54 protein-coding genes, 2 pseudogenes and 1 riboswitch are annotated in these 54,623 nt (G+C 72.1%); of the genes and pseudogenes, 21 read left to right on the forward strand and 35 right to left on the reverse strand.

Annotation, left to right across the window (positions count from 1 at the left end):
- Window positions 1–167: 167 nt before the first annotated feature.
- The 3 genes from DN069_RS03250 to DN069_RS03260 are packed head-to-tail and all read left to right on the forward strand — an operon-like array spanning window position 168 to window position 2,457.
- The gene (locus DN069_RS03250; protein ID WP_111499267.1) at window positions 168–599 is read left to right on the forward strand and encodes a GntR family transcriptional regulator; all 432 of its coding nucleotides are present in this window, start codon (window positions 168–170) and stop codon (window positions 597–599) included.
- On the forward strand, window positions 599–1,513 hold the full coding sequence (locus DN069_RS03255; RefSeq protein WP_111499268.1) for an ABC transporter ATP-binding protein: 915 nt from the start codon (window positions 599–601) through the stop codon (window positions 1,511–1,513). The genes DN069_RS03250 and DN069_RS03255 overlap by 1 nt, the downstream gene beginning before the upstream one ends.
- The gene (locus DN069_RS03260) at window positions 1,510–2,457 is read left to right on the forward strand and encodes a hypothetical protein (protein WP_133259820.1); all 948 of its coding nucleotides are present in this window, start codon (window positions 1,510–1,512) and stop codon (window positions 2,455–2,457) included. The genes DN069_RS03255 and DN069_RS03260 overlap by 4 nt, the downstream gene beginning before the upstream one ends.
- Here the strand turns inward: DN069_RS03260 and DN069_RS03265 are convergent, their stop codons facing one another.
- A complete protein-coding gene (locus DN069_RS03265) occupies window positions 2,458–4,932 on the reverse strand; it encodes a polysaccharide lyase 8 family protein (protein WP_111499270.1) in 2,475 nt (824 codons plus the stop codon).
- A 221-nt stretch (window positions 4,933–5,153) separates the two neighbouring features.
- On the opposite strand from DN069_RS03265, the gene DN069_RS03270 reads away from it, so the two are divergent.
- Window positions 5,154–5,936: an IclR family transcriptional regulator gene (locus DN069_RS03270; RefSeq protein WP_111499271.1), complete on the forward strand. Its 783-nt coding sequence runs from the start codon at window positions 5,154–5,156 to the stop codon at window positions 5,934–5,936.
- 11 nt (window positions 5,937–5,947) lie between these two features.
- Here the strand turns inward: DN069_RS03270 and DN069_RS03275 are convergent, their stop codons facing one another.
- Entirely contained in the window at window positions 5,948–7,078 is a 1,131-nt protein-coding gene (locus DN069_RS03275; RefSeq protein WP_111499272.1) for a hypothetical protein, read from the reverse strand.
- Entirely contained in the window at window positions 7,075–8,019 is a 945-nt protein-coding gene (locus DN069_RS03280; protein ID WP_243638867.1) for a 5-dehydro-4-deoxyglucarate dehydratase, read from the reverse strand. Before DN069_RS03280 ends, DN069_RS03275 begins: the two co-directional genes overlap by 4 nt.
- A gap of 193 nt (window positions 8,020–8,212) precedes the next feature.
- On the opposite strand from DN069_RS03280, the gene DN069_RS03285 reads away from it, so the two are divergent.
- Both DN069_RS03285 and DN069_RS03290 read left to right on the forward strand, forming a co-directional pair.
- Window positions 8,213–9,049 (forward strand): NAD-dependent epimerase/dehydratase family protein, encoded by an 837-nt coding sequence (locus DN069_RS03285; RefSeq protein WP_111499273.1) that lies wholly within the window; start codon window positions 8,213–8,215, stop codon window positions 9,047–9,049.
- Window positions 9,042–10,511: an aldehyde dehydrogenase (NADP(+)) gene (locus tag DN069_RS03290; protein ID WP_111499335.1), complete on the forward strand. Its 1,470-nt coding sequence runs from the start codon at window positions 9,042–9,044 to the stop codon at window positions 10,509–10,511. Before DN069_RS03285 ends, DN069_RS03290 begins: the two co-directional genes overlap by 8 nt.
- Window positions 10,512–10,560: 49 nt before the next feature.
- Here the strand turns inward: DN069_RS03290 and DN069_RS03295 are convergent, their stop codons facing one another.
- Entirely contained in the window at window positions 10,561–11,943 is a 1,383-nt protein-coding gene (locus DN069_RS03295) for a sugar porter family MFS transporter (protein ID WP_111499274.1), read from the reverse strand.
- A 352-nt stretch (window positions 11,944–12,295) separates the two neighbouring features.
- On the opposite strand from DN069_RS03295, the gene DN069_RS42295 reads away from it, so the two are divergent.
- The 3 genes from DN069_RS42295 (at window position 12,296) to DN069_RS03310 (ending at window position 14,350) form a co-directional block, all read left to right on the forward strand.
- Entirely contained in the window at window positions 12,296–13,669 is a 1,374-nt protein-coding gene (locus DN069_RS42295; RefSeq protein WP_165845353.1) for a discoidin domain-containing protein, read from the forward strand.
- A 98-nt stretch (window positions 13,670–13,767) separates the two neighbouring features.
- On the forward strand, window positions 13,768–14,040 hold the full coding sequence (locus DN069_RS03305; protein ID WP_111499276.1) for a hypothetical protein: 273 nt from the start codon (window positions 13,768–13,770) through the stop codon (window positions 14,038–14,040).
- A gap of 61 nt (window positions 14,041–14,101) precedes the next feature.
- The gene (locus tag DN069_RS03310) at window positions 14,102–14,350 is read left to right on the forward strand and encodes an SCO4226 family nickel-binding protein (RefSeq protein WP_111499277.1); all 249 of its coding nucleotides are present in this window, start codon (window positions 14,102–14,104) and stop codon (window positions 14,348–14,350) included.
- 98 nt (window positions 14,351–14,448) lie between these two features.
- Here DN069_RS03310 and DN069_RS03315 read toward each other — a convergent pair whose 3' ends face one another.
- On the reverse strand, window positions 14,449–15,069 hold the full coding sequence (locus DN069_RS03315; protein WP_111499278.1) for a methyltransferase family protein: 621 nt from the start codon (window positions 15,067–15,069) through the stop codon (window positions 14,449–14,451).
- A gap of 233 nt (window positions 15,070–15,302) precedes the next feature.
- A riboswitch (cyclic di-AMP (ydaO/yuaA leader) is annotated at window positions 15,303–15,477 on the forward strand.
- 10 nt (window positions 15,478–15,487) lie between these two features.
- On the opposite strand from DN069_RS03315, the gene DN069_RS03320 reads away from it, so the two are divergent.
- Together DN069_RS03320 and DN069_RS03325 are read left to right on the forward strand one after the other, a co-directional pair.
- The gene (locus DN069_RS03320) at window positions 15,488–16,498 is read left to right on the forward strand and encodes a C40 family peptidase (protein WP_111499279.1); all 1,011 of its coding nucleotides are present in this window, start codon (window positions 15,488–15,490) and stop codon (window positions 16,496–16,498) included.
- Between the two features lie 259 nt (window positions 16,499–16,757).
- Window positions 16,758–16,961 (forward strand): cold-shock protein, encoded by a 204-nt coding sequence (locus DN069_RS03325; protein ID WP_111499336.1) that lies wholly within the window; start codon window positions 16,758–16,760, stop codon window positions 16,959–16,961.
- 76 nt (window positions 16,962–17,037) lie between these two features.
- Here the strand turns inward: DN069_RS03325 and DN069_RS03330 are convergent, their stop codons facing one another.
- Entirely contained in the window at window positions 17,038–17,364 is a 327-nt protein-coding gene (locus DN069_RS03330; RefSeq protein WP_111499280.1) for a carboxymuconolactone decarboxylase family protein, read from the reverse strand.
- A 168-nt stretch (window positions 17,365–17,532) separates the two neighbouring features.
- Window positions 17,533–18,288 carry a hypothetical protein gene (locus DN069_RS03335; protein WP_111499281.1) on the reverse strand — a complete coding sequence of 252 codons (756 nt, stop codon included), beginning with the start codon at window positions 18,286–18,288 and terminating at the stop codon, window positions 17,533–17,535.
- 102 nt (window positions 18,289–18,390) lie between these two features.
- On the opposite strand from DN069_RS03335, the gene DN069_RS03340 reads away from it, so the two are divergent.
- Window positions 18,391–18,861: a hypothetical protein gene (locus DN069_RS03340; RefSeq protein WP_111499282.1), complete on the forward strand. Its 471-nt coding sequence runs from the start codon at window positions 18,391–18,393 to the stop codon at window positions 18,859–18,861.
- A 4-nt stretch (window positions 18,862–18,865) separates the two neighbouring features.
- On the opposite strand, the gene DN069_RS03345 is transcribed toward DN069_RS03340, so the two are convergent.
- On the reverse strand, window positions 18,866–19,450 hold the full coding sequence (locus DN069_RS03345; RefSeq protein ID WP_111499283.1) for a carboxymuconolactone decarboxylase family protein: 585 nt from the start codon (window positions 19,448–19,450) through the stop codon (window positions 18,866–18,868).
- A 96-nt stretch (window positions 19,451–19,546) separates the two neighbouring features.
- Between DN069_RS03345 and DN069_RS03350 the strand changes: the two genes are divergently transcribed.
- Entirely contained in the window at window positions 19,547–20,455 is a 909-nt protein-coding gene (locus tag DN069_RS03350) for a sigma-70 family RNA polymerase sigma factor (RefSeq protein WP_111499284.1), read from the forward strand.
- Between the two features lie 70 nt (window positions 20,456–20,525).
- On the opposite strand, the gene DN069_RS03355 is transcribed toward DN069_RS03350, so the two are convergent.
- From DN069_RS03355 to DN069_RS03375, 5 genes are all read right to left on the reverse strand, one after another.
- Window positions 20,526–21,665, reverse strand: coding sequence for a glycoside hydrolase family 18 protein (locus DN069_RS03355; RefSeq protein WP_207892035.1), 1,140 nt, complete (start codon window positions 21,663–21,665; stop codon window positions 20,526–20,528).
- A gap of 184 nt (window positions 21,666–21,849) precedes the next feature.
- A complete protein-coding gene (gene gap / locus DN069_RS03360) occupies window positions 21,850–22,851 on the reverse strand; it encodes a type I glyceraldehyde-3-phosphate dehydrogenase (RefSeq protein WP_111499285.1) in 1,002 nt (333 codons plus the stop codon).
- 139 nt (window positions 22,852–22,990) lie between these two features.
- The gene (locus tag DN069_RS03365; RefSeq protein WP_111499338.1) at window positions 22,991–23,947 is read right to left on the reverse strand and encodes a GlxA family transcriptional regulator; all 957 of its coding nucleotides are present in this window, start codon (window positions 23,945–23,947) and stop codon (window positions 22,991–22,993) included.
- 77 nt (window positions 23,948–24,024) lie between these two features.
- Complete coding sequence (locus DN069_RS03370; RefSeq protein WP_111499286.1) at window positions 24,025–24,501, reverse strand: hypothetical protein; 477 nt, start codon at window positions 24,499–24,501, stop codon at window positions 24,025–24,027.
- Between the two features lie 70 nt (window positions 24,502–24,571).
- Window positions 24,572–25,513, reverse strand: coding sequence for a hypothetical protein (locus tag DN069_RS03375; RefSeq protein WP_111499287.1), 942 nt, complete (start codon window positions 25,511–25,513; stop codon window positions 24,572–24,574).
- A 96-nt stretch (window positions 25,514–25,609) separates the two neighbouring features.
- Between DN069_RS03375 and DN069_RS03380 the strand changes: the two genes are divergently transcribed.
- Complete coding sequence (locus DN069_RS03380) at window positions 25,610–26,470, forward strand: LysR family transcriptional regulator (RefSeq protein ID WP_111499288.1); 861 nt, start codon at window positions 25,610–25,612, stop codon at window positions 26,468–26,470.
- Window positions 26,471–26,476: 6 nt separating this feature from the next.
- Here DN069_RS03380 and DN069_RS03385 read toward each other — a convergent pair whose 3' ends face one another.
- Together DN069_RS03385 and DN069_RS03390 are read right to left on the reverse strand one after the other, a co-directional pair.
- Window positions 26,477–27,745, reverse strand: coding sequence for an MFS transporter (locus tag DN069_RS03385; RefSeq protein WP_111499289.1), 1,269 nt, complete (start codon window positions 27,743–27,745; stop codon window positions 26,477–26,479).
- 148 nt (window positions 27,746–27,893) lie between these two features.
- A complete protein-coding gene (locus DN069_RS03390; protein WP_111499290.1) occupies window positions 27,894–30,686 on the reverse strand; it encodes a SpoIIE family protein phosphatase/ATP-binding protein in 2,793 nt (930 codons plus the stop codon).
- A gap of 236 nt (window positions 30,687–30,922) precedes the next feature.
- On the opposite strand from DN069_RS03390, the gene DN069_RS03395 reads away from it, so the two are divergent.
- Window positions 30,923–31,183, forward strand: a complete 261-nt coding sequence (locus DN069_RS03395) for a hypothetical protein (RefSeq protein ID WP_111499291.1) — start codon at window positions 30,923–30,925, stop codon at window positions 31,181–31,183.
- A 36-nt stretch (window positions 31,184–31,219) separates the two neighbouring features.
- On the opposite strand, the gene DN069_RS03400 is transcribed toward DN069_RS03395, so the two are convergent.
- Window positions 31,220–31,906 carry a hypothetical protein gene (locus DN069_RS03400; RefSeq protein WP_111499292.1) on the reverse strand — a complete coding sequence of 229 codons (687 nt, stop codon included), beginning with the start codon at window positions 31,904–31,906 and terminating at the stop codon, window positions 31,220–31,222.
- Between the two features lie 351 nt (window positions 31,907–32,257).
- On the opposite strand from DN069_RS03400, the gene DN069_RS03405 reads away from it, so the two are divergent.
- Window positions 32,258–34,552 (forward strand): alkaline phosphatase family protein, encoded by a 2,295-nt coding sequence (locus tag DN069_RS03405; protein WP_111499293.1) that lies wholly within the window; start codon window positions 32,258–32,260, stop codon window positions 34,550–34,552.
- A gap of 62 nt (window positions 34,553–34,614) precedes the next feature.
- Here the strand turns inward: DN069_RS03405 and DN069_RS03410 are convergent, their stop codons facing one another.
- Complete coding sequence (locus DN069_RS03410) at window positions 34,615–35,337, reverse strand: DUF6215 domain-containing protein (RefSeq protein ID WP_111499294.1); 723 nt, start codon at window positions 35,335–35,337, stop codon at window positions 34,615–34,617.
- A gap of 144 nt (window positions 35,338–35,481) precedes the next feature.
- Between DN069_RS03410 and DN069_RS03415 the strand changes: the two genes are divergently transcribed.
- Window positions 35,482–37,014 (forward strand): UDP-N-acetylglucosamine 1-carboxyvinyltransferase, encoded by a 1,533-nt coding sequence (locus DN069_RS03415; protein ID WP_111499339.1) that lies wholly within the window; start codon window positions 35,482–35,484, stop codon window positions 37,012–37,014.
- Window positions 37,015–37,029: 15 nt separating this feature from the next.
- On the opposite strand, the gene DN069_RS03420 is transcribed toward DN069_RS03415, so the two are convergent.
- The 8 genes from DN069_RS03420 to DN069_RS03455 form a co-directional block, all read right to left on the reverse strand.
- Window positions 37,030–37,485: a DUF5990 family protein gene (locus DN069_RS03420; protein ID WP_111499295.1), complete on the reverse strand. Its 456-nt coding sequence runs from the start codon at window positions 37,483–37,485 to the stop codon at window positions 37,030–37,032.
- A 54-nt stretch (window positions 37,486–37,539) separates the two neighbouring features.
- Complete coding sequence (locus DN069_RS03425; RefSeq protein ID WP_243638869.1) at window positions 37,540–38,166, reverse strand: alpha/beta hydrolase; 627 nt, start codon at window positions 38,164–38,166, stop codon at window positions 37,540–37,542.
- Window positions 38,167–38,296: 130 nt separating this feature from the next.
- Window positions 38,297–38,851 (reverse strand): Clp protease N-terminal domain-containing protein, encoded by a 555-nt coding sequence (locus tag DN069_RS03430; protein ID WP_111499296.1) that lies wholly within the window; start codon window positions 38,849–38,851, stop codon window positions 38,297–38,299.
- A 2-nt stretch (window positions 38,852–38,853) separates the two neighbouring features.
- Complete coding sequence (locus DN069_RS03435; RefSeq protein WP_243638870.1) at window positions 38,854–39,132, reverse strand: hypothetical protein; 279 nt, start codon at window positions 39,130–39,132, stop codon at window positions 38,854–38,856.
- Window positions 39,133–39,223: 91 nt separating this feature from the next.
- Window positions 39,224–40,144 (reverse strand): ABC transporter permease, encoded by a 921-nt coding sequence (locus tag DN069_RS03440; RefSeq protein WP_111499297.1) that lies wholly within the window; start codon window positions 40,142–40,144, stop codon window positions 39,224–39,226.
- The gene (locus DN069_RS03445; RefSeq protein ID WP_111499298.1) at window positions 40,104–41,003 is read right to left on the reverse strand and encodes an ABC transporter ATP-binding protein; all 900 of its coding nucleotides are present in this window, start codon (window positions 41,001–41,003) and stop codon (window positions 40,104–40,106) included. The genes DN069_RS03440 and DN069_RS03445 overlap by 41 nt, the downstream gene beginning before the upstream one ends.
- Window positions 41,000–41,491 (reverse strand): MarR family winged helix-turn-helix transcriptional regulator, encoded by a 492-nt coding sequence (locus DN069_RS03450; RefSeq protein WP_243638871.1) that lies wholly within the window; start codon window positions 41,489–41,491, stop codon window positions 41,000–41,002. Before DN069_RS03450 ends, DN069_RS03445 begins: the two co-directional genes overlap by 4 nt.
- 75 nt (window positions 41,492–41,566) lie before the next feature.
- Window positions 41,567–42,211 carry a LysE family translocator gene (locus DN069_RS03455; RefSeq protein WP_111499342.1) on the reverse strand — a complete coding sequence of 215 codons (645 nt, stop codon included), beginning with the start codon at window positions 42,209–42,211 and terminating at the stop codon, window positions 41,567–41,569.
- 111 nt (window positions 42,212–42,322) lie between these two features.
- On the opposite strand from DN069_RS03455, the gene DN069_RS03460 reads away from it, so the two are divergent.
- Both DN069_RS03460 and DN069_RS03465 read left to right on the forward strand, forming a co-directional pair.
- Window positions 42,323–43,774: an aminotransferase-like domain-containing protein gene (locus tag DN069_RS03460; RefSeq protein WP_111499300.1), complete on the forward strand. Its 1,452-nt coding sequence runs from the start codon at window positions 42,323–42,325 to the stop codon at window positions 43,772–43,774.
- 32 nt (window positions 43,775–43,806) lie between these two features.
- Window positions 43,807–44,901, forward strand: coding sequence for a hypothetical protein (locus DN069_RS03465; protein WP_133259821.1), 1,095 nt, complete (start codon window positions 43,807–43,809; stop codon window positions 44,899–44,901).
- Between the two features lie 4 nt (window positions 44,902–44,905).
- On the opposite strand, the gene DN069_RS03470 is transcribed toward DN069_RS03465, so the two are convergent.
- The 3 genes from DN069_RS03470 to DN069_RS03480 all read right to left on the reverse strand — a co-directional run bounded on the left by DN069_RS03470 (window position 44,906) and on the right by DN069_RS03480 (window position 47,508).
- Window positions 44,906–46,114: a cation:proton antiporter gene (locus DN069_RS03470; RefSeq protein ID WP_111499302.1), complete on the reverse strand. Its 1,209-nt coding sequence runs from the start codon at window positions 46,112–46,114 to the stop codon at window positions 44,906–44,908.
- Window positions 46,115–46,225: 111 nt separating this feature from the next.
- Window positions 46,226–46,612 carry a Zn-ribbon domain-containing OB-fold protein gene (locus DN069_RS03475; protein WP_111499303.1) on the reverse strand — a complete coding sequence of 129 codons (387 nt, stop codon included), beginning with the start codon at window positions 46,610–46,612 and terminating at the stop codon, window positions 46,226–46,228.
- A 149-nt stretch (window positions 46,613–46,761) separates the two neighbouring features.
- The gene (locus DN069_RS03480) at window positions 46,762–47,508 is read right to left on the reverse strand and encodes a TetR family transcriptional regulator (RefSeq protein WP_243638872.1); all 747 of its coding nucleotides are present in this window, start codon (window positions 47,506–47,508) and stop codon (window positions 46,762–46,764) included.
- Window positions 47,509–47,631: 123 nt separating this feature from the next.
- On the opposite strand from DN069_RS03480, the gene DN069_RS03485 reads away from it, so the two are divergent.
- Window positions 47,632–48,783, forward strand: a complete 1,152-nt coding sequence (locus DN069_RS03485; RefSeq protein WP_424556243.1) for an acyl-CoA dehydrogenase family protein — start codon at window positions 47,632–47,634, stop codon at window positions 48,781–48,783.
- Between the two features lie 93 nt (window positions 48,784–48,876).
- On the opposite strand, the pseudogene DN069_RS41255 reads toward DN069_RS03485, so the two are convergent.
- The 4 genes and pseudogenes from DN069_RS41255 to DN069_RS03510 all read right to left on the reverse strand — a co-directional run.
- A pseudogene (locus tag DN069_RS41255) lies at window positions 48,877–49,016 on the reverse strand (alpha/beta hydrolase fold domain-containing protein); the annotation flags it as partial.
- 143 nt (window positions 49,017–49,159) lie between these two features.
- Entirely contained in the window at window positions 49,160–49,564 is a 405-nt protein-coding gene (locus DN069_RS03495; RefSeq protein ID WP_111499305.1) for a nuclear transport factor 2-like protein, read from the reverse strand.
- A gap of 667 nt (window positions 49,565–50,231) precedes the next feature.
- Window positions 50,232–50,951 carry an SDR family NAD(P)-dependent oxidoreductase gene (locus tag DN069_RS03500; RefSeq protein ID WP_111499306.1) on the reverse strand — a complete coding sequence of 240 codons (720 nt, stop codon included), beginning with the start codon at window positions 50,949–50,951 and terminating at the stop codon, window positions 50,232–50,234.
- Window positions 50,952–51,551: 600 nt separating this feature from the next.
- Window positions 51,552–52,679 carry an acyl-CoA dehydrogenase family protein gene (locus DN069_RS03510; protein WP_111499307.1) on the reverse strand — a complete coding sequence of 376 codons (1,128 nt, stop codon included), beginning with the start codon at window positions 52,677–52,679 and terminating at the stop codon, window positions 51,552–51,554.
- Between the two features lie 467 nt (window positions 52,680–53,146).
- Between DN069_RS03510 and DN069_RS03515 the strand changes: the two genes are divergently transcribed.
- Complete coding sequence (locus tag DN069_RS03515) at window positions 53,147–53,746, forward strand: class I SAM-dependent methyltransferase (RefSeq protein ID WP_424556245.1); 600 nt, start codon at window positions 53,147–53,149, stop codon at window positions 53,744–53,746.
- On the opposite strand, the pseudogene DN069_RS03520 reads toward DN069_RS03515, so the two are convergent.
- The 3 genes and pseudogenes from DN069_RS03520 to DN069_RS03530 form a co-directional block, all read right to left on the reverse strand.
- A pseudogene (locus DN069_RS03520) lies at window positions 53,713–53,928 on the reverse strand (FAD-dependent oxidoreductase); the annotation flags it as partial. The gene DN069_RS03515 and the pseudogene DN069_RS03520 sit on opposite strands and share 34 nt — an antisense overlap.
- Window positions 53,929–53,935: 7 nt before the next feature.
- Complete coding sequence (locus DN069_RS03525) at window positions 53,936–54,358, reverse strand: arsenate reductase ArsC (protein WP_111499310.1); 423 nt, start codon at window positions 54,356–54,358, stop codon at window positions 53,936–53,938.
- Between the two features lie 41 nt (window positions 54,359–54,399).
- Window positions 54,400–54,597, reverse strand: coding sequence for a hypothetical protein (locus tag DN069_RS03530; RefSeq protein ID WP_111499311.1), 198 nt, complete (start codon window positions 54,595–54,597; stop codon window positions 54,400–54,402).
- Window positions 54,598–54,623: the final 26 nt, after the last annotated feature.

Genomic DNA, 54,623 nt, shown 5'->3' on the forward strand with positions numbered 1-54,623 from the left:
GCTCCGGCATCGACGACCCGCCCGCCACGCCGCCACCACCGCCCCGCTGGGCCTGGCCTGTCTACGCGCCGGACGAGGTCTCCGTCTGATGACTTGACGAGTCGTCGAACCTCCCACCACTATTCCACTAACACATTAGTGAAAGGGTGGAATGGGGTGGAACCGAGGTGATCGAGTACCGGATCGACCGGCGCTCCGGGGTGCCCACCTACCAGCAGATCGTCCAGCAGACCAAGCAGGCGCTGCGCCTCGGCGTGCTGCAGCCGGGGGACAAGCTGCCGACGGCGCGGGAGGTCGTGGAGGCCACGGCGATCAATCCGAACACCGTTCTCAAGGCCTATCGGGAGCTGGAGCGCGAGGGGCTGGTCGAGCCGCGGCCCGGCCTCGGCACCTTCGTGCGGCGCTCGCTCGGCAACGCGGACGCCACCGGGGACGCCGAGCTGCGGGCCGAGCTCGCCGGGTGGGTGGACCGGGCGCTGGCCGCCGGACTGGACCGCGAGGACGTGACGGCGCTGATGACCGCCGTCCTCGACACACGCGAACAACGGACATCCGCCCCGACCGCTCCGGTCGGCGGCGGCAGGGAGGGAACCAGGTGATGGGGGAACCACGGGTGGGGGACGACGGGACGCCGGAGGCGGCCCTCGTCGGCAGGTCGCTGGGCCGGCGGTACCGGCGCCGATGGGCGTTGCGGGACTGCGACTTCGTGATACCCACCGGAGCCGTCTGCGGCCTGGTCGGCCCGAACGGCTCTGGCAAGAGCACGTTGCTGACGCTGGCCGCGGGCCTGCGGCAGCCGAGCGAGGGGGAGTTGCGCGTCCTCGGCCTGCGCCCGGGCGCGGACGCGGAACTGCGCGAGCGGACCGCCTTCGTCGCCCAGGACAAGCCCCTCTACCCACGCCTCACCGTCGCCGAGACCCTGCGCCTGGGCCGCGAGTTGAACCCGCGCTGGGACCAGCGGACCGCCGTCGGGATCGTGGAGCAGGGACGGCTCCCGATGGACAGCCGGATCGGCGAACTGTCGGGCGGCCAACGCACACGCGTCGCCCTGGCGTTGGCGCTCGGCAAGCGGGCGGAGCTGCTGCTGCTCGACGAGCCGATGTCGGACCTCGATCCGCTGGCACGGCACCAGCTCATGGGAACCCTGATGGGCGAGGCGGCGGAGCACGGCACCACGGTCGTCATCTCGACGCACATCCTGAGCGAGCTCGACGGCGTCGCCGACCATCTACTCCTGGTCGACGGCGGCCGAGTGCGCCTGGCCGGCCCGACGGAGGAGATCCTCGACGCCCACCGGCTGCTACGCGGTGCCGAGGGCCTCCCGCTCGACCCGGGGACGATCGTCGAGGTCCGCCGCACCGGCCGGGCCACCACCGCGCTGGTCCGGACCAACGGCCCGGTCGCGGACGGCTGGCAGGTCGAGACCCCGAGCCTGGACGAACTCCTCCTCGCCTACCTGCGCTCGCCGGAGGCCGCCTCGCTCAACACATCCCGTTCGGAGGTCGCCGCGTGAGCGCCACGGTTGTTGCCACCCGTCCGTCCCTCCGGCTCCGGGGTGTCACGTGGTTGAGCTGGCGTCAGAGTCGAGTGGGGCTGTTGGTCGTCGCGGCGCTGGTCATTGCGGGTGTTTCCCTTCTGCTGTACGAACGGCATCAACTTGAGCTCGCACATGCGCGGTGGATCGCACTGCGATGCGACTCGGGGGGTGACACAGGCCCGGCGTGTACCAATGCTGACAACGCTGCATTCGACATTCGCGGGCAGTGGAGCAATCTCGCGCTCGCGATTCTGGCCCTGCCGGGCCTGGTGGGTGCGGTGCTCGCAGCGCAGCCCCTGGCCGCAGACCTCGAGCGTGGTCGGCATCTGCTGTTGTGGAGCCAGTCGGTCTCGCCGCGCCGCTGGCTCTCCCACCGCCTGGCCTTGCCGGCCGTCGTGCTGCTCGTGCTGAGCACGGTCCTGTCGGTAGCCGTGCGCTGGGCTGCCTACTGGTCACACCCACAGCCGGAGTGGAACGAGACCTACGGTTCGCACGACTTGGTGCCTGTCTACCCGGTGCTGACCCTGGCCGCGCTCGCGCTCGGAGCCTCCGTCGGCCTGACCTTGCGCCGGGTGATCCCGGCGCTCGGTGTCACTCTGTTCCTCTACGGCGTACTGGTCTTCGTGATCGAGCAGGTGCGGCCCTACTTGATGCCTCTCCATTTCATGGTCTTGTCGGACGGGAGCGGACCTCCGCAGGGGGCCTGGGTGGAGAGCATCGGGGTCGTGCTGAATGGCAAGCCCGTTTCGTTCAGCCAGTGCTGGAACGGCGGGTGTGGCGGACACGTACCCACCTGGGTTCGGTTCCACCCGCCGTCCGAGTTCAGTCCGATGTTGTGGATCGAGACCGGGATCCTCGCCGCCCTGACCGCGGTCCTCCTCGTCCTCGCGTACCGCCGGCTGGCCGCGCTCACCCGCTGATCAGCCGCGGCGCAGGTGCGCGGTGCGGGACGTGCCGGGGAGGGCCTGGGTGAGGTCGAGGGTGATCCGGGGTGTGCCGGTGGAGAAGTCCACCCGCACGCCCGGGTCGTCGCTGAAGCCGCGCCGGAAGCCCGGCGCGCCGGTGAGGGTGACCGTCAGGGTGGTCGAGGTGCAGGTCGGGTCGGAGGCGGCGAGTTCGAGACGGTCGCCGTCGCGGCGGAACAGGAGCGAGGCCGGGCCGTCGGCGGTGACCCCCGGCAGCGCGGCGCGGCCGGGCGCGAGGCTGCCCGCGACGAAGAAGTTCGCGGCCACCAGTTGCGCGTCCCCCACGTGGACCGCCTGCAGCGCCACGGAGTTGGCGAGCACGGTGACGCCGGGGCGCTGCGCGCGCCTGGCGGTGGCCGTGGGGGTGGCGCCGGGCAGGAGCAGGTAGCCGTAGCTCGCGGCGGTCGGGTCGACGCCGTGGTCGAGCCAGAGGGTGACGTAGGTGTTGGTGTACGGCGTGGTGGTGCCGCCGGTGCTCGGGCCGGTGTCGATGGAAGCCCAGGTGCCGGTGCGCTGCTCACGCAGCCCGCGCAGCACCGTGCCCGACGAGGTCGCGCCGTCGAGCAGCACGTAGCCGGCCACGTCCTGGAGATGGAGCCAGCCGTCTGGGGCCAGCGCGGTGCTCCACCCCGAACTGCTCGGCTGTATATTGCCGTTGACGGTCAGTGTGTTCGTGCCGGTGGCGTGCAGGTTGCGGTTCTCCAGTGTCGTCTCGACGGTGTGGCCGGAGCTGCCGGTGATGCCCGCGCCGAGGGCGACGACGCAGTCGTCCAGGCAGAACCACGACTTCCGTGCCCGCAGTGGCGAGCCGAAGGGGATCAGGTCCAGGCCGACGACCCCGTACCGGCCGCCCAGGACCGCGCCGCCCGCCCAGGGGGTCGGCGGCGTGGTGGCGTCGCCGGCGCTGTCGGCCAGGGGGAGGGCGTCGGCGGTGACGCCGGGGAGCCGGGTCGGGTCGATGGTGGGCCAGTAGGCGTCTGTGAACTGGCCGTTGTCGCTGTCGGTGTAGAGCCAGGTCGCGCCGTCGCCGACGTGCCAGCCGTGCAGGTTCTCCCCGTTGAGGGCCTCCAGCCGGGCGATCCGGTCGTTGGAGAGCCCGACAGCGAACGCCCACCCCGGTCGCCGGTGCACGGCCCGGACGACGGACGGCTGTTGCAGGTGCCCCCGGTTCTGCGGGTCGGGTTGCACCAACGCGTCCTCCAGCACGGACTTGACCAGCACCATCCGGGCGGGTGTCGCGTCGGCGGCGATCGGCGCGAAGGTGTCCCGGGTGATCCAGCCCTTGCACAGCGCCTTCCAGCGCTTCTGCTGGTCGCGCGTGCCGACCGGGATCAGCCGCAGCACCGCCTCGGTGATGTCGTGGCCGGCGTCGTGGTCGGTCTCGCCCTGCCGGGAGAGGAAGCGGCCGCGCACCGCGTCCATCACCAGGCCGTCGCGCATGAACGGCGCGAAGGTCAGGTCGACGGAGTCCAGCACGGTGGCGAACCCGGGGTCGCTGATCGGCCAGGAGGAGCCGGCCAGCAGCAGCGAGAGCTGGCTGAGGTCGTTCAGCAGCACATAGGCGTAGTGCCCGTTGTAGGGGATGTTGCCGTGCTGGATGTAGCCGCCGTCGCGGTAGAAGCCGTCGGAGGTGGTGACGTAAGGGAAGATGTCCGACAGTTTGTCGCGGCCGAGCGCGATCAGACCCGGGTCCTTGGCCAGGATGCCGCGCAGGATGGTGATCTGGCACTTGTCGGAGCGGTTGGCCCCGGTCGTGACGACGCTGCCCTGCTGCTGCAGCGTCGGGTCCGGCACGAAGTGCGCGACGGTGGCGAGGTAGTCGGCGAGGTCGGTGGCGGGCACCTGACTGCCCAGCACCGCACAGGCGTTGAGCAGGGCCTGCGGCGCGGCGATCTCCCAGTGGTACCAGTTGCCGACCTGCTGTGCGCCGGGGTTGTAGTACGTCGCGTGCAGCAGGGCGAGGCCCGCGACGACGCGGGCGGCGACCGCCGGGTCCTGCTGGTGCCGGGATCCGGGCGTACCCCAGGCGATGGCGGTGTCGCGCAGCCGGTAGTAGCTGAGGCTGGCGTTCTCGACGTGGGTGAGCGGCAGGTCGGTGTAGACGCCCCGCGGCGTGGCGGAGTCGTCGTAGAGCGCGATGTCCGCGTCGGCGCCGGCGTCCACGGTGGCGATGGCGTGCGCATAGTCCGGATCGCCCGGGTCCACGGCGGCCCCGCCGGTCAGGATGTCCGACCAGACGCCGCGCAGCTGGTCGTACGGGTCGCTCGGCGTCGAGGCGTCCGCGGAGTCTGTGGAAGCGGAGTTGGCGGCGGCACGGGCCTGAGGGGCCGTCAGGCCGCCCAGCAGCAGGGCGCCACCGGCGGCGGCGCCGGCGGCCAGCACCTCGCGACGGCGGGGCGAGCGGGTGGGTCGGGGCGTGGTCGCATCCATGGCGGCGTCCTTCGTTCGGCAGGGATCGGGACGGCGTGCGGTGGGGGCGTGCGCGGGAGTGAACACATGACACGACCGAGCACATGATCGAGTCAAGAGTCAGAACATAGTTCATACACATGAACGGCGGAGGGGATCCCGAACGGGTGACGGCGGGCTATATTGAACGCAGTCCAAATCCGTGAACGACGCCCGTGAGCCCAGCAGGAAGGGGTCGCCCGATGGCGCAGACGCCGAGCCCCGCCGCACCCGTCGGCGCCAACGTCAAGTCGGCCGTCCGCACCGTCGAACTCCTCGAGTTCTTCGCCGGCCGCCCGGGGCTCCACAGCCTGGCGGAGGTCCAGGAGGCGCTCGGGTATCCCAAGAGCAGCCTCTACATGCTGCTGCGCACCCTGGTCGAGCTCGGCTGGGTCGAGACGGACGTCACCGGCACCCGCTACGGCATCGGCATGCGCGCGCTGCTGGTCGGCACCGCCTACATCGACGGCGACGAGGTCGTCGCCGCGACCCGCCCCGTCCTGGACCGGCTCTCCGACGAGACCACGGAGACCATCCACCTCGCCCGCCTCGACGGCGTCGACGTCGTCTACCTGGCGACGCGGGCGTCGCAGCACTATCTGCGCCCGTTCACCCGCGTCGGCCGCCGCTTGCCCGCGTACTCGACCTCACTCGGCAAGGCGCTGCTCGCGACACACACGGACGAGGAGATCGAGAAGCTCCTGCCGGAGCGGCTGGAGCCGCTCACCGAGCACACCCTGACGACGCGCGCGGCGCTGCTGGAGGAACTCCACGCCATCCGCGAGCGTGGCTACGCCACAGATCGGGAGGAGAACACCCTCGGCCTGTGCTGCTTCGCGGTGGACATCCCCTACCGCACCCCGTCCCGCGACGCGGTCAGCTGCAGCGTCCCGGTGGCCCGGCTGACCCCGGGCCGCGAGCAGATGATCCGCGATGCGCTGTTCGCTGCGCGCGAGCGGCTCGCGCTTGCTACGCGTCACCTCTGAGCTTGGTTGCGCTAGGAAGTTGCAACAACCGCTTCGCGCATGGCATCCCAGTCGGATGTCGATGCCAACCCCGGGTGGTAGAAACGGAGTTCGGTGGCCCCAGCGTCCACCAGGTCCGTGCACCACGCGGCCAGGTCCGCCCCGTTCCCGCCGAGACCCTCGACCGCCGTCACCGTCGCGACCACCCGGCGGTCCGGTCCCGCGTACGCGCGCACAGCGTCGAGCGCCGCCTCGCTGCGAACGTTGCAGAGGAGGACCGGCGCGGACGCGGCATCGGTGGGCAGGCCCGGGGACGCGCCGCAGGCGAGCGGGTCCGGGTTGGCGTGCAGCAGCACGGGGAGGTCCGGGCGTTCGGCGTGGATCGCGGTGAGCGCGCGGGCGCGGAGGCGGGCGGCGGTGTCGATCCGCATCCGGGTGACGGCGGCCGTCTGCTCTTCGCTCAGGCGGGCGTCGGCCGCCGTGCCGGCGAAGACGGGGTCCAGCGCCGCCCGGACGTCCGCGCGCAGACGCGCGGGATCGGTGCCCGCCGCCGCGTACGCGTCCGCGCACGTGGCGCAGAAGCAGAGTGAGAAGAGCAGCTTCGCGCTCGGCGGGAGCGGGACGCCCGCGGTCTTGTCGTGGGCGTGCAGGTGGTCGAAGCCGTACCAGCCGCAGGACTCCAACTCCAGGCCCGCCAAGCCTGGTTGGCTCGCGGACTCCGCGGCCAGCGTCGCGCAGTAGCGCTGGACCGCCTCCTGGGCGATGCACAGCGCCCAGGGGAAGCGGTCGCCGTAGGCGTTGACGACGGTGGCGTCCGCGAAGCGCCCGTCGCTGTGGGCGAGGATCGTCCAGGCGTAGACCTCCAACCCGGCCTCGTTGAGCGCCGTCACCGCACGGCCGAAGGAGCGGGGGGACCAGGCGGCCTCGGCCGGACGGAGCGGTCCTGTCCAACGCGCCGTGTCCAGCGGGTAGTAGACGGCGGAGTGGTCCGCGGTGACGACCCGGTGTGCCGGGTGACGTGGCGTCAGCGCACGGACCGCGTGGTACGCCGCGGCGACGGAGGCGCGGCGGACGCCGAGCGAGGCCAGGCGTCCGGCCGCAGTCGGGTCGCCGTCGAGGTCCCAGGGGTAGACGTAGGCGCCGATCTCCGTCCGTCGGGTCATGCGAGCGCCTCGCGGGTCCGCTCCAGCAGCGCGAGCAGCGTGGTGACGTGGGCCGGGTCGGGCTCGGTCAGGGGGGCGCGGACCTCGCCGACGGGGTGGCCGACGGCCCGCGTCGCGGCCTTGACCAGGGAGACGGCGTAGCCGGGCCGTTGGCGGCGCAGTTCGACGTAGGGGCGCAGGAAGGTGTCGGTGAGCACGGTGAGCGTGGCCGCGTCGCCCTTCTCCAGGGCGCGGTGGAAGGCGAGTGCGAGGTCGGGCGCGAAGCAGAAGACGGCCGAGGAGTAGAGCGGGACGCCGATCGCCCGGTAGGCCGCCTGCGTCGACTCGGCGGTCGGCATGCCGTTGAAGAAGAGGAAGTCCCGTGCGCCTGAGGTGCGCACCGCGCTGACGATGCGCAGCATCAGGTCGAGGTCGCCGCGGCCGTCCTTGAAGCCGACGATGTTGGGCACCTCGGCGAGGCAGGCCACCGTCTCGGGGGTGAAGACCAGTTGGTCGCGCTGGTAGAGGATCAGGTCGAGGCCGGTGGACCCGGCCAGCGCCGTGTAGTGGCGCAGCAGCCCGTCCTGGTCGGCGTCGACGCCGGCCGGCGGCAGCACGAGGAGCGCGTCGGCGCCGGCGGCCTCCGCGGCGCGGGCGTACTCGCGGGCGAGCGCCGTGCCGTAACCGGTGCCGCCGACGACGGGCACGCGGCCGGCCGTGGTGGTGACGGCGGTCGCGAGGACCTGGGCGTACTCGGCGAGGCCCAGTGCGGGGAACTCGCCGGTGCCGCAGGCGGCGAAGACGGCGCCGGGGGCGTCCGCGAGGCGGGCCTCCAGATGGGCCCGGTAGCCGCCGGCGTCGAAGCGGCCCGCCGCGTCGAACGCCGTCACGGGGAAGAACAGCAGGCCGTCGAGGCGACGGGCGAGCGGCGGGGCGGGGTGGGCCACCGGGTGTTGGGTCACGGGCGCGATCCCTCTCTCATCAACCCATGTACGTGGATCGTGTGCATGGACGTGAACGCGTCGAGCCTAGGTCGGCCGCGGCGTGGTGGTCAAGGTGCAGCGTTTGTATATGTGAACAAGAACCCCCCTTGTGAACGAGTCCGGGTTCTGTGAGCATGAGCCGCACACGAGCAGACACCACGAGGGAGACTCTGTGTCCCGGATTCTGATCACCGGCGCGGCGGGCGGCGTCGGCACCCTGCTGCGGCCCCGGTTGGCCCGCCCCGACCGGACCCTGCGGCTGCTCGACATCGCCGAACTCGAGCCGCGCGAGGGCGAGGAGGTGCTGCGGGCCTCCGTCACCGACCTGGACGCCATGACGAAGGCCTGCGCCGACGTGGACGCGGTCGTGCACCTCGGCGGGATCTCCGTCGAGGCGGCCTGGGCGGACATCCTGGACGTCAACATCCACGGCACCCGGACGGTCTTCGAGGCCGCCCGGCGGGCCGGCGTGCCGCGCGTCGTCTTCGCCTCCTCCAACCACGCCGTCGGTTTCCACACGCCGGACGAGTACCCGCTCGGCGCCGACACCCCGCCGCTGCCGGACACCTACTACGGCGTCTCCAAGGTCGCCGGGGAGGCGCTCGGCGCGCTCTACCACCACCGCTACGGGCTCGACGTCATCTGCATCCGCATCCTGACCTGCTTCCCCACGCCGCCCAACCCGCGCGCCCTGTCGACCTGGCTCTCGCCGGACGACTGCGCCCGGCTGCTGGAGGCCTGCCTGGCCGCGCCCAGCCCCGGCTACCGGATCGTCCACGGCGTCTCCCGCAACACCCGCGGCGGCTGGGTCACGCTGGACGAGGCCGCCGCGCTCGGCTACGACCCGCAGGACGACGCCGAGGTGCACGCCGCCGCCGTTCTCGCCGAGCACGGCGACCCGGGCCCGGACGATCCCGTCTTCGCCCATCTCGGCGGACCCTTCACCTTCCCCGAGTTCGACGTCGACCGGATGGACCGGACGGAGACGGGCGGTGCCGGCGATGAGTGAGGTGGTGCAGGGCTTCGACCCGCGCACGGGCCTGCCGCTGGGCGAGCCCCTGCCCGCGACCACGCCCGAGGAGGTCGACCGGGTCTGCCGCGCGCTGGACGGGCTCGCCCACGCCTGGGCGACGACCTCCCGCGAAAGCCGGGCCCGCACGCTGGAGGCGGTGGCCGACCGGCTCGACGACCACACCGACGAGCTGGCCGCCCTCGCCGACGGCGAGACGGCGCTCGGACTGCCCCGCCTGGCCGGCGAGGTCGCCCGCACCACCGGCCAACTGCGGCTCTTCGCCGAGGTCCTGCGGGACGGCGGGTACCTCGGCTCGGTCGTCGAGCCCGCCGATCCGGGCGCGGCCCCACCGCGTCCGGACCTGCGCCGCAGCAAGCGGCCCACCGGGCTCGTCGCCGTCTTCGCCGCGTCCAACTTCCCCTTCGCCTTCTCCGTGGCCGGTGGTGACACCGCGTCCGCCCTGGCGGCCGGCTGCCCGGTCGTGGTCAAGGCGCACGAGGCGCACCCGCGCACCTCCGCGCGGACCGCCGAGCTGGTCGCCGAGGCCCTGGCGGACTGCGGCGCGCCTGCGGTCTTCGCTCTCGTGCACGGCTTCGACGCGGGCGTGGCGCTGGTGCGGCACGCGGCCGTCACCGGCGTCGGGTTCACCGGCTCCACGCGCGGCGGCCTGGCCCTGGCCGCGGAGTGCGCGCGGCGGCCCGAACCGGTCCCGTTCTTCGGCGAGCTCGGCTCGGTGAACCCCGTGGTGGTGCTGCCGGGTGCGGCCCGGGCGCGCGCCGAGGCGGTCGCGACCGGCTGGGCCGGCTCGCTCACCCTCGGCGTCGGCCAGTTCTGCACCAACCCCGGCCTGCTGTTCGTCCCCGACGATGCGGACCTGCTCGCCGCGCTCGGCGAGGCGGTGTCCGCGACCAGCGGCGCCCCGATGCTGACGGCCCGGATCCACGCCGCCCACCGCGACGCCGTGGTCGCGCTGGCCGCCCGCCCGGAGGTGACCCTGCTGGCCGAGAGCACGGCGGGGGAGGGCCCGTGGGCGGGCCGACCCGCCGCCTTCCGGGTCGACGCCGACGACTTCGAGGCCGCCTCGGACTACTTCTTCGAGGAGCGGTTCGGCCCCGTCGGCATCGTCGTCACCGGTGCGACGCCGGAGCGGGCCGCCGGCTGGATCGCCCGCGGACCTGGCCAACTGACCTGCGGCGTCCACCTCGACGAGACGGACCCGGACGACCTCGCCGCCGCGTCCCGCCTGCTCGACACGGCCGCGCGACGGGCCGGACGCGTGGTGGTCAACGGCTGGCCGACGGGCGTCGCCGTGAACCGCGCCCAGCAGCACGGCGGTCCGTTCCCGGCCACCACCGGCCCGGCACACACCTCCGTCGGCGCGGCGGCGATCGACCGCTGGCTCGTCCCGGTCGCCTACCAGGACTGCCCGCCGGCGCTGCTGCCGCCCGAGCTGCGCTGAACCCCCGACGCGAAGAGCCCCGGTCGGCGAACCGACCGGGGCCCTCGCGTCAGTTCCGCAGGTCCAGCTCGATCTGCTCCAGGGAACGGCCCTTGGTCTCCGGCACCAGGCGCTTGGTCAGCCCGAGCAGGACCAGGTTGACGGCGGCGAAGACGTACATGGAGTTCGCCACGCCCAGATGGTTCCTGTCGGACATGATCGGGAAGATCGCGGTGATCAGACCGGTCGCCGCCCACAGCACCACCGCGCCCACGCCCATGCCGGCGCCGCGGGCCTTGAGCGGGAAGACCTCGGCCATCATCACCCACACCACCGCGCCCCAACCGAGCTCGTAGCCGGCCAGGTAGAGCACCAGCAGCACCACCGTCAGCGTGCCGAGGGTGCCCTTGTCGTGGACGCCGGAGATCACCACGCCGGTCAGCGCCAGCGTGACCACCATCACCACGTTGCCGATCAGCAGCAGCGGCTTGCGCCCCCAGCGGTCGACGACGAAGACGACCCAGGCGGTGAAGGCCAGCTTGGTGACGCCGAGGACGATCGCCGACAGCAACGCGGTGTTGGCGGTGAAGCCCAGCGAGACCAGCATGGTGGGGAAGTAGGCGTTGATCGCGTTGACCCCGCTGAACTGCTGACCGATCGCCAGCAGCAGCGCCACCAGCAGCATCGGGCGCACCCACCGGGAGGTGAACAGGTCGCGCACCCGGTAGGACTGCTCGCGGTCGAGGCGGATCACCTCGCGGATCGCCTGCAGCTCGGCGTCGATCTCGTCGGCCCGGTGGGTGGACGCGAGCACCGCCCGCGCCTCGTCCTCCCGGCCCAGGTTGACCAGCCAGCGCGGCGTCTCGGGCAGGAAGGTGAGGCCGACGACGAGGACCAGCGCTGGCACCAGGGCGCCCGCGAACATCCAGCGCCACTGGTGCGCGGGCTGCAGCCAGTAGTCGACCAGGAAGGCGATGAGGATGCCGCTGACGATGAAGATCTGGTTGAGCGAGCCCATCGCGCCGCGGATGCGCGCGGGCGCCAGCTCGGACAGGTAGGTCGGCACGGTCGCGGAGGAGAGGCCGATGCCGAGGCCCAGCAGCGTCCGGAAGACCACCAGCACGCCGAACCCGGGCGACAGCGCGCACGCGACGGTGCCGAGGATGACCACGCCGCCGGAGGCCATGATGGTCCGCCGCCGGCCGATCCGGCCGGTCAGGCGCGCGGCCAGGCCCGCTCCGATCATCGCGCCGACGGACAGCGAGGCCGTCACCAGCCCCTTGTCGAAGCCCGACAGGTTCCAGGGCTTGGCGATGACGACCAGGATCCCGGCGATGACGCCGAGGTCGTAGCCGAAGAGGATCCCGCCCAGCGCACCGAAGGCGTAGAGCGTGCCGGGATGGAGCCGGCGCAGTGTGGAGGGGGAGGGCGGGGACGCGGTGGCCTGGGCCATGAAGGATCGCCTCGTCTCGTGGAGCGGGTCCGGTGGGTGATCGGGGCGCGCTTCGCCGGTACCGCCGGGACCCCTCGAACGAGGGTGAGGTGCTTCGGGATTGAAGCGCCGAGTCGTTCGGGCGTCAAGGGCCCCCGTCCATATCCGCGATCCCTGGGCGTTCGGTATGGGAGCTTCTGATCTGATTCATCAGTGAATGCCTGTTCATGAACATGAATCAGAAACGGCATGACGAACAACTTTGCCATTCCTTGACCGTGGGGGCGATTGCTCCGACGGCCGCCGACTCCCCACGATGAACCAACGCTTCGTCAGGAACCGTCGGGCCCCACCCCGTCATCCAAGGAGTCAGATGTCCCCCACCAAAACGCCCCTCGCCCTCGTGGCTGCCGGTGCGCTGACGGCCGCCGGCGCCGTCGCGTTAGCCCTGTCCGGCCCGAGCGCCACGGCCGCCGCCGGGGCGATACCCGGCGACCTCGCCTGCGGCGCCGCCACTACGGCCACCAGCACCGCCTCCGGCAGCTCGCCCGCGGACGCCACCGACTGCGACACCGGCACCGCCTGGAACAGCGCCGCGGCCACGCTTCAGGAGCTCAAGGTCGACCTGGGCAGCACCCAGGCCGTCGACCACGTCACCGTGGCCTGGGGCGCCGGATACGGCACCAGCTTCAAGATCCGCACCTCGCCGGACGGCGCCACCTGGCACACCCAGACCGCCGTGACCGGCGGCACCGGCGGCACGCAGACGGTCGCCCTGCCCTCCGGCGTGGAGACCCGCTGGATCGAGATCTACGGCGAGCACTACGCGGGCGGATCCGGCTTCGCCGTCGACGAGTTCGAGGTCTTCGCGACGAACGCCACCGGCGAGCCGTCGCCCTCGCCCTCCTCCTCTTCCTCCCCCTCCGCCTCGCCGTCCGCGACCGGGACGCCCACCCCCACGGGCACGCCAACGCCGGGCGGATCTGCCGCCTGGACCGGTCAGTTCACCGGTTACGGCTCCAGCAGCTGGAAGTCTGCCTGGGGTTGGACGTCCACCGGTTCCTGGGGTTCGGGCCAGATCCAGGAGGTCACCGACGCCAACGCGCCCGGCGACCACAGCGCCCTGGAGATCACCTACGGGGCCGGCTCCTCCGCCCACTCCTGCACCGACTGCCCGAACCCGGGCGGCGCGCAGTTCTACACCCAGCTCGGCTCGCTCAGCGGCGGCTCCGCCCTCGCGTCCTCCACGACGCTGGACCTCAAGTACGCGCTCAAGCTCCCGGCCGGCTACGACTTCGGCAAGGCGGGCAAGCTCCCCGGCCTCTACGGCGGCGTGATCGGCCAGGAGTCCGGCGGCAACCACGGCAACGGCTGGTCCACCCGCTACATGTGGCGCGGCGCCAACGGGGTCGCCAACAACGGCGAGGTCTACCTCTACACCCCGACCAACTCCGGCCCCACCGGCTACGGCGTGGACCTCGGCGTCGGCGACTGGAAGTGGCTCGCGGACGGCAACTGGCACACCGTCGAGCAGCTGGTGAACCGCAGCACCGGCGACGTCACCGTCTGGTACGACGGCGCCCAGGTCGCGTCCTTCAAGGGCGCCGCCTCCGGCATCGGCTCCATCCCGTTCAGCGGGGTGTTCTTCTCCACCTTCTACGGCGGACACGACACCAGCTGGGGACCGAAGACGACCACGCACGCGTACTTCGCCGACTTCTCGCTGTCGAAGACCGTGCAGCACTGACGTTCTCCGGAATCGCACGCCAAAGCGACCGTGCTCACGCTGCTCACGTTTTGAGACGCTTCGTCCCGCGCCATGGATGTCCTGGCATCCTGAGCGGCGTGAGCACGGTCCTGGAAACCCCCGTCCCGCGCCCGGCCCGCGTCGCGACCGGGCCCACGCTGATTGCGACCGCCGTCCCCGGCGGCCGCCTGCTCGGCCGCCTCGCGGCGGTCCTGAGCGCTCACCCCGTCCAGACCCTCGCGGTCCGGACCGACCCGGCCGGCCGCGCGATCATCGAGATCACCGTCGCCGAGGCCCACCGCGCGCGGATCCGCGGCAAGCTGCTGCGCATGGTCGACGTGCTGGACGTCGTCGACGCCACCGACGTCTGAGAGGCCGCCCCGCCCCAGCGGGCGCATCCTGGAGGCAGGACCGAGGGAGGTGCCACACGTCATGACTCTCTTCATGGACGTCCACCGCGGGATGGCCGGGATCACCGCCGAACAGCTGGCGGCGGCGCACCAGGCCGACCTCGCCATCGAGGCCGCCGAACACGTCCACTTCATGCAGGCCTGGGCCGACCCCGACTCGGGCACTGTCTACTGCCTCTCCGAGGCGCCCTCCATGGACGCGGTCCAACGCGTCCACGAAAAAGCCGGCCACCGCGCCGACGAGATCCACGCGGTCCCGTTGACCGTTTAGCCCCTCTATCCCCCGCCCCCGACCTCCCGGCCGGGGGCGGCGGGCGTGCGAGCTCACCGGGTGTCGGTCGTGGCCACGCGGCCGGACCGGCTCCGGTCTTACAGGTGGATCCGGCGCAGGGGGAGGAGGGCGGGGACGCGGAGGCGGTAGGCGAGGTACTGGTCGCCGAACTCGGCGGCCATCATGTCGTCCTCGACGCGGACGCGGTGCAGCAGCCAGGGGAGGACGACGGCGGTGATGAGGACCCACATGCCGAAGCCGAAGCCGAGCATCGCGCCCACGACCACCCCCAGGAACCCCGTGTAGATGGGGTGCCTGACGTAGCTGTAGGGACCGCTGGTGCGCAGCTCGTGGCCCTCCTGGACGAGGGGGACGCTGGCCCACATCGCGCCGAGGACCAGGCGGGCCCAGACCAGCAGGGCGGTCGAGGCCACGGCGAGGGCCGCGCCGAGGACGCCGAGGACCGGGTTCCAGTAGTGCAGGTGCTGCCAGAACGCGTTGTGCCCGCCGCCGGTCAGGAGCTGCAGCACGACGATGCAGGCCACCAGCGCGATCCGCGCGGGCAGCGAGGCCCGTAGCCCGCGCAGCCAGCTGCGGGCGCGCTCCCGGGATCCGTGCGCCACCACCCCGAAGTACAGGGCGCCCAGCAGCCAGGTGACCACGAACACCACGATGCAGCCGCTCAGCACACCGTGGACCACCGTCTCGACTCCGCTCATGCCTCCAGCCTCGCGCGCCCCCCGGGGCGCGGCCACCACCCCCGGGTGGAGGCACGGGTGGAGGCGGGTGGAGAGACACGTCACGGTCGAGCTGGAGCTGTTTGGCCCGATTCGCCCAGGTCCCGGGCACAAGGTTTCACGCCCGGCAGTTGATCCTGTCACGATCGTGCAACTATGGTTCAGCTTCGAGCCGTTGTGTAGGCGATCGTCCGACCGGACATCCACGACGGTTCCCGTCGAGTTCGTCGAGGATTTCCGAGACGGAGCCGGGGACCCACGTCCTCGGGGTGAATCGGCATCAGGTCGGCCGCGACGCGTGCGTGCACGCGAGGCGGCCGTGAGGTGTCGTAGGGCGAGACTTCCGGCCCGAACCCGTCAGCTCACCCGGTAGACGGCCAGGAAGAAGGAGCCCGCCCAGGTGGCGTCCCACCGCCGTCCCGTCGCGCCCAGTCGCACCACCAAGCGAATATCCGCGCTCACCGTGGTCGCCGCGACCAGCGTCGGCTTCGCCGCGCAGGCCGCGCAGGCGGCTCCGCAGCCGAGCACCTCGCAGCTGAGGTCGCAGCTCGACCAGCTGAACAACGAGGCGGACAAGGCGGTCGCGCAGTTCGACCAGGCCCAGGCGCAGCAGCAGAAGATCCAGCAGAAGGTCTCGATCCTGGAGGACGAGATCGCGCGCAGCCAGGCCAAGGCCAACGAGCTGCTGGACAGCGTCGGTGCGATCGCCCAGAGCCAGTACGCCTCCGGCATGGTCGACCCGACGGTGCAGCTGATGCTGACCAGCGACCCGGGGGAGTTCCTGCAGAAGGCCTCCTCGATGAACCAGGTGACCAGCAACGAGGCCGCCGACCTGAACCTGCTGCAGGCTCAGGAGCAGACCCTCGCCCGCGAGAAGGCCCAGGCCGAGCAGGAGCTGCAGTCCCTGCAGGCGGTCACGCAGCAGGCGGCGGCGCTGAAGGCCGCGGCGGCGGCGAAGGTCAAGGCGACGCAGAAGCTGCTCGACTCCGCGACGGCCAGTCAGCGGGCCCTGCTGGTCGGCGGCACGGGCTCCGGCCTGAACTACGGCGGCACCGCAGGCGACTCCATCGAGGCCGCGGCGTTCCGGGCGGCGCAGTCGCGCATCGGCGACGTGTACAACTGGGGCTCGACCGGGCCCAGTGAGTTCGACTGCTCGGGCCTGATGATGTGGTCCTACGAGCAGGCGGGCTACCAGCTCGGCCGCGACACCTACGCGCAGATGGGCGACGGCACCGTTGTCGCGTCCGTCTCCGACCTGCGCGTCGGCGACCTGATCTTCTTCAACGGCGGCGAGCACGTCGGCATGTACGCCGGCAACGGCATCGTGCTGCACGCCCCGCACACCGGCGCGGTCGTCCGCTACGAGTCCATCTCGACGATCGGCTCGATCTACGCGATGCGCCACATCTGAGTCACGGCTGCGCAGATGAGGCCCCTGACCAGCGGATTCACCGCTGGTCAGGGTCACTCAGGCTCGATCCGCCGGCCGGGCATCCTGGGCGACTCCACCCGGGTGGAGTCCCGTCCCGGGAGGCACAAGGCGGCGGCGCGGCGTAGCGTGATCACTGAGATTCGCTGTCCGCCGTACCGCTTCACCTGCTGTTCGAGGACGCGACCAGCCCCAGGGGTACCCATGATCCGGGCGCCCCTCGTCCCGAACGGGAGACATGATGGCAAGTGGCACTGTGAAGTGGTTCAACGCCGAGAAGGGCTTCGGCTTCATCGAGCAGGACGGCGGCGGGCCGGACGTGTTCGTCCACTTCTCCGCCATCTCCGGCAGCGGCTTCAAGGAGCTGCAGGAGGGCGAGAAGGTGACGTTCGACGTCACCCAGGGTCCGAAGGGTCCGCAGGCCGAGAACGTCGTCCGCGGCTGACACCAGCACGCAGAAGACCCCGGTCGCCCGTAACGGGCGACCGGGGTCTTCTCTGTGTTCAGGTTCGTTTGTTGACCTATGTGGTCGGCATCTCTGTTTCGGCTACGGCGATGGCGATGCCGAGCGCCTGCGCGATGTGCCCTGCGGCGGCCATCACGCGAGCGGTACCGATGATCGGGGCGACCGCCACCAGGACGTCTTGCAGATCTGCGCCGGACACACCCGCGTCCATGGCCGGTCCGGAGTGGGCGAGGTACGAGATGGGCGGTGCGTCCATCGCGGCGAGTGCGGCCATCCGGGTGAGGATGAGCGTCTTCTGGTCCAGGTGGCAGCGCTCGAGCGAGTCGATCGTCATGGCGGCCAGGGTGTCGAGAACGGGCGTGTCGGACGAAGCAGTGGTCATGCCTTGCCTCCGTTGGGTGCGTGGCCGACGTGGACGGAGTGGTCCGTGGTCGGCGGTTGCCCTTCGAAGCTAGGTTCTGGCCGGGTGCGGCGCATTCCGGCGGCACCCGTACGCACACGGCGCCAGGGTGAGGCCACCACCACTCCGCAGGAGCGATCCGGTGACCCGTCAGGGCTGTGGCCGCCAGTGCAGGGCCGACGCGTCGTCGTGGCGCTTGCCGCGGAAGGAGTCCGCCGCGAGCGCGAGTTCCGCCTTGCGGACGGAATCGACGAGGTGGGCCGGGCCGTCGGCGGCGAGGGTGTCCAGCAGCTCCGTCCAGGTCCAGCCGAAGCGTTCCACGAGGCGGGTGACGCCGTCGGAGACCGCGGCGGCGTCGCGGACGTGGGCGAGCGGGAAGGTTGCGGTGACGGCGTGCTCCGCCGCCTCGGGGCGGGTGGAGGCGACCCAGAAGCCGCCTGGGGCGTTGCGCAGCGCGCTGACGGACTCGCGGTCGTAGGCCGGGAGGTGGTCGATCCGGTCGTCCGCGACCACCTCGATCCGGCCCTCGGTGGTGCGCACCACGACGGGGGAGTCCGCCAGGACCAGACAGTCGAGGCGGTCCGCGACCCGGTCCGCGCGCAGCAGCGCGACCGTACTGGAGGGGCTTTCGGGGTTGCCGTGGTCGCACTCCGGGTGCAGGTCGCGGGTGCGCAGGACCGCCTGCCGCAGCACCTCCGGCAGCGGCTCGTCGGGGTGCGTGAGCAGGAACGCGCCGAGCTGGCCGGCGAGGCGCGCCACGAACCACGGCACGTCGTGGACGCAGCCGGTGGGCAGACCGCTCGGCGTCGCGCCGTCGAGGACGAGCGCGAAGTTCGGGCCGGCGAGGACGAAGTCCTCGTTCGCGGCCGCGTCCGGGCTCGGCTCGCAGCTGTAGCGGATCTCCACGGCTCTCCTCGGGGTCGGCCCTGGCAGGGGGCATATGCGATCTTCCTCGATCATGCCCCGAGTGGCCCCGGAGACGCGTGAGGCTTCTCTACGCTGGCTGTCATGGACCCTCGGCCCGAGCTGACCACCGACCCCTCAGCGGATCCCCCGGCCGACCCGCACGCCGACCCGCGCCTGGACCCGCACGCCGATCTGACGGATGGTTCCGTGCCGACGCTCGGCCCGCGGCGGCTCGACCCGCCGGCCGCCGCGTCGTTGCTGCGGCTCGCCGCCCGGGTCGAGCGCGACCTGCTCGCCGCCGGCCTGAACGCCAAGCCGTACGAGGTGACCCCTTCCTCGCTGGCCGGCGTCGAGGTGGAGGTGGACGCCTTCGACGACGCCGTGGGCGGCGTCTGGCTGCACTGGCGCACCCACCCCTCCGTGGGCCCGGAGAGCCCGCACTCCACCTCCGTCCGCGTGGTCATGGCCGAGGCCCTGGTCCGCACCCTCACCGCCCTCGGCTACCTCGCCGAGCACGGCGACGACAGCCTCCGCCCCTATGCCGTCCGCGTGGCCTCCGGCCCGGAGGAGTGAGACGTCACGAGGCCGAGCCGGCCCGCGCGGCCGGGCGTGGCGGGCGCAGCTCGCAGAAGCCGTCGGAGCCGATGTTCAGCGCGTGGTTGGTGATGTTGTAGACGTGCTCGCTGGCGACCAGCCAGACCAGCTCGCAGATCTGGCGCTCGTCGTAGTGCCGTGCCAGCCGCTCGAAGGTCTCCGGACGGACGTGCTTGTCCCGCGCCACCTCGCCCACGTAGTCGAGCGCCGCGCGCTCGGCCCCGTCGAACAGCGGGCTCGTCCCGTACGAGGACAGGGCGTCCAGGCGCTCCTCGCTGACCACCTGCTTCCGCAGCGCGTACCAACGGGTCACGTCCTGGCAGAACAGACAGCCGTTGGTGCCGGCGACCCGCTCGCGGACCAGCACGACGGTCTCGGCCGGGAGCGTGAGCTTCCGGTCGAGGCGGTTGATCTTCGTGTAGAAGCTCAGGAACGCGAACGGCATCCGCGCGCTGAAGACCGTGAACGGCGTCGGAACCTTGCCGAACTGACGGCGGCAGACGGCGAACATCAGGCGCAGCACGCGGCCGCGCGGCTTCTCGATCGGGGGCAGGAACGGTGTGGTCATGGTCGGCCGCCTCTCTCGGACCGTGGTCTCACCGCTATGACACGGCTGGCGCCGCCGGTGTGACAGCGGCGCGGAACCGCGTGCAAGACTGGGCCGGTGGACGACGAGACGTGGCTCGCGGAGCGGTTCGAGGAGAACCGGGCGCGGCTGCGCGCCGTGGCCTACCGGATGCTCGGCTCCTTCGCCGACGCGGAGGACGCGTTGCAGGACGCCTGGCTGCGCATCGGCCGTTCGGACGTGCGCGCCGAGGAGGTCCGGAACCCGGCCGGCTGGCTGACCACGATCGTCGGGCGCGTCTGCCTCAACGCGCTGCGCACCCGCCGCACCCGCGCCGAGGAGCCGTGGGAGCCGTGGGAGACCTGGGACGGGCACCTGCCCGACCCGGTCGTCGCCGGGGAGGGCCCGCTCGCGCCGGAGGACGCCGCGCTGCTCTCCGACGAGGTCGGGCTCGCGCTGCAGATCGTGCTGGACACGCTCACCCCGGACGAGCGGCTTGCCTTCGTGCTGCACGACATGTTCGAGGTGCCGTTCCCCGAGATCGCCACCGTGCTGGAGCGCGAGGACGCGGCGACCCGTCAGCTCGCCAGCCGCGCACGGCGTCGCGTGTCGTCCGCGCAGGTCCCGCAGCGGGACCGGGACGTGGCGAGGCAGCGCGAGGTCGTCAACGCCTTCTTCGCCGCGGCCCGCGAGGGCGACCTCGACGCGCTGGTCTCGGTGCTGCACCCGGACGTGGTGGCGCGCGCCGACTTCGGCGCGCTGAAGCTGCCTCGGCCCGCGCTCGTGCGCGGCGCCCGGACGGTGGCCGAGAACGCCCGGATCGGCTTCGTGCCGGAGGCGGACCTGCGGCCGGTGCTCGTCAACGGCCTCGCCGCGGCGCTGGTCGTGCGCGGGGGCCGGCCGACCACGCTCATGGCCTTCACCGTCACCGACGGGGTCATCACCGCGCTGGACATCTACGGCGACCCGGACCGGGTCCGCGCCCTGGCAGCGCCCGTGCTGTCCTGACCGCGCCTCAGCCCGGCTGTCCCGGGTGGGGTGGTCCGCATGCGGGCCACCCCACCCGCCATCCGCGGCGTCAGTTCTGCCGCAGGGCCGGCATCGGAACCGGCACGCCGTACGTAGAGGACCCGACGCCGACGCCGCCCTGGCAGGTGTTGGGCGGGTCGGTGGTGACGCCTCTGGTCGAGGGCATCTCGGCGGCCCAGAACATGTAGCCGAGCAGTCCGGGAGTGGTGCCCGCCCCGGCGGGCGCGGCGCTCTGGACCCAGCTGCCGGTGCTGCTCTCCAGCGAGGTCGAGAAGTTCGTGCACTCGGGCCGCACCGAGGAGCCCTCCGCGATGTAGAGGCTGCCGGTGAACTTCGCGGGCGCGAGCGGCGGGATCGGCGGGCTGTAGGTGGGCTTGCCGGTCAGGTGCTCCTGCCAGTTGGACTCGGCCCCGGTCGCGCTGCTCGGCTGCTTGCTCGGCACCATCGCGTTGGCGTAGTCCAGCACGGGGTTGCTGGTGTTCAGCCAGTTCGCGGTGGCGTACTGGTCGATCCCGGTCAGCCAGCGGTCGCCGGCCGCGACGTCGATGGTCAGCCGGGCCGTCGGGTCCGCGCCGGTCGCGTCGTACGGGTGAGCGGCCCGGTAGGCGGTGACGAACGACTGCAGGCCCGTCAGGTTCGGACTGGAGGCGTTCTCGTAGTCGATCTCGACACCGACGCCCAACTGCGTCGCCAGCGCGGCGGCCTTCTGGCCGAGCAGTGTGGGGTTCTGCCCGAGCGCGGTGTCCCAGTCGCCGGCGTAGGTGATGCCGCCGATCGACAGCATCACGCGGATGCCGTGGCTGGTGAAGTAGTTGACGATCGCGCTGGTCATCCCGTTGGGGACGCCGTTCGTGTCACCGGCGTCGGTGGTGCCGTCCAGCAGCCGCAACGGGTTGACGAAGCTGAGCACCACCAGGTTCACCGAGGGGTGGCCGTCGCCCCGGTCGACGAGCCAGTGGTTCTTCTGGTCGAAGTCCGTCATGTCGCGGACCGTGGCCCAGGTGCAGGCGTCGTCGGAACAGTGCCAGGCGCCGTACACCTGGATCGGGCTCGTGGTGGCAGCAGCCGCGTGCACGGTGGCCGTCTTCGCGGCGGCTTGCCCGGGCGCGGCCCCGCCGAGTGCGACGGCGGTCAGGGCGAGCGTCGCGGCGGCGAGCAGGGTGGGGGTTCTGCCTATGTGCATGCGCATCCATCGCCTCCCGGCGAAGAGTGCTGAATAGGTCGCCCCAAGGGTGGTGATCTGCTGATGCCCTGTCAATGGTCCGGACCAATCGGGACAATGAGCAGGCAGTCCGCCTTCTGGCGCGGTGTTGCCTACGCCTCCCGGGCCGGGCGGCCGCCGCTGAGGGCGGCGGCCGTGGGTGGGGTGGGCGTCAGAGGCCGGCGGCGATGAGGTCGAGGGTGTCGACGACGCGGTTGGAGAAGCCCCACTCGTTGTCGTACCAGGCGACGACCTTGACGTGGCGGCCGTCGACCCGGGTCAGCGCCGAGTCGAAGATCGAGGAGGCCGGGTTTCCGGTGATGTCGGCGGAGACCAGCGGGTCGTCGCTGTACTCCAGGACGCCTGCGAGCGGGCCGGCGGCGGCCGCGCGGTAGGCCTCCAGGACCTCGTCGCGGGTGACGTCGCGGGCGACGGTGGTGTTCAGCTCGACGATCGAGCCGACCGGCACGGGCACGCGGATGGAGTCGCCGGAGAGCTTGCCGTCCAGCTGCGGCAGGACCAGGCCGATCGCCTTCGCCGCGCCGGTCGTGGTCGGCACGATGTTGACGGCCGCGGCGCGCGCCCGGCGGGCGTCCCGGTGCGGGCCGTCCTGGAGGTTCTGCTCCTGGGTGTACGCGTGGACGGTCGTCATGAAGCCGTGCTCGATGCCCGCGAGGTCGTCCAGCACGCCCGCCAGCGGGGCCAGCGCGTTGGTCGTGCAGGAGGCGTTCGAGATGACGGTGTGTCGCTCCGGGTCGTAGGCGTCGGAGTTGACGCCGTAGGCGAGGGTGACGTCCGCGCCGTCCGACGGCGCGCTGACCAGCACCTTGCGCGCGCCCGCGGTCAGGTGCGCGCGGGCGGCCGTGGCGGCGGTGAAGCGGCCGGTCGCCTCCAGCACCACGTCGACCCCGAGCTCGGCCCACGGCAGCTGGGCCGGGTCGCGCTCGGCCGTGACGGTGATCCGGCGGCCGTCGACGACCAGGGCGTCGCCGTCGACGGTCACCGGACGGCCGAGGCGGCCGGCGGTGGTGTCGTAGGCGAGCAGACGGGCCAGGGTGGCCGGCTCGGTGAGGTCGTTCACGGCGACGACCTCGAGCTTGCTGTCGCGCTCCAGCAGGGCGCGCAGCACGTTGCGTCCGATGCGGCCGAATCCGTTGACGGCGATGCGGGTCATGAGGGGTGGTCCCTTCCAGGGGTGTCCGTGCGGTGGAACACCTCTCACCCTCCCGCCCGGCGCCGGCCGTCGGCAGTGGCATGAGTGCCACGGTTCGCAAGGATCGTGCCACCGCGTGCCACCCCGAAAGAACCGCCGCTCAGACGCCCTGCGTGAAGGTGCGCCGGTACTCGCTCGGCGTGGTGCCGAGCACGTGCTGGAAGTGCAGGCGCAGGTTGGCGCCGGTGCCGAGCCCGACGTCGGCGGCGATCTGCTCGATACTCCGCTCGGAGCGCTCCAGCAGTTCCCTGGCCAGGTCGATGCGGGCGCGCATGATCCACTGCATGGGCGTGTAGCCGGTGTCCTCCGCGAAGCGCCGCGAGAAGGTCCGGGGCGAGACGGCCGCGTGCCGCGCCAGCGTGCGCACGGTCAGCGGCTCGCCGAGGCGGTGCAGGGCCCAGTCCCGGGTCGCGGCGAACCGCTCGCCCAGCGGCTCGGGCACGCTCCGCGGCACGTACTGCGCCTGACCGCCGCTGCGGTACGGCGCGGCGACCAGCCGCCGGGCGGCGTGGTTGGAGGCGGCCACGCCGAGGTCGCCTCGCAGGATGTGCAGGCACAGGTCGATCCCGGAGGCCGCACCGGCGGACGTCAGCACGCTGCCCTCGTCGACGAACAGGACGTTCTCGTCCACCCGGACGAGCGGATGCCTGGCCGCGAGGGCCCTGGTGTAGTGCCAGTGCGTGGTGGCGCGGCGGCCGTCCAGCAAGCCGGTCGCGGCGAGTGCGAACGCGCCCGTGGAGATCGCGGCCAGCCGGGCGCCGCGCTCGTGGGCGGCGACGAGCGCGGCGACCACGGCCGGCGGCGGATCGTCCTGGTCGGGGCGGCGGTAGCCGGGCACGAAGACCAGGTCCGCCCACGCCAGCGCGTCGAGCCCGTGCGCGACGTGGTACGACAGCCCGTCGCCGCCGGTCACCAGCCCCGGGGCGGCGCCGCAGACGCGCACCTCGTAGGGCATGCTGGCCCGGGTCGTGAACACCTGCGCCGGGATGCCGACGTCGAGCGGTTTCGCGCCGTCGAGCACGAGGACGGCGACACGGCGGAGGGGCGTTTCGGACACGGACACGAGCCCAGGGTAGGCATCGGACCCGCAGCTCCCCGCATCCCGCCGCTCCCCGCATCCACGCACCGGCCGGGCTACGGCCGGGGACCCGCCGCGGCCTGGAGGCGTTCCACCGTGGGGCGCGAGAGCCGGTGCACCTCGGGCGGGTCCGCGTGCGGGTGCCACCACTGGCACGAGCCGGGCCAGGACAGCGCACCGTCCGAGGGGACGACCACGTCGAAGGCGACCTGCAGGACCTCGGTGTCGCCGGACGTCCGGTAGCGGGCGGCACCTGCGTACGAGGCCTGCCACTCGGCCAGGCCCAGGTGCCGGTCGCAGAGCCAGTCGAGCGCGCGCGGAACGGTGTCGGTGGGGTGCACCTCGGCCGTGGGAACGGCCCAGGTCTCGTCGCGGTGATCGATCAGCAGCACGAACTCGCGGGCGGTGCTGGGCCGGACCAGGGCCACGACCTGGAACCGGTGGACACCGTCGCGTCTGGCGGCGTCGACGGCGCGCTGCGCGTCTCGGAGGTGCGGATCGTCGGGACGGGTTCGGTGCGCGATGGTGGTCACCCTCCAAGGATGACGCCTGACCAGCGCGGACAGGATCCGCACTGGGCCGAATGCGGCGGCCGGGCGGGACTCACCGAAGGGACCGGCCGCGCCAGTGGGCGAACTGCTCGACCGGATCTCCCTGCAGCGACCAGGGCCAGGCCACCACGGTGGGTCCGAGCTGCCGGAACACCGGCGCCGCCTCCGCGACGCGTCCGGCTTGGACCAGGGCGTAGGCGAGCAGGTTCAGATCGGCCGTCGCGGCGGCGTGACGCAGGAAGCCGGGCCGGGTCCACGAGGCGAGGGCGCGGTCGAGCACCGCCGAGGAGCGCGGTCGGCCCCACCACAGGTCGGCCAGGATGGCGTTGAGATCGTCCCCGGCCGTCGAGCGGTGGTAGTCCCGGACCGCGGCGGTGAGTTCGAGCGCGGCCGCGGGCGCGTCCGCCGGCATCCGCACCTGCTGGGCGTCGACGAAGTCGCGCGCCTGACCGGGCACCCCGCACTCCTCGGCGGAGAGGTAGCCGAGGATCTGCAGGTGTGCCTCGCGGTTCCACGGGTCGCGCAGCACCACGGCCTGCCAGACCTCGTTCAGCTGGTCCGAGGGGCTGCGCAGCAGCCGCAGCAGACCGAGCAGGGCCACATACGGCAGGGGGTCCTGGGGCCGGGCGTCACCGGCCTTGAGGCACCACTGCACGGCCTCGGGCAGTTCCGTCGCGGGTTCGCCGCGGCGCACCCGCACCGCCGCGACCCACGCGCCGAACAGCAGCGCGTCCGCGCTGCGTGGCCGGCGGAGCATCCAGGAGCGGTCGAAGCCGAAGTCCGCGGTCGTCTCGGCGAGGACGGAGATCCGGTGCCAGCGCCGGTCCCAGTCCGTGCCCGTGTCCTTGACCAGACGCTCCGCCGCCTCCACGTTGAAGTCCGTCATGCCGGGCATGGTGGAGGGCTTGAGCTGCTTGCGGAGCCTGCCCAAGTCGCCGTCGTCCAGCTCGGGTATCAGGCGTGGGGACGATTTGCTGCGCCCGAGAAGTGCCATGAGCCCGGATCCTAGCCATCCCGGGGCCTTCGGGAAGATGGTTGGGAATATAACGATTGCGACGCTTCGCTCACGTCCGGGTGCGATGATCCACGGATGGATCTGCGCCAGCTGGAGGTCGTCGTCGCCGTGGCCGAGGAGGGCGGCTTCACCGCCGCCGCCCGGCGGCTGCACGTGGTGCAGTCCGCGGTGTCCGGAACGGTCCGGGGGCTGGAGAAGGAGCTGGGCGTCCAGCTGTTCGACCGCACCACGCACCGGGTCGTGCTCACCGCGGTGGGGGAGACGTTCGTGCAGGCCGCCCGCGCCACCCTGCGGGCCGCGGAGCTGGCCCGCTCGGTCGCGGACGAGGCGCGCGGCGAGCTGCGCGGGGTGCTGACGATCGGGACGATGCAGGGGGTGTGGCTGGGACTGGACCGGGCGCTGGCCGGGCTGCGCGCCGAGCACCCGGGGCTGGTGGTGAAGCTGCGTCAGGAGGCGGTGGCCGACATCCGCACGGCGCTGCGGGACCGTACGGTGGACGTGGCGGTGGTCGCCTTCGACCGCCAGCAGCGGCGCGGCCTGGAGGTCCGCCTGCTGGCACGTGAGGAGATGGTGCTGGCCGCCTCGCCCGCGCGGTCCTTCGCGGAGCCCGACACCGTCACCTTCGCCGAGGTCGCCCGGTTGCCGTTCGTCGACTTCGCCCCCGGCTGGGCGATCAGGGGCGCGGTGGACCGGGCGTTCCGCGCGGCGGCCCTGGAGCGGGGCGCCGTGTTCGAGGTCAACGACATCGGGGCGGCCGTCGAGCTGGTCCGGCACGACCTGGGCGTCTGCGTCCTGCCCGAGTCGATCGCCGCCCAGTACCCCGAACTGACGCCGCGCCGGTTCCAGGGCCGCCCGCCCCGCTGGGACGTGACGGTCGCGCGGCCCGCCGGAGAGCCGAGCCCGGCGGTCGCCGCGCTGCTGCGTCTCCTCGGCTGAGGAGGCTCAGCTGAGCACGCCGGGGTCCGCCGCCTGCGCGGGGGTGTGGCCCGCGCGGCGCTCGGTGGTCCAGTAGAGCAGGGCGAGGACCGGCAGGGCCGTGCCGAGGGCGGAGACCGCCCACCAGCCCTGGGCGTGGTAGACGACCGTGCCGAGCTGCGAGCCCAGCGCCCCTCCGGCGAAGAAGGTGGCGATGAAGACGCTGTTCAGCCGGGCTCGCGCGCCCGGGTCGAGCTGGTAGACGACGTGCTGACCGAGGATCAGCGTGGACTGGACGGCCACGTCGAGCAGGATCGCGGCGAGCGCCAGCAGCACGATGTGGTGCCCGCCGAGGCCGGCGACGAGGGCGCCGACCGCTCCGAGCAGGAGCGCGGCCCCGGTCAGGGGACGGCCCAGACCCCGGTCGGCCCAGCGCCCGACGGCCGGGGCCACGACCACGCCGGCGGCGCCCACCAGGGCGAAGACGCCGACCGCGGAGGCCGGGTAGCGGAAGGCCGGGCCGGTCAGCAGGAACGAGACCGTGGTCCAGAAGGCGCTGAACGTCCCGAAGAGCGCCGCCTGGTAGAGCCCGCGCCGGACCAGCGCGGGGTGGGTGCGCACCAGCCGGAGGGTGGACCGCAGCACGTGGTGGTAGGGCAGGTCGGTGGTCGGCGCGTGTGCGGGCAGGACCAGGCGCAGCACGAGGGCCAGGACCGCCATCAGCACGGCCGAGCCCAGGTACACCACCCGCCAGCCCGCCGCGTCCGCGACCAGGCTGCTGAGGGTGCGCGACAGCAGGATGCCTGTGAGCAGTCCGGCCATCACCCGCCCGACGATCCGGCCGCGGGCGTGGTCCGGGGCCAGGCTCGCGGCGAAGGGCACCAGGATCTGGGCGACGACGGAGGTCGCGCCGCTGACCAGGGAGGCGAGCACGAGCATCGGGAAGCCGGTCGCGGCGCCCGCGACGGCCATGGCGACGCTGGTCACCGCGAGCAGGACCGCGACCAGGCGGCGCTTCTCGAAGCGGTCCCCGAGCGGCACCAGAAACAGCATCCCCAGCACGTAGCCGATCTGGGTGACCGTCACCAGGGCGCCCGCGGTGGCCGTGCCGACGCCGAACACCGGCGCGAGCGTGGAGAGCAGCGGCTGCGCGTAGTAGAGGTTCGCGACGGACAGGCCGGTGGCGACGGCGAGCACCGCCACGAGCCAGCCGGGTATGCCGTGGCCGGAGCCGGGGGAGGGGTCGCCGTCCGGGGTCGGTCGGACGGTGGGCGTGGAGCCGGACGGGTGGGTCATGGCTGCCTTCCGAGGACGGTCGGTCTGCGGCCGGTTCGGCCGCATGCCCTCGTGAAAGCGCCGGGGGAGCTGATCCGCTTCCCGTCCTCCCGCGATGATCCCGGACAACAGTCATCTCCCGACGTGATGACCACCGGCCGCCGCCCGGTCACGGCAAGGGCTGCTCGGCCCAGATCACCTTTCCGCCGCCGCCGGTGTAGCGGGTGCCCCAGCGCTCCGAGAGCTGGGCGACCAGGAACAGGCCGCGCCCGCCCTCATCGGTGGTGGCCGCGTAGCGCAGATGCGGGGAGGTGCTGCTTCCGTCGGAGACCTCGACGGTGAGGACGCGGTCGTGCAGCAGGCGCACCCGGATCGGCCCGCTCCCGTAGCGGATCGCGTTGGTCGTGAGCTCGCTGATGATCAGTTCGGTGGTGAAGGCCAGCTCGTCCAGCCCCCAGGCCGCCAACTGCCCGGCCACGTCCGCCCGGGCCCGGGCCACCGCCGCCGGGTCGGCCGGGAGCTCCCAGAGAGCCACCCGGTCGGCCGGCAGCGCCCGGGTCCGGGCCACCAGCAGGGCCACGTCGTCGGTGGGGTTGGCGGGCAGCAGCGCGTCGAGCACCGCCTGGCAGGTCTCCTCCGGGCTGCGTCCGGGCCCGGCCAGGGCGGTGCGCAGCCCGTCCAGGCCGATGTCGATGTCCCTGGTGCGGTCCTCGACCAGTCCGTCGGTGTAGAGCACCAGCCGGCTGTCCTCGGGCAGTTCCAGCTCCACCGTCTCGAAGGGCAGGCCGACCAGCCCGAGCGGAGGCCCGGCGGGCAGGTCGAGGAACTCGACCGAGCCGTCGGGGCGTACCAGCGCCGGCGGCAGGTGTCCTGCCCGGGCCATGCTGCAGCGCCGCGAGACCGGGTCGTAGATCGCGTACAGGCAGGTCGCGCCGGTGATGGAGGTCTCGCCGTCGGTGGTGGCCCGGTCCTGGTCGATCTGGTTGACCAGCACGTCGAGATGGCCGAGCAGTTCGTCCGGCGGCAGGTCCAGGCTGGAGAAGTTGTGCACCGCCGTGCGCAGGCGGCCCATCGTGGCCGCGGCGTGCAGACCGTGGCCGACCACGTCGCCGACGACCAGGGCGACCCGGGCGCCGGGCAGCGGGATGACGTCGAACCAGTCGCCGCCGACGCCCGCGTGCGCGGGCAGGTAGCGGTAGGCCACGTCCAGCGCGCTCTGCTCGGGCAGCCCGCCGGGGAGCAGGCTGTGCTGCAGGGTCACCGCCATGCGGTGCTCGCGGGTGAAGCGCCGGGCGTTGTCGATGGACACCGCGGCGCGGGCGGCCAGCTCCTCGGCGACCGAGAGGTCGTCGTGGTCGAACGGCTCGTGCTGCTCGGAGCGGTAGAAGTGCGCCACACCGAGGAGCACGCCGCGGGCCAGCAGCGGGACGGTGATCAGGGAGTGGATGCCCTGCGCGACGAGCCGGTTCGCCAGCCCCGGATCGGTCTGCTGCCAGGTGGACTTCGGGTCGGACAGGTCCGCCTCCAGGACCGGGCGTCCCTCGAGGGCCTGGGCGGGCGGCGTTCCCGGCGTCACGGAGATCGACCTGCCGACCGGGTAGAGCGGAGTGTCCGCGTGGGTGCTGTGCAGCGCCGCCCGGCGCAGGTCCACCATCCGGCCCGGGACCGGCTCGTCGCCGTGCAGCAGCGGTTCCGCCAGGTCGACGCTGGCGAAGTCGGCGAACCTCGGGACGACGGCCTCCGTCAACTCCTCGGCGGTGCGGGTGATGTCCAGCGTGGTGCCGATGGCGGCGCTGGCCTCGTAGAGCAGCGTGAGGCGCTTGCGGGCCTGGTCGGCCTTGCCGGACAGCGCGCGCAGCTCGGTGGAGTCGCGCAGCGTGGCGACGATGCCGGGCGGCCCGCCATGGCGGTCGGTGGTGCGGATGTTGACCGCGAGCAGCCGGTCCCCGGCGCTGACCACCTCGTCGGTGACGGTGTGTCCGGAGGTGAGCAGGTCGGTCAGCCGGTGGTCCAGGCCCAGCTCGGTGACGGACCGGCCGTCAACCTGGCCGAGCGGAAGGTCGAGCAGGCGGCAGGCCTCGTCGTTGGCGAGCAGCACGCGGCGGTCGTCCCCGACGATGAGCACGCCCTCGCGCACGGAGTGCAGCACCGCGTCGTGGTGCTCGTAGACGCGCGTCATCTCGGCCGGACCGAGGCCGTGGGTCTGGCGCCGGAGCCGGCGCACCACCAGCCAGGTGCCGGCGCTGGCGAGGCCCAGCGCCAGGGCGGCGCCCAGCAGGACGACCGGCAGCTGCCGTTGCGAGGTGCTGCTGATCTTCTTGAGCGTGATGCCCGCGGAGACCGCGCCGATCACCTTGTGGGTGCTGTCGAAGACCGGCACGATCGCCTGCACCAGCGGGCCGATGGTGCCGTTGACGGTCTCGGTGACCGTCTGCCCGGCCAGCGCCGGGCCGATGTCGCCGACGAACTTCTTGCCGATCCGGTTGACGATGGGGTGGGTGTAGCGGATCCCGTGGTCGTCGGTGACCACGACGAAGTCGACCCCGGTCGCCAGGCGCACGGCCTCGGCGCGAGGCTGGAGCAGCGCGGTCGGGTGCCGCGACTCCATCGCGGCGACGATTCCGGGTGAGTCGGCGAAGGTCTGGGCCACCGCGAGGGAACGGTTGCGGGCCTCCGTCGTGGTGTCGCGCTGGGCCTGGACGAAGACGTCGATGCCCGCGGCGACCACCAGCACCAGAATGATCACGAGCTGCAGGACGAAGACCTGTCCGGCGACGCTGCGCATGCCCAGACGGCGCATACCCGCGACGGTCCGACGGCGCGACTCGGGTCGAGACCGCCGATGCGTGCGCCCGGCGCTCTCCTCTTCCCGCCCCGGGCGCGGGCGAGCCCGGTCCGTCGGGTTCCCATCCGTGCGGCCGGAGCCCGTGGGGGCCTGGGATCGGCCCCAGAACCGGGCCATATGCCTATCAAACACTGCCCGCATCCTGGAGGCCAACCGGTCGGCGGGTCAAGACCCTGGTCGTGGTCGGTCCGCCTGGTCGTCTGGATGCTCGACCCGCGTGGTCGGCCCGCGCCGTCGATCTGGGGGCGCAGGCACCCGCGCAGGGCGCCGGTCCGTGCGCTGGTGTGCACACCTCCGAGAGCCGGTCGCGCGCCCGTGGCGAGCGGGCGCACCGGAGGCAGACCATTCACCGCATGACGACCCAGCTGGGAGACGACGCGCACTACGTGGACACCACCGCCCGGCTCTTCGGCTGGCTGGTCGACTGGCAGGAGAGCGGGCGGCTGCTGTTACGGCGCGGCGAGTGGGTCGCCCAGGTGCACTTCTCGGCGAGCAGGGCCTTCGTGCGGAGCCTGGTCCACGGGCCCGCGCGCGAATCGCGGGAGCTCGGCCTCACCGAGACGATCAAGCTGTTGGAACGCGAGGGCTTCCCCGTCCCACGGCTCGGGTCCTGACCGGCCGCCAGGTGACCACCGCCACGTGACCACCGGTCACCGAGCTCGGCGGGCGCTCGACGCCTTGTGCCGCTCCGTGGGCCGCCACTGCTGGGCCGCCACCATGCCGGCCAGCGCGCAGGCGCCGGTGAGGACGAAGGCGAGCGACATCCCCCAGCTGGGCAGCCAGGCCACCAGCAGGTAGAGGATCACGACCGCGCCCACGCTGACGCGTCGCGCCAGGGCGAGCCGGGTGAGGGGTGGGAACGCGGGAGCGGAGCGGCGGCGGGGGCCGCGGCCGAGGAGCGTCAGCACCAGGACGAAGACCACGACGGGCCCGGACAGCAGCAGACGCCCGTAGCGGGCGCGCGGGCTGTAGCCGTCGGTCCAGCCGAAGCGGTTCCCGCTGCTGAGCGCTATCACCAAGCCCTGCCGCAGCGTCGCCGTGACGGGCTGGGGCGGATGCGGGGCGAGGTGCAGGTACTCGGTCGGGGTGAAGTGGAGGTACCGGACCCCACCGGGCAGTCCGGACATCGTGACCGTGTAGCCCGGTGTGGTGACGGACGTCTGGCGCAAGCGGGGGACGGGGCCGACCACCTTCTCGATCCGGGCCGGCACGCGCTGCAGGCAGACCGCGGCGGGCGCGGGGCGCGGCGGACAGGGTGGTGCGTCCAGCGGGCCGCGCGTCTCCTGCAGCAGCACGACGACCCAGTAGGCCACGAGCCCCGCCGCGAACAGCGCCACCGTCGCACTCCACACCCATACGGGCCGTGCCCGCCGCTGCCGCATGAGAGCCCCCCGTCGGCCTTCGTGCTGACTGCTCGTCAGGATGGCACCGGGGCCGGGCGTCGTCGAGGGAGTGGATGTCGCAGTTCGGCGACAGACGTCCCGCGCGTTCGCCTGGCGGATACCGACTGTGCAACCGGCGGACCTGTTCCGGCTCATCCGCAGGGGACACAATCGAGTGCTCGCCATTGGGCTAGCCCAATGGCGGCGCTGTCATGCGCACCCCCCTACGTCAGAAGGACGTCCGCGATGAGACGACTCGCCCCGCCGTCGCCCGCCCCCGCACGACGCGCAGCCAGGCCGCGCCCCGTGACCGTCGCCGCTGCCGCGCTGACCGCGCTGGCCGCCGTGCTCGGGCCGGCGCTCACCGGTTCGGCCCAGACCGCGCAGGCCGCCACCCAGAGCGGGAACCTGCTGCTCAACGGTGGCGCCGAGACCTCGCAGTGCAGTCCCGGCGGCTGGGAGGAGACCACCGTCCCGGGGTGGGACATCACCTCCGGCGACCCGGTGATCAACTGCTACGGCGTGCCGACCGGCGCCTCCACCAGCACGCCCGGCTCGCCGACCAAGGGCACCGCCTACTTCCAGGGCGGCTCCCGCGGCTCCTCCGAGATGACGCAGGTCACCGACGTCTCCTCGGCCGCCAGCGCGATCGACGCGGGCGGCGTGCACGCCACCGTCTCCGGCTGGCTCGGCGGCGTCGGCTCCTACAACGACGCGGCCGCCGTCACCATCACCTACCGCAACGCCTCCGGCGCCTCGCTCGGCACGTCCACGATCGGCCCGGTGCTGGCCACCGACCGCAACAACACCACCGAGTTCGTCCAGCGCAGCACCACCGGCGCGGTGCCGACGGGCACCCGCTCCATCCTCACCACGGTCGACTTCACCATGACCGGCACCCAGAACGACGGCATGGCCGACGACCTGTCGCTGACCCTGGACACCCCGATCACCGCACCGACACTGACCGTCCCGGCGTCCAGCGTGCCCGGGTACGACCACGTGTTCTTCGTGATGATGGAGAACAACAACTACTCCGCCTCCTCCAACACCAAGGACGGCGGCGCCGGCGTCATCGGCAACTCCAGCGCGCCCTACATCAACAACACCCTGGTGCCGATGGGTTCGCTGCTGACGAACTACCACGCCAACACGCACAACTCGGACCCGAACTACGAGGCGATCGCCTTCGGCAACTCCTACGGCCGCAGCGCCAACGCGGTCGGCGGCAACAACTCCAACTGCATCACCAGCACCGCCTGCACGGCGACCAACAACGGCCTGGGCGACAACCTGGACGCGGCCGGCAAGAGCTGGAAGGAGTACATCCAGTCGCAGACAGGCAACTGCGAGACCACCAGCAGCGGCAACTACGAGAACGACGACGCGCCGTTCTACTACGCCGCGAAGATGAAGAACGACAACGCCTACTGCCAGGCCCACTGGCAGCCGCTGCCGCAGCTGCTGAACACCGACCTGGCCTCCGCGGCTACCACGCCCGCGTTCGTCTGGGCCGACGCCGACTCCTGCAACGACATGGAGGGCTGCGGCATCGCGGCCGGGGACACCTGGCTGTCGCAGACGCTGCCCACCCTCTTCAACTCCCCGGCGTGGAAGCAGCAGAAGTCGCTGCTGATCGTCTCCTGGGACGAGGACGGCGCCAACTCGCCCGGCGGCTTCGGCCCCGGCCAGACCAACCAGGTCGCGACCATCGTCGTCGGCTCCCAGGGCACGGTGAAGGCCGGCTACCAGGACGCCAACCGGTACGACCACTACAGCACCGCCCGCGTCATCGACAGCGCCCTCGGCCTGCCGGCCATGACCAACAACGACAAGTGGGCCTCGCCGTACAACGAGGTCTTCACAGCCGGTCAGAGCACCGGCAACACGGTGACGGTGACCAACCCGGGAACGCAGACCTCGACCGCCGGTACCGCCGCCTCGTTGCAGTTGCAGGGCAGTGACTCGGCCTCGGGTCAGACGTTGAGCTGGAGCGCGACCGGCCTGCCGGCCGGGCTGTCGCTCAACTCCTCGACCGGGGCGGTCTCCGGGACGCCGACCACGGCCGGTACCTCGCAGGTCACGGTGACCGCCACGGACGGCACCGGAGCGTCCGGCAGCGCCAGCTTCAGCTGGACGGTCAACCCGCAGGCGGGCGGTGGCGGCGGTGTCACCAACGGCGGCTTCGAGTCCGGTGACTTCACCGGCTGGACCACCACCGGCACCACCAGCGTGGTCAACTCCGGTGCGCACTCCGGCAGCTACGCCGCGCAGCTGGGCGCGCAGACCGCGACCACCGGCGACTCGACGGCCGCGCAGACCTTCACCGCACCGAGCGGCACCTCGCAGCTGTCCTTCTGGTACGACAACGTCTGCCCCGACACGGTGCAGTACGACTGGGCGACCGCAACGCTGAAGGACAACACCGCCGGTACCACGCAGACCGTCCTGGCGAACACCTGTGTGTCCAACTCCGGGTGGACGCAGCTGACCAACGCCGTCACGGCCGGGCACAGCTACACGCTGACGCTCGTCAGCCACGACGACAACTACCCCGGCGACCCGACGTACACCCTCTACGACGACGTGACCGTCTCCTAACGGCGCTGACGTAGCGTCACCACGCCATGGGCGGTGGCCTCCTGGAGGCCACCGCCCGTCGGCTACGAACCGGCGGCCCAGCCCGGCGCCGCGGGCAGCACCTTCTCGGCGATCCGCAGCAGCGCCGCCGTGTCCGGCGTCCCGCCGTCCTGACGCCAGACGGCGAGCTCGAACGAACTGCCGTCCCGCTTGCCCGTCTTCGCGACGACCAGGTGGCGGGCGATCCCGCCGGGCCCGGAACCGCCGCCGGACTGGCCGCCGGTGAAACTGATCTCGATGGTGTGGTCGGAGTAGCTCGCCGCCGGATGTCCCAGCACGGTGGTCGGCTCGGCGGAGAGCGTGAGGCCGACGAGGTCAGTGACAGAGATGCCCTGATGGTCGATCAGCTGCACGTTGTAGGACCCGAGCTGGACCTCGGCCGCCGCCTCGGTCTGCTTCGTGCCGTCGGCTCCGGTGAAGGTGCTGCCGGCCGAGTGGGCGAGTGAGACGTGCTCGCCGGGCACCCCGAGCAGCGTCGGCAGATCCGCGCGGTTCAGCGCCGCGCACAACGCGGGGTACTCCGCCCCGTCCTCCGCCTTCGGCGGTTCGCACACGGCCGGCTTGCCCGCCTCCGCCGATCCGTCCGGCGTCTTGCGGAAGGTCCCCAGCCCCCACATCGCCCCGATCGCGATCGCGACCAGACCGATCGCGGCCGCGATCTGGAGTCCGACGTTTATCCTCCCCAGTTCGGGTACACGCGTCTCCGGCTCGCTGGTTTCCGGCCCGCCCGTTTCGCCGCCGCCCATGCCCCATCCCCCGTTCACATTTTCTGCACATCATGCAAGCCGGGTGATCTTAGACCAGGTCAGCTTCCGTCCGCTCGGGGGTTGTCGCTCTGATGGAGGAAGCCGCCGTGCTCGACATCTCAGATCTGAGATAGTGTGACGCGCGTGACTGAAGATTACCTCGTGCGCATCGGCAAGCTCATCCGCACCGCTCGGCAGCACAAGGGCCTGACCCAGGCCGAACTGGCGGAGGCGCTGACCACCAGTCAGAGCGCCGTGAACCGGATGGAGCGAGGTCAGCAGAATCTCAGCCTTGAGATGATTGCCCGAATCGGCGAGGCCCTCGACAGCGAGCTCGTCTCCCTCGGCTACGCCGGTCCGATGCACCTGCGCGTCAGCGGCGGACGACGGCTCACCGGCGCCATCGAGGTCCGCAGCAGCAAGAACGCGGGCGTGGCCCTGTTGTGCGCGTCGCTGCTCACCACCGGCCGCACGACGCTGCGCCAGGTGGCCCGCATCGAGGAGATCTACCGCATCCTCGAGGTGCTGACCAGCATCGGCGTCAAGGCCCGCTGGATCAACAACGGCCAGGACCTCGAGCTCACCCCGCCGGCGCGGCTCGACCTCGGCGCCATGGACGCCGACGCCGCGCGGCGCACGCGCAGCGCGCTGATGCTGCTCGGCCCGCTGATGCACCTCGAGCCGCACTTCAAGCTCCCCTACGCGGGCGGCTGCGACCTCGGCACCCGCACCGTCGGCCCGCACCTGGCCGCGCTGCGCCAGTTCGGCCTGCGGGTCAACGCGACCGACGGCCACTACCACGCCGACGTCGAGCCGGGCGTCGCCCCCGCCCGCGCCATCGTGCTGACCGAGCGCGGCGACACCGTCACCGAGAACGTGCTGCTCGCCGCCGCGCGCCACCCCGGCGTCACCGTCATCCGCAACGCCAGCCCGAACTACATGGTCCAGGACCTCTGCTTCTACCTGGAGCGGCTCGGCGTCAAGGTCGAGGGCATCGGCACCACGACGCTGACGGTCCACGGCGTCGAGAAGATCGACTGCGACGTCGACTACGCCCCCGCGGAGGACCCGGTCGAGGCGATGAGCCTGCTGGCCGCCGCCGTCGTCACCTCCTCCGAGCTGACGATCCGGCGGGTGCCGATCGAGTTCCTGGAGATCGAGCTCTCGGTGCTCGAGGAGATGGGCCTCGACTACGACCGCAGCGAGGAGTACCTGGCCCGCAACGGCCGCACCCGCCTCACCGACCTGACGGTCCGCCCGTCCAAGCTGACCGCCCCCGCCGACAAGATCCACCCGATGCCGTTCCCCGGCATCAACATCGACAACGTGCCGTTCTTCGCCGTGATCGCCGCGGCCGCGCACGGTGACACGCTGATCCACGACTGGGTCTACGACAACCGCGCCATCTACCTCACCGAGCTCAACCGCCTCGGCGCCAACGTCAAACTCCTCGACCCCCACCGCGTCCTGGTCCAGGGCCCGACCACGCGCTGGCGCGCCGCCGAGATGATGTGCCCCCCGGCGCTGCGCCCGGCCGTGGTCGTGCTGCTGGCGATGCTCGCCGCGGAGGGCACCTCGGTGCTGCGCAACGTCTACGTCATCAACCGCGGCTACGAGGACCTCGCCGAGCGCCTCAACTCGATCGGCGCCCGGATCGAGACCTTCCGCGACATCTGAGCAGCCTCGGCGGGTTCAGGACGGTTCGGCCGCGCTCCATTCGACCGCCGGGGGCACCACCCGACCGCACACCGGGTTGCCCTTGGCGTCGGTGAGCGCGAGCCGCGCCACCAACGCGCCGCGCCGCCGCGCCTCGTCGAGCACCCCCGGCGGAACCTCGGCCAGCATCAGCTTCGCCCTGCGGAACATCCGGGCCGTCTCCTCGTCCGGCCGCCGCCCGAGCCAGGAGAGGTAGACGAACCGCCCGCCCAAGCGGTTCTGCACGTAGGGGCCGCGCAGTTCGCCGGCGTCGGTGACGGTGCAGTCGAACGCCCAACGGGCGTCGGCGGCGTCCCCGGGCTGGGGGTCGAGCAGCTCGGCGGGCCGGTCCTTGCGCTGCACGGCCACCTCGATCGCGCTCGCCCCGGGGAAGTCCGGTCCGGCGTGGCAGGTGCGGCCCGGCAGCGTGTTGGCCTCGATGCGCAATTGCATGCTGCCAGTGTGGGCGAGACGGGGGAGCGGTCGCCAGGGCTGTGGGTCCGGGCGTCAGTCCGCCCACAGGGGGAGGCGCAGGTCGAGGCCCTCGATGCCCGCGCCGCTGCGGGCGAGGGACTTGGCGACCGGGTCCGGGAACGGCCAGCCGCCGAGGAGTGCGCCGGTCAGCAGTGTGGTGAGGCGGTGCCAGGTCACCGCCCGCCGCACCATCGCGTGGTCGCTCCGCGGGATCACGCAGCGGGCCACCTGGGCGCCGGCCACCCGCGCCCGCGCGGCGAAGTCGAGGGACTCGGCGGCCGGGGTCACCCGGTCGTGGTCGGAGTGGACGATCAGCAGGCGGTGGTCGGCGAGCTGCGCCACCGCCTCGCCCGGTGGGCACCAGGGCGCGAGCGCGACGACCCCGGCCACGGACGCGTGCCCGCCGATCCGCAGGGCCGCGCGCCCGCCCATGGAGTGCCCGAGCAGCACGATCGGCGTGCCGGGCCCGACCTGTGCGACCAGCTCCGTGAGCGCCTCCTCGGCGTCGACGGCCGCGTCCGCGCGCTCCCCGTTCCACCCCTGGCAGCGGTAGGCGACCTCGGCCACGCCCAGGCCGTCCCCGAGCGGCGACCGCCGCAACGCCCGCTCGAACGGCCGCAACCGCTGCAGGGGCGGGTTGACCCGCGACGGGGGATTCACTCCGTGCTCCTCCCCGCCGTGCATCACGAGCACGACGCCTGCGGCGGGCGAGGCAGGACGGTGTCGCCAGACGAGCGAGGACACGAGGCGGCTCCCTAGGTTGGGTGGGTAGAGCCTACGTGCCCCGCCGTCAGTCCTCGGCGAGCCGGGCCAGGACCGCCGGGCGCAGCGCTGCCACGTCGACGTCGAGGGCCATCAGGACCGCCTGGGCCGTGGTGTGTTCGGCGTCGTCGCCGCCCGCGGCGAGGAGGCCCAGCAGCATGTGCTCCGTGCCGAACCGCTCGTGTCCGAGCGCCTTTGCCTCGCGCAGCGTCTGTTCCAGCGCGAGCTTGGCGAGCGGGGTGTAGGCGGGGCGGGGGAACTGGAACGCGCCCTCGCCGAAGTTCGCGTCGGCGCGGCGCTTGATCTCGGCGACATCGATGCCGATCGACGCCAGCGCGTCGGTCGCCGGCTTGCCGCCGGTCGCGGGGACGCCCGCCTCGGTCAGCAGACGGACCGTCACCTCGCGGGCGCGGCCCAGCTCGACGCCGTGCGCGGCGAGGACGGAGCCCGCCGTGCTCTCGGGGTCGGCCGCCAGGCCGAGCAGCAGGTGTTCCGTGCCCATGAAGTCGTGGCCGAGGGCGATGGCCTCGTCCTGACCGGCGACGATGGACCGCTTGGCGCGATCGGTGAAGTATTCGAACATCCTCAGCTCTCCTTGCCCGTGGCCTTGCGCCTGCTCGCATGCTTCTCGTGGACCGACTGTCGGCTGACCTGTAGCGCCGTCGCGACGCTCTGCCAGGTCCAGCCCTGGTCGCGTGCGTTGTCGACGTGCAGGCGTTCCAACTCCTCCAGCAGCCGGCGCAGCGCGACGACAGCGCTGAGCCCGACAGCCGGGTCCCTGGCCGTGACCTGGCTCAGCAGGTCGGCGGCCGCTCCCTTGTCGGTGGACGCGTCCGAGGACGCGGATTCCTCAGGAACTCCCATGGCTGTCAGGGTAGCCTGACAAGCACGGCGCGTGTCAAGGAAACCTGACACGCGCCGTGCGGGCGAGCAGCGAGAGCGGGGGAGGGGAGAGCTACTTGGCCAGGCGGCCCAGCAGCAGCGAGGCGGCCGTCACGCCGAGAGTCGCGGCGACGGCGAGGACGCCGAAGTCCAGGCCCAGGTGGGCGTGGATGCCGAGCAGCAGGCCGCGCAGCGCGTCGACCTCGTAGCTGAGCGGATTGGCCTTGCTGACCGCCTGCAGCCAACCCGGCATCACGTCGACGGGGTAGAGCGCGTTGGAGCCGAAGAAGAGCGGCATGGTGATGGCCTGGCCGATGCCCATCAGCCGGTCGCGGGTCAGCACGATGCCCGCGATCGACATCGACAGGCAGGAGAAGAACGCCGAGCCCAGCACCACGACGACGGCCACGCCGAACAGGCGCAGCGGGTTCCAGGTCAGCGAGACGCCCAGCAGCGCCGCGATGACGACCACGACGAGGGCCTGGATCACCGACTTCACCCCGGCCGCGAAGGCCTTCCCGGTGACGAGGGCGGCCCGTGGCGTCGGGGTGACCAGCAGTTTGGTCAGCACGCCCGAGTCACGTTCCCAGATGATCATGATGCCGTAGAAGATGGCGATGAACATCGCGGACTGGGCGATGATGCCGGGCGCGAGGTAGTCGAGGTACGGGATCCCGCCGGTGGGGATGGCGCGTATCCGGGTGAAGGTCTCACCGAAGATCAGCAGCCAGAGGGCGGGCTGGACGGCGCGGGTGTAGAGCTCGGTGCGGTCGTGGCGCAGCTTCTGCAGCTCCACCGTGCACATCGCGCCGGCGCGGGCCAGCACGAGCCGCCAGGAGCTTCGCGGGGGCGGGGGCTTGAGCAGTAGGCGCAGCTCCACCGGGCGGGGGGCGGCCGCCAGTGTCGCGGTCCCGGTGGCGTTGCCGGGACCGGCGCCGGTGGCGGCCGCGGCCTCAGCGGAGACGGGCAGCGGTGGAACGGGTGCGGCGGACATCGCGGAAATCCCCTCCCTCATCGGGTCGGTCGGCGCCGGCGAGACCCGCGCCGGCATGGTGGCGGAAGACGTCCTCGAGGCTGACCCGCTCCGGGTCGGCCCCGAGCTGTGCGGCCAGTTCGGCGCGCAGCTCGCTCGGCGCGCCGACGGCCCGGATCCGGCCGCGGTGCATGAGGGCGACGCGGCGGCAGTGCTCGTCGGCCTCGTCCATGTAGTGGGTGGTGACCAGCACCGTCATGCCGGTGCCGGCGCGGACCTGGGCGATGCAGTCCCAGACCCCGGCGCGGGCCAGCGGGTCCAGGCCGATCGTCGGCTCGTCGAGGATCAGCAGGCGCGGCGCGCTCACCAGGGCCTGCGCCAGCTCCAACCGGCGCACCATGCCGCCGGAGTAGGTACCGGCCAACCGCCCGGCGGCGTCGGTCAGGTCGACGGCCGTCAGTGCCTCGTCCACGCGGGCCCGCCGTTCGGAGCGCGGCACGTCGAAGACGCGGGCGAACAGCTCGACGTTCTCACGGCCCGTCAGACCGCTGTCAGCGGAGAGCTGTTGGGGGACGTAGCCGAGCAGGCGGCGTACCTGCATGCGCTTGCGCGCGCAGTCCAGGCCGAAGACGGTGATCTTTCCGGCCGGGACGGGGAGCAGCGTGGTGATCGCGCGGATCGCCGTGGTCTTGCCCGCGCCGTTCGGACCCAGCAGGCCGAAGACCTCCCCTTGGGCGACCTCCAGGTCGAGCCCGTCGACGGCCTTGGTGGCGCCGAAGGAGTAGCTCAGATCGGTGCAGCGCAGGGCGGGTTCGTCCGCGGGTTCGCCTGCGGTGGCGGCCTCGGTGCGGGCGTCGCCCGCGGCGGGTGCGGTGGTCATGGGGTGGCCTCCTCGCGCAGTCCTTCGGCCCCGCGCGGTGCCTCGGCGCGCAGTCCTTCGGCCAGGCGGCGCAGCGCGGGGAGCGCGGCGGCGAGGGCCTGGTGGTCGGCGTCGTCGAGTCGTTCGAGCTGGTCGGCGAGGAGCGCGCTGCGGCGCGCGTCCCAGTCGGCGAGGCGGGCCACGGCCTCCGGCTCGGCGTGCAGACGGGCGGCGCGTCCGTCGTCCGGGTCCGTCTCGCGGCGCAGCAGGCCCGCCTTGGTGAGCTGGTTGACCAGCGTGGAGACGGAGTTGTCGGCGAGGAACAGTTCCTGCGCCGCCTCGGAGACGCGCAGTCCCGGCTGGGCCGCGACCAGGCGCAGCAGCTCGATCTGCGCCCCGCGCAGCCGCGGCAGGGTGAGCCCGGACCGCAGCCGCCGGCGCACCAGCCGCTGGATCGCGGGCAGCAACTCCGCGAGTTCGGCAGAGGGATCGGGGTTGTCGGTGTTCACTCCTCCATTACCTCTCAGTGAGAGGTAATAGTCCAGAGGCCCTGGCCTGGGAGATTGCTGTGAGGGGCGGGAGGCTCAGGCCGCCACGGCCTTGGCGCGGTCCGCGGCGATGTGCAGCGCGAGGCCGGCGAGGACCGTGCCCATCACGTAGCGCTGGACCTTGAGCCAGGACGGGCGCCGGGAGAAGAAGGCCGCGATCGTGCCCGCGCCGAGTGCGATCAGGGCGTTGACCGTCACCGAGATGGTGACCTGGGTGAGGCCCAGCAACAGCGTCTGCTCGGCGACGTGGCCGCGCGCGGGGTCCACGAACTGGGGGAGCAGGGAGATGTAGAGGATCGCCAGCTTTGGATTGAGCAGGCAGGTCAGCAGGCCCATGGTGTAGAGCCGACGCGGCGAGTCCGGCGGCAGCGGCTGCGGCGCGAAGACCGCGGTGCCGCCCGGCTTGACGGCCTTCCAGGCCAGCCAGAGCAGGTAGGCGGCGCCGGCCAGCTTGATCGCCGTGTAGAGCACGGGCACGAGCGAGAAGACCGTCACGATGCCGGCCGTCACCGCGACGAGGTAGCAGAGGAACCCGGTCGCCACGCCCGCGAGGGAGACCAGTCCGGCGCGGCGGCCTTGGACGATCGTCCGGGAGACCAGGTAGATCATGTTCGGCCCGGGGGTGAGCACCATGCCCAAACCGACGGCGGCCAGACCGAGTTCTGCGTGCAGGCTGATCAGTTCCATGGTTCAGAGGCTAGGGTGGCCGCAGGCTCGGTGCAATACTGATATTACCCTCGGTGCAATCCTGGACCATTGCGTCGAGCGGAGCGTGGAGGGAAGGGGAGATCCGTGGACGACTACCGCCTGCTGGCCGACGAGATCGCGGACGCCGTCGCGGCGGGCCGGCTGCGACCGGGCGAACGCCTGCCCACGCAGCGCGCGTTCGCGCGTCGGCGCGGGATCGCGGCCTCCACGGCCGGTCGCGTCTACGCGGAGCTGGTCCGGCGCGGCGTGGTCGTCGGCGAGGTCGGCCGCGGCACGTTCGTGCGCGCCACGGCCGGGCTGCCCGGAGCGGGGTTGCCGCTGACCGAACCCTCGCGGGCGCGGGTCGACCTGGAGCTCAACTACCCCGTCGTGCCCGAGCAGTCGGCACTGCTGGCCGCCGGGCTCGCCCCGATGCTGCGTCCGGACGCGCTCGACCTCGCGCTGCGACCGAGCCGCGCCGAGGGCACACCCGCGGCGCGCGCGGCCTTCACCGCGCTGATCGCGGCGGAGGCCGCCGGCGCGGAGCGCGGCAGTGCGGGGCAGGTCGGTGCGGGGCGGGCCACTCCGGTGCAGGGCCGAGCGGTGCCCGGCGATGCGGCCCAAGGAAGCGCGGCGCCGGGCGGTTGGGCGCCGGAGCCGGAGGCGTTGGTGTTCGCCGGCAGCGGCCGGCAGGCGATCTCCGCCGTCCTGGCCGCCCTCGTTCCGCCCGGACAGCGGCTCGGCGTCGAGGAGTTGACCTATCCCGTGGTCAAGGCCATCGCCCAGCGCCTCGGCATCGTCCTGGTCCCGATCGCCATGGATGACGACGGCCTCGACCCGGAAGCCCTCGCCGCCGCGCACCGCAGCGCGCCGCTGCGCGCCGTCTACCTCCAGCCGCGCGTCCACAACCCGCTCGGGACCACCATGCCGGCCGCCCGTCGCGAGGAGCTCGTCGAGGTGCTGTGGCGGCTCGACCTCACCGCCGTCGAGGACGCGATCTGGGCCTTCCTGCGTCCGGACGTCGCCCCGCTGGCCGCGCTCGCGCCGGAGCGGATCGTGCTGGTCGACAGCCTCTCCAAGCGGCTCGCCCCCGGTCTCAGCACCGGCTTCGCCGTCGTGCCGGAGGCGCTGCGCGAGCCCGTCACCGCCTCGTTGCGGGCCGGGAGTTGGCTTCCGGGCGGCTTCGCCCTGGAGGCGGCCGTGCGCTGGATCGGCGACGGCACGGTGGCGACCGTCGGCGCGGCCAAGCGCGCGGATGCGACGGCCCGTCAGGAGCTGGCGCGGAAAGCACTGCAGGGCGCCTCGCTGCGGAGCGACCCGGGCTCGTACTACTGCTGGTGGGAACTGCCCGCCGGATGGCACGCCGAGACCTTCGTCGCCGCCGCGGCCCGCGCGGGCATCGGTCTCACCCCGGCGGCGGCCTACGCCGTGGGCACGCGCGTCCCGCCCACCGCCGTCCGGCTCGGCCTCGCGTCCCCGCCGCTCCCCGTCCTGGCGGACACCCTGGACACCCTCGCCCGCCTGGCGCGCAGCACTCCGGAGGAGCAAGTGGCGTGACGTTCCGTGACATTCCTGCCTAGACTGCCGTGGTGACGACCTCCGACAGCGCCCGTGCCGTCGACGCCGCCCTGCAGCACCTGGACGCGGCCGTCGCGCAGGACAGCCCCGACCAACTGGAATCCGTCTACCGCGAGTTGACCGACCTGCCCGCTGCGACGCTGGACGCGCACACCACACGGCTCGGCCCGCACATCGCCCGCCAGCTGGCCCTGATGCCGGCCTGGCACGCAGCCGCCTTCGCCGATCTCGTGGGGCAGTTGGTGGACGTCGGCGCCGACGCCCTGGTCTGCGCCCCGCCGTTGCTGCGCGGCCTGCGCGAAAGCCTGTTACGGGCCCAGGAGTTCTTCGGACTCTGGTGGGACCGCTTCGGTCCGGCGGAGGAGCCCCCGGAGCCGGGCTCGGTGCCCGACCCGGACCTTCAGGCCCGCCTCGGCGACTCCTATGCCGACGTCTGGCACGCCCCCTACCTCGGCTGGCTGGCGCTGCACCGCTGGTCGACCGCGGCCGTCCCGGTGCTCGCCGACGGCCGGGTACGGCTGCTGCTGCGCGACGGCGACGACGGCATCCCCGGCCTCGGCGCCGACGCGAACCGGCTGGCCCGGCTCGCGGAGTGGCTGCTGCCCCGCTACGAGAGCCGCTTCCTTGGCCTCGTGGTCCGCCTGCTGCGCCTGCTGGAGGACGCGCCGCTGCTCGTCGTCCACCCGGCCGCCCGCAAGGCGTTCGTGGTGCGGATAGACGGAATGACCCACCTGGCGCAGCTGCAGATGCCGCTGAGCGTCGCCCTCTATGGCGGGGGCCATCTCCCGGGCAGCTCCGACGTCGCCGCGGCGTTCGCCGGAGCGGCGGCCGAGCGGCCGTCCGTGCCCTCACGGCTCGCCCTCTACGAGGACTTCGCGTTCGCCCGCCCCGACGGGGCGCGCCTGTGGCCGTCCGTGGCCCCGGACGAGCTCCCCGTGGTGGACGGCGTGCGGAGGCTGGTCCTGCACGACCGGCAGGAGTTCGTCCCGCTGCAGTGGGGACCGTTGCTGGAGCGCCTGCCGGAACGGCTCGAAGTCCTGGCCGTCCTGGACGGGGAGGAGGCGCGGCGGGCCTGCGCCGGGGTGGCGCCGCTGCGCAAGGACTGAGCGGTTAGGTTGCCGAGGCCCCCGACGCCGGTGGATGGGGCGGGGTCGGCGAAGTGGCCGGGGTCCCCGAAGTCGGGGCCTTCGGCGGGGTCGCGTGGCGCGCGGCGGCCGCGCCGGCGGCCGTCGCCGCGGCGATGGAGACGAGGGCGCCGAGCAGCAGCGCCGCGGACTCGCCGGGGCGCAGCAGATGCAGTTGCGTGCCGAGTGTCGCCGCGGCCACCGGCACGCCCAACTGGGCGGAGGCCAGGACGCCGTGGGCGACCGGCTGGCCCGTCAGCCGCATCGAGACGTGAGCCAGGACGGTCGCCGCGCCGAGCAGCAGACCCAGCAGGATCGCGGACGGGTGGCTGCCGAGCTGCCGCAGGTCCAGCGAGGAGCCGAGCCAGACGAAGAAGAGCGGTCCGAGGAAGCCCTCCGTGATCCCGAACAGCTGCCGGGCCAGTCGCCGCGGTTCGCCGATCGCGGCGACGACGAGCCCGAACGAGAAGCCCGCCAGCATGATCGAGACGTGCGTGTGCGTCGCGAGCGCGGCGAGCGCGAAGACGATCGCCAGGCTGATCCGCAGCTCCAGCGCGAACGAGCGCCGCCGGGAGAGCCGGTGCAGTCGCCGGTGCAGGCCGCGCCGTTCGGCCTCACGCAGGATCAGGAAGAGCACCACGGCGGAGCCCAGGACCGCCAGCGCGCCCAGCGCGGCGCGCACCGCGTGCGCGGGGTCGACGGCGAGCGGCAGCGCGACGATGCAGGCCGTGTCCGCGACCGCGACCTGCGGCAGCAGCGCGAGGATCCCTGGCCCGCCCAGCTGCAGCGAGTCGATGATCGGCAGCACCAGCGCGGCCGAGGACGACGCGAACAGCACCGCGTACATCGCGGTGTGCCCGGTGTGGAAGCCGCGCGACAGCGCGAACGCCGGGATCACGCCGACGGCCGCGACTCCGACGGCCCGCAGCAGGCCCTTGACCAGCCCGCCCCGCAGCGCCTTGTCCCGGACCGGGACATGGGCGCCCGCGACGAACATGATCAGGGCGAAGCCCATGTCGGCGAGGAACGCGAAGGTCTTGTCCCCGGCGTGCAGGTAGTCGACGAAGGTCGGCCCGAGCAGTACGCCGGCCAGCAACTCGCCGATGACGACCGGGATCCGCCAGCGCCTGGGCAGGGCCAGCAGCGGGCCGAGCATCCCGGCCACCACGATGACCGCCAGGGTCGAGAAGTCCACGCGCCGTCACCCTTCGCCGCTGCCGCGTCCCTCGTACGCCGGCGCAGGTCCGGCTCGGCGTGGAGGAAGCGTAATGCGAGGTGGGGGCTGCGGTGGTGAGGCCCCGCCGGGTCAGGCGCAGGCGCGGAAGACCGGGAGGTGCGTGTGCGGGGCCGGCGGGGCCAGGCGGACCCGGGTGCCCTCGGGCACGGTGCCGGGCAGGGCGTCGTCGAGGGAGGCCTGCACGGTGAAGCCCTCCTCAAGCACGACCAGGCAGATCGTCTCGCCGTCGGTGTACTGGCGGTGGCGCGGCGTCAGCAACCGGTGCACGATGCCGGAGCCGGCGCTGGCCTGCTCCTCCAGTTCGGAGGAGCCGCAGATTGGGCAGAGCAGCGCGGCGCGTCCGGTGGCGGAGCCGCACCAGCCGCAGCGGTGGTAGCGCAGGACGGGAGCGCTCTCCTCGTCGCCCGTGGGGGCGGCGGCGAGGGGAGCGACAGCGGTGAGGGTCAAGGTGGGCATGGGGGCTCCAGTGAACGGGGTGGTGGGGTCGTTCAGCGGCGCAAGTGCCGAATCGACTGTATGGCACTCAGTGCCCCACGTAAAGGCACTCAGTGCCCTCACTCTCCGAGGTGCGCCCCGGAGCCCGTCCTGCGAGCCTCCCCGGCGGGCTACTGCCCGAGCGCGCCCTCGACGTCCCGCACGACCTGCCACAGCGGGGCCCCCTTGCGGGCGACCAGCACCACGACCTGCTCGTCCGGGTCCTGCCGCGGGTGCGCGCCGTCCGCCGGGACGGCGGAGGCGGGGGCGGCGGACGGCCCGGCGGGGGAGAAGGCGCGGGCGACATAGCCGAGCGCCTCGTCCATCGCGGCGTCCACGTCGCCCTCGCCGCCCGCGCGCAGCCAGGAGCGCAGGGCGTGGTTGTGGGCGGCGACCACGGCCGCCGCCACCACGTCCGCGCGCAGCGCGCCGTCGCTGCGGTCCGCGCCACGCTCACGCAGGTGCTCGGCGAGCGCGCGCTCGTAGCGCCACACCACGGACAGCTCGTGCGCGCGCAGGCCCGGGACCTCACGGGTCAGCCGGTAGCGCTGCACGGAGAAGAGGGGATCGGCGGCGTACATCGCCAGCACGAGCCGGGATGCGTCGCAGGCCTGGGCGACCGGGTCGCCGTCGGCGGGGGCCTCGCGCAGGAACGCGGTCATCCCCTGCAGGGCGCCCTCGTGGTCCGGGAAGACCACGTCCTCCTTGGAGGGGAAGTAGCGGAAGAAGGAGCGCCGTCCGACGCCGGCCAGCGAGACGATGTCGTCGATCGTGGTCTGCTCGAAGCCGCGCTCCAGGAAGAGCTGGAACGCGGCGCGGACCAGGGACTCCCGCATGGTCGGCTTGCTCTCGTTCCCGGTGCTCACAGCTGCTGCCATGTGCAGAACGTAACACCAGATCGGGGTCCGGAGCTCCCCATGATGGCACTGAGTGTGCATAATCGAGGGTACTGAGTGCCATATGGGTGCCCACGGGGGCGCCGACAGATCTCGGGAGCGACCGTGAGCGCAGATTTCGACCTGTACCAGATCTCGGAGGAGCACCAGATGCTCCGGGAGACGGTCCGGGGCCTGGCCGAGGCGAAGATCGCCCCGTTCGCCACCGAGGTGGACGAGCAGGCCCGCTTCCCGCAGGAGGCGCTCGACGCGCTCGTCGCCTCCGAGCTGCACGCCGTCCACGTCCCCGAGGAGTACGGCGGCGCCGGCGCCGACGCGCTCGCCACCGTGATCGTCATCGAGGAGGTGGCCCGCGTCTGCGTGTCCTCCTCGCTGATCCCCGCGGTCAACAAGCTCGGCTCGCTCCCGGTGATCCTCTCCGGTTCCGAGGAGCTGAAGGCCAAGTACCTGGCCCCGCTCGCGGCCGGCGACGCGATGTTCTCCTACTGCCTCTCCGAGCCCGACGCGGGCTCCGACGCGGCCGGCATGAAGACCCGCGCGGTGCGCGACGGCGACGACTACGTCCTGAACGGCGTCAAGCGCTGGATCACCAACGCGGGCGTCTCCGAGTACTACACGGTCATGGCGGTGACCGACCCGGAGAAGCGCTCCAAGGGCATCTCCGCGTTCGTCGTGGAGAAGGGCGACGAGGGTGTCTCCTTCGGCGCGCCGGAGAAGAAGCTCGGCATCAAGGGCTCCCCGACCCGTGAGGTCTACTTCGACAACGTCCGCATCCCCGCCTCGCGGATGATCGGCGCCGAGGGCACCGGCTTCGCCACCGCGATGAAGACCCTCGACCACACCCGCATCACCATCGCCGCCCAGGCGCTGGGTGTCGCCCAGGGCGCGCTGGACTACGCCAAGGGCTACGTCCACGAGCGCAAGCAGTTCGGCAAGGCCATCGCCGAGTTCCAGGGCATCCAGTTCATGCTCGCCGACATGGCCATGAAGCTGGAGGCCGCCCGCCAGCTCACCTACGCCGCCGCGGCCAAGTCCCAGCGCGTCGACTCCGACCTGACCTTCTTCGGCGCCGCGGCCAAGTGCTTCGCCTCCGACGTCGCCATGGAGGTCACCACCGACGCCGTCCAGCTCCTCGGCGGCTACGGCTACACCCGTGACTACCCGCTGGAGCGCATGATGCGCGACGCGAAGATCACCCAGATCTACGAGGGCACCAACCAGGTCCAGCGCATCGTCATGGCGCGCAACCTGCCGTAGGGATAAAAGCGCAGGTCAAGTGCCTGGTCGTCGGTGCCGAACGGGCGCCCTTCCGTATCCGGAAGGGCGCCTGCCTGCATAGATGTTCCGGTGTCTCGGCCTGTTGAGCATCAGGACGTCGTGCAGCAGCCGAGGACCCGCATCGTGGTGACATCGACCTCGGCTTCCCGCAGCTTGGCCGCGTATGCCTCGCCCTCATCGCGCAGCGGGTCGGCTTCATCGCGAAGTGTCACCTGACAGCAGCCGGCCGAACTGGGCTCTCGCTTGGTTCGAGGGAACCTCGTGGATCCGCGGATGCGGGCCGGATTCCTCGGCCGATCGCATGGGTAGGGCACAAGCCTGTTCCCTTCCACAGAACCAGAACCTTGTCGCTCGATCAGGCCCTCGTAATGGTCCTGCCTGGCATCGGCTCCGCGAGTTTGGTTCGCCATTCGGGCGCGCCGAAGGCGTCGGCGAAGTACTGGGTCTCGTGGACAACATGCTCGTGGTCGAATTCCATGATGCTTACCGAATAACTGGGCACACCGTCGTACGTGATCAGGCACTCGCTCACCCACAGACTCCCGCCGCCGGTGATTCGCCGAACCGTGAAATGGCGATTCGCGGGGTGTCCGCCGCGCTGGGCCGAAATCGCCGGACGGCCTCGGAATCGCTCGCCCGACTGCGGGTAGTCGAGGATCGCGTCAGCGGCGTATACAGCGTGTTCGGCTTCGGTGTCCCCACGTTCCGATGCTCGCCAGTGTTCTTCGACAGCGGCTCTGGTACGGGCGTCCGGATCCATCAAGGCGCCTCTCTCCTGAACTTCCGAGGTTCCACGGCAACCGCCCAGATTTCATCGTAGGCGTGCGCGCAATCATGTGCATCGGGACGGTGTCCCGTTGTGGTCGCAGCGCCTTCCATGGACGAGTTGCCTGATCTGAAGCTCGGTATGTCGTGGTCGTCTTCACGGGCGCTCCTCGGTGATCGAGCAAGATCCCGGCCGACGTTCAGGCTGGGCGGGAGGCACATCGGGGGAGCCTTTTCATCCAACGTCATCGTGTTGTCCCGTCGGCGATCCATGGGCGCCGATCCCGAGGGCACGGAGCCGGTTCATTCCGAGAACCCAGAACTCGAAGCGACGAGATCTTCGTACTATGGGACACCTGTTTGTTTCGTACTTCCGCGAGCCAGGCGATGGACGAGGAGGCCGGCGCAGGCGTCGCGCGCTGCGCCTTCTCGCGCCCGTCACCGTCCCGCGTCCGGCTCGGGAGGAGTGCGACTCGGACGTGTGGCTTGTACGCAACGTCTGGTGCGGAGCCTGTTGTGATCTTCGACCGAGGGGAAGCGGCCGGGCTTGAGGACGGGGATCGGACGTCGGCACCGCGCCGACAGGAGCGGACGGCGAGGCCGCCCGAACGGGTAGCAGACCGAGACAACCGGGATGCCGGGCGCCGCGCGGTGGTGAGCTGTCAGTGGCCCGCGCTCTGGCCACCGTCCACGTGCAGGATCTCGCCGGTGACGAACGGCGCGTTCTCCAGGAACACCACCGCGTCGACCACATCACGGATCTCGCCCATGCGGCCGAGCGGATGGAGCCGCGCCAGAGCCTCGCGGTCGGCATCGACGTTCGGGAACGTGTCGATCACCCCGAGCGAGACGGCGTTGGCGCGGATGCCTTGCGCCGCGTACTCAATGGCCAGGCCCTTGGTGGCGGCTTGCAGACCGCCCTTGGTGAGCGAGGCCAGCAATGCCGGGGCTGCGGACTGCGCGTGGTCCACGAGGCTCGTTGTGACCTGGACGATGTGGCCGCCGCCCTGGGCGATCATGTGCGGGACCGAGAGCTGGGTGATGTGGAAGAAGCCGCCGATGTTGACGGCGGTGACCACCTCGTAGTCGTCCTCGGTGTAGTCGCTGAAGGGCTTCCCGATGAAGCGGCCGGCGTTGTTGACCAGGGTGTCGATCCGGCCGTAGCGGTCGAGTGCGGCCGCGACGACGCGTTCGGCGGCCTTCCGATGGGCGACATCGCCCTGGACCGTCAGCAGATCGGCCTCGTCGGAGGAGGCGATGGTGCGTGAGGTGGCGACGACGGCGTACCCGAGTCGGCGATAGGCCTCGACCAGACCTGCGCCGATGCCTTGCGAGGCGCCCGTCACGATGGCGACTTTGGGGAACTCCTCGCCCTTATCCATGTCCTGAAGCTATCAACATGCAAGGAAGCCACAACTCGAACAGGACTGGTGGACCTTGCGCCGGCGCAAGCGGGAGGCCGGATGTGACCCGAGCCCTTCTCTCCGGCAGGTTTCACCATGACCGAGCACATTCAGTCTTGCGCCGCTTGTCGCCCCGCGGCCGTCCGAGCCGGACAACGCCTACGAATCCGTTCGGATTACGACCGAGCACGCCTTCAACGACGCCTGGTCCGGGACCGATTACCTCGACCTTGCGCACGCACGCGCTGGGCTCCGCCACCATCACGGCGAGCCTGGGCATTCTGGAGCCGCTCCGCGGCCAGCAGCGGTTCGCCCTGCGGACTGGCGTGCCAAGGAGGAGATCGTCGAGGCCTTCATTCAGATGGCTGTCCAAGTGGGCGTCGCCCGTTCGTTCGACAGCTACGCGGTGGCGCGCGAGGTCTTCACGAAGTCCGACGCGGCGCGTGGCGCCGCCAGCGACCAGGGTTGACGCCCAGTCGGCGCTGTCAGAGGTCGAGGAGCATTCGCACTCGACGCCGGGGTCCGGGATCGACGAACAACGTCTAGGCCCAATCGGACCCCAGAGTGCTGACCGCGCCGTCACCGGAAAGCCGGCACCGTGGCGGGCAGGCCCATCAGCACCGCGCCCGCCGCGTCGTACATCATCGGACTGAGGAACGCGTGCGACTGTGGCACGAGGGCATCGCCGAGCAGTTCCTGCAGGGGGTGGCCGGTGAAGATCGGCGCGGTGCCGGACAGGCCGACCACCTTCGCGACCACCTCCGCGGAAGTGCGGGCGAGATGGGCCGCCGAGAGCCTCAGGTGGGCGTTGAGGTCGTCCCGCACGGCCGCCCCGTCGGACACGCTGTCCCACGCCTCCTCCGCGGCCTCGAAGAAGTAGGCGCGCGCGGATCGCAGCATCGCCTCAGCCTCGGCGACGCCCGCGCGGTAGTACGCCCGGTCGGCGAGCCGGGGCGCAGCGGTGATACCAACACGCCCGGCACCGGTCTCCTCGGCGAAGTCGAGCGCGGCCCGTGCGACACCGGCGGAGACGACGGACAGCGCTTGGGCCGCGTAGGCGATCGCGGGGTAGCGGTAGACCGGCTCGTCGATGGTCGGCGCGCCGCCCCTGATGAAGGTGCGCCGCTCCAGCACCGGCACCTCGTCGAGGACCAGGTCGAAGGAGCCCGTCGCCCTCATGCCGATGACGTCCCAGTCCTCCACGATGGTGACGTCCGCGGGCCGCACCACTGCCCCCCGCGGCTTGCCGTCCGTCGAGTCGTCGCCGGGGATGCCGACACAGAGCACCCCGGCGGCCTTGCAGCCGCTGCCGAACTTCCACCGTCCGCTGACGGAGAAGCCGTCGGGCGTCCTGCGGGCCTCCTGCACGGGATACAGCGCGCCGGCGAAGACGACGTCCGGGCCGTCAGCGTAGATCTCCTCGAGCGACTCCAGCGGCAGCGACCCGAGGTAGGTGGTCTGGCAGCCGAAGGCGGCAACCCAGCCGGCCGACCCGTCGACCGTGGAGATCCGCTCGATCAGGCGCAGGAAGTCGGCAGGCCGCATCGGGTCGCCACCGAAGCGCCGCGGCGTCGCTGCCCGGTAGACGCCGATCTCCTTCAGCCGGGCGACGAAGTCGGCCGACACGAACCGCTGCTCGTGGAACTCGGCTCGGCGCCGCCGCAGTTCGTCGAGGACGTCGCCGACGGTGGTCCTGGCGTGGGTCATCGGTGCGCTCCCCGGATCGTAGGCAGTTCTTCGACCATAGAAGGTGAGCGACGGCGACGAGATCGCCACTCCGCCAAAGGGGAGCAAACTCCGGGCCGGCGTGGTCGAGACGGGTGTGACCGTGAGCCCCGCCCGGCGCCCATTGAGCGCCGGGCCTCAGGCGGTGATCACGTGCCCTTCTTGCGGTCCCTTTGCGCCCTCATCGACCTCGCACGACACGCGCGGGGGTCCCAGGCGAGCGAGGGCGGATGCTGCGCGGCGGAGCCTTCTGGGGACTGTTGCGGCTCGTGACCGCCGAGGCGCGGCGCGATCTTCTGGAGTGCCTAGGCCCAGAACCCCTCGTGCACGCTGGCAATCTGCCTGCTCCAGGCTGCGACTGGGTCGATCGCCGTCGTCTCAGGCTTGCTGTCCGCACTTAAGATGCGGACATGGACAAGGTCACACTGCCGCGCGCGGGCGGCATGCCGATGGCGGCGCGGCCGACCCGCTGGCAGGAGGCGGGGGCGAGCGGGAACTTCGGCAAGCGGTTCGCTGAGCTCATCGCCGCCGGCAAGGACGTCGACGGCGAGGCCCGGCTCGCGGACACGCTCCTGCCCCGTGGCGCCCGGGTACTCGACGCCGGCGCCGGCATGGGCCGGGTGGCCGCCGCGCTCGTGCGGCGCGAGCACGACGTGGTCGCGATCGAGCCCGATGGGGCGCTGGTCCAGCAGGCCCGCGAGACTTACCCCGGACTGCCGATCGAGGAGCGGGACATCCTCGATCTCAGTCCGGATGACGGTCCTTTCGATCTGGTCGTCTGTGTGGGCAACGTGATCGTCTACCTGGCCGAGGGTACGGAGCGGACGGCGCTGGCGGCGATGCGCGATGTGCTCGGCGAGAACGGCCGCATCCTGGTCGGCTTCCACCTCCAGGACCCGCCGCCGCACGCCCACGTCTACACGGCGGCGGAATTCGAAGCGGACCTAGATGCCGTCGGTCTGCGCGTCGACCTGCGGGCGGGCAGTTACGAACTGCACCCCGCGAACGACACCTACGGTGTCTGGATCCTGAGCCGCGCCGGGGGGTGAAGAGGCTCTGACACGGTGGTAGTCAGCGAGCCGCCGACGAAGATGGCGGAGCCGAAGAGCAGGGGTCTCAGTTGGGCGCGGGCGGTGTAGAGGGCGGCGGTGTATCCGGCGGGCCCAGAGCCGATGATGATGACGTCGCGCACGTCGTCGGCCTCGCGGGGTGCGGGGATGGCGGCGGTCATGAAGATGTCACTGCTCCGGCTGCTTGGCGTCGATCTCGGCGATCAAGCCCTCGATGAGCTTCTTGATCTCGTCGCGGATGGGGCGGACGGCGTCGATGCCCTGGCCGGCCGGGTCCTCCAGCTGCCAGTCGAGGTAGTGCTTGCCGGGGAAGATCGGGCAGGCGTCGCCGCAGCCCATGGTGATGCAGTAGTCGGACGCCTGGACGGCCTCGGTGGTGAGGACCTTGGGCTTCTGGTCGGAGATGTCGATACCGACCTCGGCCATGGCGGCGACGGCGGCGGGGTTGACCTGGTCGCCGGGGATGGAGCCGGCGGAGCGGACCTCGATGCGGTCCCCGGCGAGGTGGCGCAGGAACCCGGCGGCCATCTGAGAGCGGCCGGCGTTGTGGACGCAGACGAACAGGACGGACGCGACGGGGCTGGTGGTCATCATCGGGTCTTTCTGGTGTGAGAGGCAGGCAGGGTGGTGGCTCAGGTGGCGGGCTGGAGTTCCGCGAGGAGTCCGGTGACGCGTCCGGCGATCTCGTCGCGGATCACGCGGGCCACCTCCACGGGGGCGGTGGCCGGGTTGGCGACGGGCCAGTCCAGGTAGCGGTGGCCGAGCGAGACGGGGTCGCCGCAGCCCATGGGGACCTCGACGAGTTCCAGGTGGGGATCGGACGTGGGCATCGCGGGCTCCACGGGTGCAGGGTAGG

Origin of the sequence: Streptacidiphilus pinicola (assembly GCF_003258295.1) — a bacterium.
In the GTDB taxonomy this organism is placed as follows: domain Bacteria; phylum Actinomycetota; class Actinomycetes; order Streptomycetales; family Streptomycetaceae; genus Streptacidiphilus; species Streptacidiphilus pinicola.

Excerpts from the sequence above, each read along its gene's own strand:
- DN069_RS03510 (WP_111499307.1), bottom strand. The coding sequence starts at position 52,679 with ATGACCCACGCCAGGACCACCGTCGGCGACGTCCTCGACGAACTGCGG.
- DN069_RS03475 (WP_111499303.1), bottom strand. The coding sequence starts at position 46,612 with ATGCCCACCTTGACCCTCACCGCTGTCGCTCCCCTCGCCGCCGCCCCC.
- DN069_RS03380 (WP_111499288.1), top strand. The coding sequence starts at position 25,610 with ATGGATCTGCGCCAGCTGGAGGTCGTCGTCGCCGTGGCCGAGGAGGGC.
- DN069_RS03290 (WP_111499335.1), top strand. The coding sequence starts at position 9,042 with ATGAGTGAGGTGGTGCAGGGCTTCGACCCGCGCACGGGCCTGCCGCTG.
- DN069_RS03395 (WP_111499291.1), top strand. The coding sequence starts at position 30,923 with ATGACGACCCAGCTGGGAGACGACGCGCACTACGTGGACACCACCGCC.
- DN069_RS03355 (WP_207892035.1), bottom strand. The coding sequence starts at position 21,665 with ATGCGCATGCACATAGGCAGAACCCCCACCCTGCTCGCCGCCGCGACG.
- DN069_RS03525 (WP_111499310.1), bottom strand. The coding sequence starts at position 54,358 with ATGACCACCAGCCCCGTCGCGTCCGTCCTGTTCGTCTGCGTCCACAAC.
- DN069_RS03515 (WP_424556245.1), top strand. The coding sequence starts at position 53,147 with ATGGCGGCGCGGCCGACCCGCTGGCAGGAGGCGGGGGCGAGCGGGAAC.
- DN069_RS03495 (WP_111499305.1), bottom strand. The coding sequence starts at position 49,564 with ATGGATCCGGACGCCCGTACCAGAGCCGCTGTCGAAGAACACTGGCGA.
- DN069_RS03375 (WP_111499287.1), bottom strand. The coding sequence starts at position 25,513 with ATGGCACTTCTCGGGCGCAGCAAATCGTCCCCACGCCTGATACCCGAG.
- DN069_RS03295 (WP_111499274.1), bottom strand. The coding sequence starts at position 11,943 with ATGGCCCAGGCCACCGCGTCCCCGCCCTCCCCCTCCACACTGCGCCGG.
- DN069_RS03255 (WP_111499268.1), top strand. The coding sequence starts at position 599 with ATGGGGGAACCACGGGTGGGGGACGACGGGACGCCGGAGGCGGCCCTC.
- DN069_RS03330 (WP_111499280.1), bottom strand. The coding sequence starts at position 17,364 with ATGACCACTGCTTCGTCCGACACGCCCGTTCTCGACACCCTGGCCGCC.
- DN069_RS03325 (WP_111499336.1), top strand. The coding sequence starts at position 16,758 with ATGGCAAGTGGCACTGTGAAGTGGTTCAACGCCGAGAAGGGCTTCGGC.
- DN069_RS03420 (WP_111499295.1), bottom strand. The coding sequence starts at position 37,485 with ATGCAATTGCGCATCGAGGCCAACACGCTGCCGGGCCGCACCTGCCAC.
- DN069_RS03445 (WP_111499298.1), bottom strand. The coding sequence starts at position 41,003 with ATGACCACCGCACCCGCCGCGGGCGACGCCCGCACCGAGGCCGCCACC.
- DN069_RS03345 (WP_111499283.1), bottom strand. The coding sequence starts at position 19,450 with ATGACCACACCGTTCCTGCCCCCGATCGAGAAGCCGCGCGGCCGCGTG.
- DN069_RS03270 (WP_111499271.1), top strand. The coding sequence starts at position 5,154 with ATGGCGCAGACGCCGAGCCCCGCCGCACCCGTCGGCGCCAACGTCAAG.
- gap (WP_111499285.1), bottom strand. The coding sequence starts at position 22,851 with ATGACCCGCATCGCCGTCAACGGATTCGGCCGCATCGGACGCAACGTG.
- DN069_RS03390 (WP_111499290.1), bottom strand. The coding sequence starts at position 30,686 with ATGGCCCGGTTCTGGGGCCGATCCCAGGCCCCCACGGGCTCCGGCCGC.
- DN069_RS03275 (WP_111499272.1), bottom strand. The coding sequence starts at position 7,078 with ATGACCCGACGGACGGAGATCGGCGCCTACGTCTACCCCTGGGACCTC.
- DN069_RS03480 (WP_243638872.1), bottom strand. The coding sequence starts at position 47,508 with ATGGCAGCAGCTGTGAGCACCGGGAACGAGAGCAAGCCGACCATGCGG.
- DN069_RS03430 (WP_111499296.1), bottom strand. The coding sequence starts at position 38,851 with ATGTTCGAATACTTCACCGATCGCGCCAAGCGGTCCATCGTCGCCGGT.
- DN069_RS42295 (WP_165845353.1), top strand. The coding sequence starts at position 12,296 with ATGTCCCCCACCAAAACGCCCCTCGCCCTCGTGGCTGCCGGTGCGCTG.
- DN069_RS03310 (WP_111499277.1), top strand. The coding sequence starts at position 14,102 with ATGACTCTCTTCATGGACGTCCACCGCGGGATGGCCGGGATCACCGCC.
- DN069_RS03315 (WP_111499278.1), bottom strand. The coding sequence starts at position 15,069 with ATGAGCGGAGTCGAGACGGTGGTCCACGGTGTGCTGAGCGGCTGCATC.
- DN069_RS03500 (WP_111499306.1), bottom strand. The coding sequence starts at position 50,951 with ATGGATAAGGGCGAGGAGTTCCCCAAAGTCGCCATCGTGACGGGCGCC.
- DN069_RS03440 (WP_111499297.1), bottom strand. The coding sequence starts at position 40,144 with ATGTCCGCCGCACCCGTTCCACCGCTGCCCGTCTCCGCTGAGGCCGCG.
- DN069_RS03530 (WP_111499311.1), bottom strand. The coding sequence starts at position 54,597 with ATGCCCACGTCCGATCCCCACCTGGAACTCGTCGAGGTCCCCATGGGC.
- DN069_RS03435 (WP_243638870.1), bottom strand. The coding sequence starts at position 39,132 with ATGGGAGTTCCTGAGGAATCCGCGTCCTCGGACGCGTCCACCGACAAG.
- DN069_RS03340 (WP_111499282.1), top strand. The coding sequence starts at position 18,391 with ATGGACCCTCGGCCCGAGCTGACCACCGACCCCTCAGCGGATCCCCCG.
- DN069_RS03385 (WP_111499289.1), bottom strand. The coding sequence starts at position 27,745 with ATGACCCACCCGTCCGGCTCCACGCCCACCGTCCGACCGACCCCGGAC.
- DN069_RS03265 (WP_111499270.1), bottom strand. The coding sequence starts at position 4,932 with ATGGATGCGACCACGCCCCGACCCACCCGCTCGCCCCGCCGTCGCGAG.
- DN069_RS03410 (WP_111499294.1), bottom strand. The coding sequence starts at position 35,337 with ATGGGCGGCGGCGAAACGGGCGGGCCGGAAACCAGCGAGCCGGAGACG.